The organism is Candidatus Methanoperedens sp. (assembly GCA_012026795.1).
GTDB lineage: Archaea > Halobacteriota > Methanosarcinia > Methanosarcinales > Methanoperedenaceae > Methanoperedens.
Map to the genome: position 1 here is coordinate 1 of VEPM01000030.1, position 50,911 is coordinate 50,911.

Annotated in this window: 55 protein-coding genes and 2 pseudogenes; 19 read left to right on the plus strand and 38 right to left on the minus strand. The window is 41.7% G+C overall.

What is annotated here, in order from left to right:
- Positions 1–223: 223 nt before the first annotated feature.
- The 26 genes and pseudogenes from FIB07_13910 to FIB07_14035 form a co-directional block, all read right to left on the minus strand.
- Positions 224–1,249, minus strand: a complete 1,026-nt coding sequence (locus FIB07_13910; GenBank protein ID NJD53950.1) for an ABC transporter substrate-binding protein — start codon at positions 1,247–1,249, stop codon at positions 224–226.
- 20 nt (positions 1,250–1,269) lie between these two features.
- On the minus strand, positions 1,270–2,052 hold the full coding sequence (locus FIB07_13915) for an ABC transporter permease (GenBank protein ID NJD53951.1): 783 nt from the start codon (positions 2,050–2,052) through the stop codon (positions 1,270–1,272).
- A gap of 101 nt (positions 2,053–2,153) precedes the next feature.
- Entirely contained in the window at positions 2,154–3,545 is a 1,392-nt protein-coding gene (locus FIB07_13920; GenBank protein NJD53952.1) for a 2-hydroxyacyl-CoA dehydratase, read from the minus strand.
- Complete coding sequence (locus tag FIB07_13925; protein NJD53953.1) at positions 3,542–4,729, minus strand: 2-hydroxyacyl-CoA dehydratase; 1,188 nt, start codon at positions 4,727–4,729, stop codon at positions 3,542–3,544. The genes FIB07_13920 and FIB07_13925 overlap by 4 nt, the downstream gene beginning before the upstream one ends.
- Before the next feature lie 292 nt (positions 4,730–5,021).
- The gene (locus FIB07_13930; protein NJD53954.1) at positions 5,022–5,255 is read right to left on the minus strand and encodes a sulfurtransferase TusA family protein; all 234 of its coding nucleotides are present in this window, start codon (positions 5,253–5,255) and stop codon (positions 5,022–5,024) included.
- Positions 5,256–5,286: 31 nt separating this feature from the next.
- Positions 5,287–6,675: a 2-hydroxyacyl-CoA dehydratase gene (locus FIB07_13935; GenBank protein ID NJD53955.1), complete on the minus strand. Its 1,389-nt coding sequence runs from the start codon at positions 6,673–6,675 to the stop codon at positions 5,287–5,289.
- Positions 6,676–6,687: 12 nt separating this feature from the next.
- Positions 6,688–7,752 (minus strand): ABC transporter substrate-binding protein, encoded by a 1,065-nt coding sequence (locus FIB07_13940; GenBank protein ID NJD53956.1) that lies wholly within the window; start codon positions 7,750–7,752, stop codon positions 6,688–6,690.
- On the minus strand, positions 7,749–8,600 hold the full coding sequence (locus FIB07_13945) for an ABC transporter permease (protein ID NJD53957.1): 852 nt from the start codon (positions 8,598–8,600) through the stop codon (positions 7,749–7,751). Before FIB07_13945 ends, FIB07_13940 begins: the two co-directional genes overlap by 4 nt.
- Before the next feature lie 27 nt (positions 8,601–8,627).
- Positions 8,628–9,464 (minus strand): ABC transporter ATP-binding protein, encoded by an 837-nt coding sequence (locus FIB07_13950; protein NJD53958.1) that lies wholly within the window; start codon positions 9,462–9,464, stop codon positions 8,628–8,630.
- 57 nt (positions 9,465–9,521) lie between these two features.
- Positions 9,522–10,709, minus strand: coding sequence for a 2-hydroxyacyl-CoA dehydratase (locus FIB07_13955; GenBank protein ID NJD53959.1), 1,188 nt, complete (start codon positions 10,707–10,709; stop codon positions 9,522–9,524).
- A 110-nt stretch (positions 10,710–10,819) separates the two neighbouring features.
- Positions 10,820–11,068: pseudogene (locus FIB07_13960) on the minus strand (hypothetical protein).
- A gap of 176 nt (positions 11,069–11,244) precedes the next feature.
- Positions 11,245–11,967, minus strand: coding sequence for a lactate utilization protein (locus tag FIB07_13965; GenBank protein NJD53960.1), 723 nt, complete (start codon positions 11,965–11,967; stop codon positions 11,245–11,247).
- 52 nt (positions 11,968–12,019) lie between these two features.
- Positions 12,020–12,493, minus strand: coding sequence for a pyridoxamine 5'-phosphate oxidase family protein (locus tag FIB07_13970; protein NJD53961.1), 474 nt, complete (start codon positions 12,491–12,493; stop codon positions 12,020–12,022).
- An 11-nt stretch (positions 12,494–12,504) separates the two neighbouring features.
- A complete protein-coding gene (locus FIB07_13975; protein NJD53962.1) occupies positions 12,505–13,788 on the minus strand; it encodes a radical SAM protein in 1,284 nt (427 codons plus the stop codon).
- A 15-nt stretch (positions 13,789–13,803) separates the two neighbouring features.
- Positions 13,804–14,850 carry an ABC transporter substrate-binding protein gene (locus FIB07_13980; GenBank protein NJD53963.1) on the minus strand — a complete coding sequence of 349 codons (1,047 nt, stop codon included), beginning with the start codon at positions 14,848–14,850 and terminating at the stop codon, positions 13,804–13,806.
- 14 nt (positions 14,851–14,864) lie between these two features.
- On the minus strand, positions 14,865–15,716 hold the full coding sequence (locus tag FIB07_13985; protein NJD53964.1) for an ABC transporter permease: 852 nt from the start codon (positions 15,714–15,716) through the stop codon (positions 14,865–14,867).
- A gap of 169 nt (positions 15,717–15,885) precedes the next feature.
- The gene (locus tag FIB07_13990) at positions 15,886–16,122 is read right to left on the minus strand and encodes a hypothetical protein (GenBank protein ID NJD53965.1); all 237 of its coding nucleotides are present in this window, start codon (positions 16,120–16,122) and stop codon (positions 15,886–15,888) included.
- A gap of 100 nt (positions 16,123–16,222) precedes the next feature.
- Positions 16,223–16,693, minus strand: coding sequence for a pyridoxamine 5'-phosphate oxidase family protein (locus FIB07_13995; GenBank protein NJD53966.1), 471 nt, complete (start codon positions 16,691–16,693; stop codon positions 16,223–16,225).
- A gap of 9 nt (positions 16,694–16,702) precedes the next feature.
- Positions 16,703–17,938 (minus strand): radical SAM protein, encoded by a 1,236-nt coding sequence (locus tag FIB07_14000; GenBank protein NJD53967.1) that lies wholly within the window; start codon positions 17,936–17,938, stop codon positions 16,703–16,705.
- Between the two features lie 15 nt (positions 17,939–17,953).
- Complete coding sequence (locus FIB07_14005; protein NJD53968.1) at positions 17,954–19,048, minus strand: ABC transporter substrate-binding protein; 1,095 nt, start codon at positions 19,046–19,048, stop codon at positions 17,954–17,956.
- Between the two features lie 39 nt (positions 19,049–19,087).
- Entirely contained in the window at positions 19,088–19,924 is an 837-nt protein-coding gene (locus FIB07_14010) for an ABC transporter ATP-binding protein (protein ID NJD53969.1), read from the minus strand.
- Between the two features lie 411 nt (positions 19,925–20,335).
- Positions 20,336–20,578, minus strand: coding sequence for a histone family protein (locus FIB07_14015; protein ID NJD53970.1), 243 nt, complete (start codon positions 20,576–20,578; stop codon positions 20,336–20,338).
- Positions 20,579–20,739: 161 nt separating this feature from the next.
- A complete protein-coding gene (locus tag FIB07_14020) occupies positions 20,740–21,846 on the minus strand; it encodes an ORC1-type DNA replication protein (protein NJD53971.1) in 1,107 nt (368 codons plus the stop codon).
- A 98-nt stretch (positions 21,847–21,944) separates the two neighbouring features.
- On the minus strand, positions 21,945–22,217 hold the full coding sequence (locus FIB07_14025) for a hypothetical protein (protein NJD53972.1): 273 nt from the start codon (positions 22,215–22,217) through the stop codon (positions 21,945–21,947).
- 53 nt (positions 22,218–22,270) lie between these two features.
- Entirely contained in the window at positions 22,271–23,206 is a 936-nt protein-coding gene (locus FIB07_14030; protein NJD53973.1) for a FeS assembly protein SufBD, read from the minus strand.
- Positions 23,199–23,915: an ABC transporter ATP-binding protein gene (locus tag FIB07_14035; protein NJD53974.1), complete on the minus strand. Its 717-nt coding sequence runs from the start codon at positions 23,913–23,915 to the stop codon at positions 23,199–23,201. Before FIB07_14035 ends, FIB07_14030 begins: the two co-directional genes overlap by 8 nt.
- Positions 23,916–24,043: 128 nt before the next feature.
- Here FIB07_14035 and FIB07_14040 point away from each other — a divergent pair, with 128 nt between their 5' ends.
- The 5 genes from FIB07_14040 to FIB07_14060 all read left to right on the plus strand — a co-directional run bounded on the left by FIB07_14040 (position 24,044) and on the right by FIB07_14060 (position 27,546).
- Positions 24,044–24,772: a DUF1624 domain-containing protein gene (locus FIB07_14040; GenBank protein ID NJD53975.1), complete on the plus strand. Its 729-nt coding sequence runs from the start codon at positions 24,044–24,046 to the stop codon at positions 24,770–24,772.
- Positions 24,773–24,850: 78 nt separating this feature from the next.
- Positions 24,851–25,186: a hypothetical protein gene (locus FIB07_14045; protein NJD53976.1), complete on the plus strand. Its 336-nt coding sequence runs from the start codon at positions 24,851–24,853 to the stop codon at positions 25,184–25,186.
- Positions 25,187–25,190: 4 nt separating this feature from the next.
- Positions 25,191–25,709, plus strand: coding sequence for a nitroreductase family protein (locus FIB07_14050; GenBank protein NJD53977.1), 519 nt, complete (start codon positions 25,191–25,193; stop codon positions 25,707–25,709).
- 468 nt (positions 25,710–26,177) lie between these two features.
- Positions 26,178–26,375 (plus strand): hypothetical protein, encoded by a 198-nt coding sequence (locus FIB07_14055; protein NJD53978.1) that lies wholly within the window; start codon positions 26,178–26,180, stop codon positions 26,373–26,375.
- A 10-nt stretch (positions 26,376–26,385) separates the two neighbouring features.
- On the plus strand, positions 26,386–27,546 hold the full coding sequence (locus FIB07_14060) for a HAMP domain-containing protein (GenBank protein NJD53979.1): 1,161 nt from the start codon (positions 26,386–26,388) through the stop codon (positions 27,544–27,546).
- 59 nt (positions 27,547–27,605) lie between these two features.
- On the opposite strand, the gene FIB07_14065 is transcribed toward FIB07_14060, so the two are convergent.
- The 7 genes from FIB07_14065 to folP are packed head-to-tail and all read right to left on the minus strand — an operon-like array spanning position 27,606 to position 33,874.
- Positions 27,606–28,790: a hypothetical protein gene (locus FIB07_14065; protein NJD53980.1), complete on the minus strand. Its 1,185-nt coding sequence runs from the start codon at positions 28,788–28,790 to the stop codon at positions 27,606–27,608.
- A 50-nt stretch (positions 28,791–28,840) separates the two neighbouring features.
- Positions 28,841–29,647: a coenzyme F420-0:L-glutamate ligase gene (gene cofE / locus FIB07_14070; GenBank protein ID NJD53981.1), complete on the minus strand. Its 807-nt coding sequence runs from the start codon at positions 29,645–29,647 to the stop codon at positions 28,841–28,843.
- Positions 29,638–29,898, minus strand: coding sequence for a GxxExxY protein (locus tag FIB07_14075; protein ID NJD53982.1), 261 nt, complete (start codon positions 29,896–29,898; stop codon positions 29,638–29,640). The genes cofE and FIB07_14075 overlap by 10 nt, the downstream gene beginning before the upstream one ends.
- On the minus strand, positions 29,885–31,213 hold the full coding sequence (gene thiC, locus FIB07_14080; GenBank protein NJD53983.1) for a phosphomethylpyrimidine synthase ThiC: 1,329 nt from the start codon (positions 31,211–31,213) through the stop codon (positions 29,885–29,887). The genes FIB07_14075 and thiC overlap by 14 nt, the downstream gene beginning before the upstream one ends.
- A complete protein-coding gene (locus tag FIB07_14085; protein NJD53984.1) occupies positions 31,210–32,088 on the minus strand; it encodes a methylenetetrahydrofolate reductase in 879 nt (292 codons plus the stop codon). The genes thiC and FIB07_14085 overlap by 4 nt, the downstream gene beginning before the upstream one ends.
- Entirely contained in the window at positions 32,085–32,708 is a 624-nt protein-coding gene (locus tag FIB07_14090) for a hypothetical protein (GenBank protein NJD53985.1), read from the minus strand. Before FIB07_14090 ends, FIB07_14085 begins: the two co-directional genes overlap by 4 nt.
- Before the next feature lie 2 nt (positions 32,709–32,710).
- Positions 32,711–33,874, minus strand: coding sequence for a dihydropteroate synthase (gene folP, locus FIB07_14095; GenBank protein ID NJD53986.1), 1,164 nt, complete (start codon positions 33,872–33,874; stop codon positions 32,711–32,713).
- 444 nt (positions 33,875–34,318) lie between these two features.
- Between folP and FIB07_14100 the strand changes: the two genes are divergently transcribed.
- The 7 genes from FIB07_14100 (at position 34,319) to FIB07_14130 (ending at position 40,185) form a co-directional block, all read left to right on the plus strand.
- A complete protein-coding gene (locus tag FIB07_14100; GenBank protein NJD53987.1) occupies positions 34,319–34,543 on the plus strand; it encodes a ribbon-helix-helix protein, CopG family in 225 nt (74 codons plus the stop codon).
- Between the two features lie 45 nt (positions 34,544–34,588).
- Complete coding sequence (gene ftsZ / locus FIB07_14105; protein ID NJD53988.1) at positions 34,589–35,743, plus strand: cell division protein FtsZ; 1,155 nt, start codon at positions 34,589–34,591, stop codon at positions 35,741–35,743.
- 133 nt (positions 35,744–35,876) lie between these two features.
- A complete protein-coding gene (gene ilvD / locus FIB07_14110) occupies positions 35,877–37,541 on the plus strand; it encodes a dihydroxy-acid dehydratase (GenBank protein ID NJD53989.1) in 1,665 nt (554 codons plus the stop codon).
- 16 nt (positions 37,542–37,557) lie between these two features.
- Positions 37,558–38,439, plus strand: coding sequence for a PhzF family phenazine biosynthesis protein (locus FIB07_14115; protein ID NJD53990.1), 882 nt, complete (start codon positions 37,558–37,560; stop codon positions 38,437–38,439).
- Positions 38,432–39,124, plus strand: a complete 693-nt coding sequence (locus tag FIB07_14120; GenBank protein NJD53991.1) for a hypothetical protein — start codon at positions 38,432–38,434, stop codon at positions 39,122–39,124. Before FIB07_14115 ends, FIB07_14120 begins: the two co-directional genes overlap by 8 nt.
- 42 nt (positions 39,125–39,166) lie before the next feature.
- Positions 39,167–39,877, plus strand: coding sequence for a class I SAM-dependent methyltransferase (locus FIB07_14125; GenBank protein NJD53992.1), 711 nt, complete (start codon positions 39,167–39,169; stop codon positions 39,875–39,877).
- Entirely contained in the window at positions 39,874–40,185 is a 312-nt protein-coding gene (locus FIB07_14130; protein NJD53993.1) for a chorismate mutase, read from the plus strand. The genes FIB07_14125 and FIB07_14130 overlap by 4 nt, the downstream gene beginning before the upstream one ends.
- Here the strand turns inward: FIB07_14130 and FIB07_14135 are convergent.
- Entirely contained in the window at positions 40,134–41,099 is a 966-nt protein-coding gene (locus FIB07_14135; GenBank protein ID NJD53994.1) for a class I SAM-dependent methyltransferase family protein, read from the minus strand. The two genes, FIB07_14130 and FIB07_14135, sit on opposite strands and share 52 nt — an antisense overlap.
- Positions 41,100–41,335: 236 nt before the next feature.
- Between FIB07_14135 and FIB07_14140 the strand changes: the two genes are divergently transcribed.
- Positions 41,336–42,124 (plus strand): diphthine synthase, encoded by a 789-nt coding sequence (locus FIB07_14140; protein NJD53995.1) that lies wholly within the window; start codon positions 41,336–41,338, stop codon positions 42,122–42,124.
- A 319-nt stretch (positions 42,125–42,443) separates the two neighbouring features.
- Here the strand turns inward: FIB07_14140 and FIB07_14145 are convergent, their stop codons facing one another.
- The 3 genes and pseudogenes from FIB07_14145 to FIB07_14155 all read right to left on the minus strand — a co-directional run bounded on the left by FIB07_14145 (position 42,444) and on the right by FIB07_14155 (position 44,910).
- On the minus strand, positions 42,444–43,496 hold the full coding sequence (locus FIB07_14145) for a hypothetical protein (protein NJD53996.1): 1,053 nt from the start codon (positions 43,494–43,496) through the stop codon (positions 42,444–42,446).
- Between the two features lie 33 nt (positions 43,497–43,529).
- Positions 43,530–44,087 (minus strand): annotated as a pseudogene (locus FIB07_14150) (hypothetical protein).
- Positions 44,088–44,253: 166 nt separating this feature from the next.
- Positions 44,254–44,910, minus strand: coding sequence for an IS200/IS605 family element transposase accessory protein TnpB (locus FIB07_14155; protein ID NJD53997.1), 657 nt, complete (start codon positions 44,908–44,910; stop codon positions 44,254–44,256).
- A gap of 744 nt (positions 44,911–45,654) precedes the next feature.
- Between FIB07_14155 and FIB07_14160 the strand changes: the two genes are divergently transcribed.
- Positions 45,655–46,050 (plus strand): hypothetical protein, encoded by a 396-nt coding sequence (locus FIB07_14160; GenBank protein ID NJD53998.1) that lies wholly within the window; start codon positions 45,655–45,657, stop codon positions 46,048–46,050.
- 36 nt (positions 46,051–46,086) lie between these two features.
- Here the strand turns inward: FIB07_14160 and FIB07_14165 are convergent, their stop codons facing one another.
- A complete protein-coding gene (locus FIB07_14165) occupies positions 46,087–47,262 on the minus strand; it encodes a PLP-dependent transferase (protein NJD53999.1) in 1,176 nt (391 codons plus the stop codon).
- Between the two features lie 151 nt (positions 47,263–47,413).
- Here FIB07_14165 and FIB07_14170 point away from each other — a divergent pair, with 151 nt between their 5' ends.
- The 5 genes from FIB07_14170 to FIB07_14190 all read left to right on the plus strand — a co-directional run bounded on the left by FIB07_14170 (position 47,414) and on the right by FIB07_14190 (position 50,634).
- Positions 47,414–47,848, plus strand: coding sequence for a metal-dependent transcriptional regulator (locus FIB07_14170; protein NJD54000.1), 435 nt, complete (start codon positions 47,414–47,416; stop codon positions 47,846–47,848).
- Between the two features lie 11 nt (positions 47,849–47,859).
- A complete protein-coding gene (cbiQ, locus tag FIB07_14175; protein NJD54001.1) occupies positions 47,860–48,666 on the plus strand; it encodes a cobalt ECF transporter T component CbiQ in 807 nt (268 codons plus the stop codon).
- Between the two features lie 12 nt (positions 48,667–48,678).
- A complete protein-coding gene (locus FIB07_14180; protein ID NJD54002.1) occupies positions 48,679–49,572 on the plus strand; it encodes an ATP-binding cassette domain-containing protein in 894 nt (297 codons plus the stop codon).
- 143 nt (positions 49,573–49,715) lie between these two features.
- A complete protein-coding gene (locus FIB07_14185; GenBank protein ID NJD54003.1) occupies positions 49,716–50,384 on the plus strand; it encodes a cobalamin biosynthesis protein CobM in 669 nt (222 codons plus the stop codon).
- Positions 50,365–50,634 carry a hypothetical protein gene (locus FIB07_14190; GenBank protein ID NJD54004.1) on the plus strand — a complete coding sequence of 90 codons (270 nt, stop codon included), beginning with the start codon at positions 50,365–50,367 and terminating at the stop codon, positions 50,632–50,634. The genes FIB07_14185 and FIB07_14190 overlap by 20 nt, the downstream gene beginning before the upstream one ends.
- Positions 50,635–50,911 lie beyond the last annotated feature (277 nt).

Genomic DNA, 50,911 nt, shown 5'->3' on the forward strand with positions numbered 1-50,911 from the left:
TACCCCAGCATTACTACCGACGCATACCCCAGTAGGATTACCCCAAACGGAAGGGGCAGCACGAGGCAATTTATGATGTAACTTCTTGTCACAAAGGATCAACAGGATTTTCAGGATTAACCATAAAAATCGTATCCTGTCGATCCTGTTAATTCTGTCAGATCGTACCAGGTTCAATTAATACAGACAAGTCATAAGCCCAAAAAATAGGGAATTCAGGAGTTTACCTCTTTGATATATCTTTCAATGCTGCTTCGAGATAGGTTCTATTTACCCTGGATGCTACATCGAAATCACCTGTTGTGTGTATTCCAATTTTTATCAGGTTTGCTTTTTGCCTGTTTAATTTATCAATTTCTTTCTGAGTCAAAGAGAAACTTTGAATGAACTCACTGCCAGGAAACTGCCTCTTGAGAGCATTAACAGATATTTTGGAAGTATTCGCCTGGAATTCCAGGTATTCATCGGGGTGATCCTTTATCCATTCTTGCGCTCTTATCTGAGCTTTTAAGAACGCTGTCACTACTCCGGGATTCTTAATTCCATACTCCCGTCGTACGACATGTATATCCTGACCCGGCCATTCCGGATCTTCGCTCACTTCAAATAATATTTCCACCGATCCTTCTTTTTCATATTTTGCTATAGTTGTTGTGCCAATTACTGCAGCATCAACTTGTTTACTGAGCAGGGCAGCCACCGCATCCGCACTCTCCAGATTCACCCAGGTTACGTCATTTTTTGGTGACAGACCATATTTTTCCACAATATACCAGGAAAACAGATGAGCGTTCCCACCTCCGGACCCTCCGGCTACTTTTTTACCCTTCAGGTCCTTGACAGATTTGATTCCTGATCCGTTTAATACCACAATTGAATTTCTTGACCCACCCCATGGTTTTATTGCAATTATTTCAACATCTATTCCTGCGCCAATAGTATGCAAGATCGGTACATCACCGGAGTCGCTTATGTCAATACTTTTAGACCCGAGAAACTCTGCAATCGGATTACCAGCCCCTGTAGAAGTAATTATTTCGTATCTGGCATTAACTTTTGCAAGTTCGTCGTCAAGATAACCTTCCTTTATGGATACTCCCAATTCTTTGCCCGGGAGAGCGCCCACAAGTCCTATTTTGAGTAATACTGTTTCCGCACTCTCCGGTGCACTGCTGTCATTGTATAAAGAGAATACTGTTATTGAACCCAGTATCAGTAATCCTATGATTCCGTATGTTTTAGTATTCATTTTTACCTCCAATTATTTTCTTATAAAATCGCATTATCGATGTCCCCTTTCCAGTAGGTTGCTTTCTTTTCGATCCAGACCATAAAATAATTAGCTGCAAGACCTAAAACTGTCATAACCAGAACGCCGGCATAAACCTGATCTGTCTGGATGACGGTCCGGGCATATTGGATAAAATATCCCATTCCTGAATTGGCGGCAATCATTTCGGCTGCGATCACTACCATTATCGCTATTTTAACTCCCAGTCTGACACCGGCAATTATTGATGGCACACTTGCAGGAAGTATTACTTTCCTGAATAATTCGCGATCATTTACTCCCATCGACCTGGCTGCCTTTATGAAAAGGGGATCAACGTTTTTGACCCCACTTATAGTGTTTATCAGGATAGGCCATACAGCGCCGAAAAATATTATGGCTATTTTTGATAGCTCACCGATCCCAAGAAGTAATATAAATATCGGCATAAGGGCAAATGTTGAGGTATTCCTCAGGCTTTGCACTAACAGGTCGGAATACATCTCAATACGGTTATACCATCCGATCACAAGTCCCAGTGATATACCTGCCACTAAGGCCAATCCGAATCCCAGAAGCGACCTTTTTAAACTTGCTGACAGATGAACCAGCAATTCACCCGATAAGAAGAGATTCTTTATTGTTATTATTGTTAATGAGAACGTGGGCAAAAGGATGGGATTAATGATCCCTGACCTTGGCAGGATTTCCCAGAGAAAAATAACAATAAATACCAGTAAATATTTTGTTATTAATCTGTGCGCCCATCCTTTAATGTGCATTATTTTTCTTACGGTGGCATCCAATCTCACAGATCCCGTTTTTAATCCGTCCCCAAAATTAAATATTTCTTCTGACATAATATACCTCTCACTACATAATGTTAATTCAACATCTCTATAAATGCATTAACACGGTTCTGAAGCTGTTCTGTCTGTTCTCCTCTCATCTCATGTTCTATTATCAAAGTCGGGATACCCGTTTCTTCATGTATTATATCGCACAGCATTCTCGCTATTGCCGATTGGGTATTGCAGCCCCAGTTGTACAGGAACAGGAATCCATCCGACCTTGATTTTTTTAACTGGTCAATTGTCCACTCCGCGCGTCCTTCTATCGGTTGCTCGTAAGGGTATGAAAGGATCGCCCTGGCCAATTTTTCATACGGATCCCCGGTCTCTTCGACAATAGTGCTTATATCGCTCCAGTGGTTATCATTCCCGACTATTATTCCCCCGGCTTCTTCTGTCCTGAAGTCATTTGGGAATACGCATGAACCACCCACAAACAATCTTCTGGCATTATCAGTGACACCTTCGCCTTTTGTCGAATGCTTCACCCTTTCCTTAATATCTTTATTGGCTTCCTTCAAAACAGTCAGGCTTGCATTCGGGTCTCCATGAAGTTCCATTCCCCCCATCTGGAATATAGCCCTCCGGTCTGCACCATTTGTTGGTGGCGCGCTGGCTGACCACCAGACATCAGCAGTGTCAAGAGCAAGTTTCCTCCCCTTATTGTGAAGTTTGATCTCTTCCTTCAGGTCATTTTCCGTAACTTCTTTCCCCGACATTTTCCCGATTTCGCGGGTCAACCTGTGGAGATTCCTGGCCAGATAACCCGCTGCCCACTCTTTTTCTTTCTGGTGGTCCAGCGGAAAGTCAACAAGGAACAGGCCGATCTTTCTTTTGCCATGACGGTGGGCTTCTACACCATAACCCACATCAGAGCATCTCAGGCACAGGTACGGAGCAACCATATCAACAGGAAGATTTCCTTCCTGTATATGCTCATAGCCGGCGGTCTGGCATATTTCAAAGCTAATGGCCTTCCTGGCCTTCTCACGCACATCCAGGCTCCTCATTTCTTCCTCCCTGAGGTTCAATCCTTCTTCCTTTCCCCGGGCCCATGCGCCTGTGCTTGCAGGCCGGAGAGCTATTCCGCCGGCAGCATAGTATGGATCAACGCTCTGGCCTCCCTGGACAAAAATAATAGGGGAGCCGTTCTCCCGCGCCCTGGATGTACGGTCATTCATGGTAAGCATCAAATAGTTATGCTTTATGCTGCTCGGAAGACGCACATCGCCGGATAGCCGCCTGCCATAGTAGCGGTTGTTAGTATATGCGTATGGATATCTGACGGGTGCTTCTTCTGTCATGAAGTGCCATATATCAGCAGCCGAGATACGGGAACCATCCCGGAATACAATGTCTTCGGTTTCAATGAATTCAGGTTTTATTTCTTCAGGATACTTGAAAAAATTTTCATTCAGGCTCATTGTTCCACTTCCTGGATTTCTTTATTTTTGATCATTTCCACAAAGGCCTCAGCCCTGGTTCTTATCGCCTCGAGATCGGATCCTGCATACTCGGTATGGATCTCAAGAAGCGGTATCCCTTCTTTTTTTAGCACATCTTTTGTCTCACTTGCCTTGAATGTAAATGGATCGCAAAAACGCAATGTGTGAAATATTACTCCCTGTGCTTTGTGATCATTGATGATCCGCTTAAGGTTCTTTAGCCGCCCGTCGGTTTCAAGGTCCAGGTAAGGCAGCGCAGCATGAGGAACACGGTTTATATAGCCATCTGCTATGCCTTTTATAGACGCTTCCCTTATCTCAATATTCATTGAAGGATTCAGGCCGGACCAGAGTTCATCACTCACTATCCTGCCGCCAACTTGCTCGATAATGTTTATCAGCTTTGTATCCCCCGGAGGAATTATGCTGCCTGAAACCAGGATACGCGCATCACCGTTCAAATTCCCGATTACAGGTTCGCCGTGCTGTTCCCTAAGCTCGCCAAGCAGTTCATGCAGCAATGAAAGATACTTTTCCCTATCGAGATAAAATCCGGCATGTACCACATCAAAAACTTCACGCCATTTAATAGTGGATTTGCTTATTGCCTGATACTTATAGAGTTCTTTTATGGATTTTCTTATGTCGTTGTAAAGTTTAATGGAACCAGCAAGCTTATTCGTATCAAGCTTTTTTCCTGCAACAGCTTCCAATTTCTTCGTAAAGAATTCAAGCTCTTTCTCGAAATATTCCTGTCCTTCTGGTAAGGAGAAATTTCGGGGTACGCCAAGAATAACAATATTTATTTTAAAATAATGCTTTATAACCTCTGCTGCACGGTATGTTTGCAGGCATGTGGCATCTGCAGCCACTATATCTGAATTTTTGATATAAGGATCCTGATTTTCCGCAAATAGCCCTACGAGTTCTCTTGTAAAAACACAATTCTTTGTTGAAATATATCTTGCCCCGATTTCAACCAGCCTGTCGTTTCCTCCGGTTCCCAGCCTTACAGGGATTAATCCCAGGGCATGGATTATCTCTTCAGGGATATTATAATTAAACCATCCCACAACTTTTCTTCCTTTTCTTCTTGCGTCAGCAAGTTCTTGGGGTCTTTCCTTTACAGCATTATTTATTTTCTCTAATGTTTCCAGGGTCATATTTTTCATGCTCCATTTTCATGAGAATAATCCCAATTGGACACCGAATTATATCACCCTATAGAAATCAGCAATAATCGCCATGATCATTCCACAATATACATGGTTTGCGGCAATCTTGAGCCCATCCATTAATTCCAACTTTCTGAATTGCATGCTATTTTTAAAGGCTATAACCAGCCAATAGACAGGATTCACAGGATCGACAGGATAGATTTCTGGCAATTCATCCTGTCAATCCTGTTATCCTGTCCATTTATTGGATGGGCTCGGCAATCTTCTGAAGGCTGGCTCATCCCTTCTTTACAAAGATATGATATGCCCCTTCTTTACTCTCTACATCAAGGAATTCATCCCCGGATTTGGTCAGCCATACATCTATGTTCTGCCAGGCTTCAGGATCGCTGGCTATGATCTCAAGTACCTCGCCTTTTTTTAAAGTTTTTATCTGCTGGAGTGTTCTTATGCGCGGATAAGGGCATTTTTCGCCCCTCACATCTAACTTAACGTCTGGAATTATTGTCATTTTATTCACCTTTCCTGCTATTGCGTAGATTTTATTTTAGCATCTCAATGAATATCTCAACCCGGCTATGCATTTGTTCATGTCCTTCCCGGCTTTCTGCCATGGCGCGCTCGATTGTTATGGTTGGAATTCCGGTCTCTTCCCTGACAACATCAGCAACCATTCTTGCTACCCCGGACTGGTAATTGCAGCCCCACTGGTGCATAAAGATCAGACCATCTGCATTTGATCTTATCACCTGTTCTGCGGTCCACAGGCCCCTCTCCTGTGTAGGAAGTTCGTATGGGAAAGAAACAATTGCTTTTGCCAGGTTCTCGTATGGATCTCCTGTTTCCTTAACATCATTTGAGACTTCGCTCCAGCCGTCATCCTTTCCTACTACTATGCCCCCTAAACTGTCCACATGTTTCGTACTCGGATTTACACAGGAACCGCATATGAACAATCTTACTGGATCATCTTCTATTCCTTCTCCTTTGACAGAATTCTTAACTCTTTCTTTCACTTCACTGTATGATTCTTCAAGAATCTGTTTTGCAGCCACCGGATCGCTGTTACTTTCGTTGCCAAGCTGCAATATACCTGTATGGTCAGTACTGTTCGTGGGTGGAGTTGAGGCAGACCACCACAGTTTAGCATAGTCTCTGGCAAGCCTGCGTTTCTGGTTGTGCAGCTTTATCTCATCTCTGACATCATCATCAGTAACTTCCCGGTTACCTAATTCACCGATTTTTTTCGTAAGCCTTCGAAGATTATCTGCCACATATTCTGCCGCCCATTCTTTATCTTTCTGGTGGTTAACCGGGGAATCGACTAAAAGCAGTGGAATTTTTATTTTTCCATGCCTGTGAGCTTCTACGCCATATGCAATATCAGAACATCTCAGGCAAAGGTATGGAGCTATTAATGCTATGGGTACCATACCTTCCTGGATTATCTCGTATTTAGCTGTCTGGCATGCCTCCACGGTCAATTCCTGCCTTCCGATTTCTCTGATCTGGAGCCTTCGGAAATCAGCTTCCTGGTAATCCTGGTTTTCCTTGAGATTTGTAGCCCATTCGTTCACCATGCCAGGTCTTGTGGGTATTCCTCCTGCGGCATAGTAAGGCTCATGTGTCTGCCCGCCCTGTATGAACACTACGGGTACGCCCCTTTGGGCTGCTTCAGTCAGGCGGTCATGGACAGTAATGCTGAAATAATTCCGTTTTATGCCGCTGATCAAATCGGTATCTTTTGACAGGCCATGATAGCGGCTGTCGCTGAATAAATGGGGATGTCTCCGCGGACCTTCTTCTGCCATAAAATTCCAGATATCACCGGGTGTTAATCGCTTACCATCTCTAAATACCAGATCCTCAGTTTCGAAAAACCTGGATTTTACTTCTTCCGGATAATGAAATAGTTGTTTATTTGTTGTCAAAATATCATCTCCTTATTTTTTATAATATGGGTTAAATTCATTCGTATATACATCCGATGGCTTGATATCTCCCGGTTTTATCAGGCCGCTCTCAACAAAATTGTCGATCCAGAACTGGATATCATCGTCAGTTATGAATTGATTTTCCGGCGACCACCTGGGTCCCCTGTAATATCTGGCTAATTTGGGATTCCCGCCCTTTTCTTCCAGAACTTCACCGTATGCTTTTCTGACACGTTCCGGGTCTTTTTCATACTCTTCCCATACAATACGCCTCGCGCTATCATAGGCTTTTAAGTATTTCCTGACAGTGTCCGGATACTTTTTTATGAAGTCTTCCCTGAATCCCTGACTCGTGGTGAACAGGCTCTTTTTCCCTCTTGCCTCGTAGCTGCTGGTACCGGGTATTCTTCTCACGCCTCCATTTTCAACTGCCCTGTCAAACCACGTTCCACCGGATGTCGTCCCGGCCACTGCGTCCACCTGTTTGCTCCTCAATGATTGCTCCTGGTTGTTGGCAGGTATTACAACCAGTTCCACCTGGTTTATAGAAAGGCCATTTTGCTTCAGGAAGGTCTTTATTATGAATTCAGCCTCTGCGCCCAGCACATTGACTGCAATCTTTTTACCAGCCAGATCCTTGATAGAATTAATACTGCTATTCTCAAGGACAAGCAGACCGGAATGTTCAGGCTTTTCTGTTATACTTCCGGGGAGAAGAAGTTTTACCTTCGAACCTTTACTGATAACATTTACCCATATCGAAATTGACCCGCCTGCTGTATCAAGATTATCGGCTAAAAGAGCCTGCATTGTCACAGTTCCGCCTTCACCGCCCTGTACTGTTATGGGTTCAATCCGTACCCCTTCTTCTCCGGGAATATCCCTTCCTGTTAATTTTTTTACAATTTCAAAATTATTAGGGGTTGTGGAAACGCTTTCCCTGATCGGGACAATTTCTTCATTTGTCTTCTCCCCATCAGTGAAAAACACTCCTGTCCCAATAATTGCAACAACAATAACTGCAACTGATAGATATTTTGTGTTATTATTCATTAGATTTACCTCTTTTTTCATCCCAGTATTGCTTTGTCAATATCCCCTTTCCAGTAGGTTGCTTTCTTTTCGAACCAGACTAATAGGTAATTAACCACAAGGCCCAGGATAACCAGAGTTAGTATTCCTGCATACATCTCCGGGATCATAAAATTGAATTGTGCATTCTGGATGTAGAAACCAAGCCCTGACTTGGCTCCTATCATCTCGGCTGCGATCACCACCAGTATAGCTGTCTTTGCCGCCAGTCTTGCGCCGGAAACTATGGACGGGGTACATGCAGGAAGTATGATCTTCCTGAATAGGTCCTTATCCGAAACTCCCATCGACTTTGCAGCCTTAATATAAATAGGGTCAACGTTTTTTACACCGGAAATCGTGTTTATCAGTATATGCCAGGTAGCGCCGTAGAATACTATTGCTATTTTTGAGGCTTCGCCAAGTCCAAGAAATAACAGGAATATCGGAAGCAGGGCAAAAGTGGAAGTATTTCTCAGGCTCTGTATGAATAGATCGGTATATCTCTCAAAACGATTATACCAGCCCATTAAGAAACCCAGGGGAATCCCAACTATTACTGCCAGTGCAAAGCCTAATAAAGATCTTTGTAGGCTTGCCCCGATATGCACCAGTAGTTTACCCGAAATAAAAAGCTGGAATAAAGTTGAAATAGTGTCAGAGAAAGTCGGCAAGAATAGCGGATCAATTACACCTATCCCCGGTAAAGCCTCCCATATGGCAAAAAATATCAGGACGAGCCAGAGACCATGCAAATTTTCTTTTATTTTTTTTAAATTCCTTATTAAACCGTCAATTTCAATGACCCGTGGTTTTATTTCTTCACCAGTACCCAGTATCTCTCCAGCCATAATTTGTCTCCTTATTATTTTTTAAATCTACTTTGCATATACCGATGCAAGTTCCCAGTCCTTCTGCGCTTTGATTACTTCTCCTTTGAGTATGCCCCATACTTTATGCCGGTTGTCGGCAAATTCAGGGCTTGATCTTATATCCCCGTTTCTCGGTCTTGGGAGATCGATATCCACTACCTCTTTAACAATACCGGGTCTTGCGGTCATTACAACAACCCTGTCTGCGAGGAATACCGCCTCGTCAATGCTGTGAGTTACGAATACAACTGTTGTGCCGGTTCCTTCCCATATTCTCAAAAGTTCATTCTGGAGAATCTCACGGGTCTGGGCATCAAGAGCAGCAAAGGGTTCATCCATCAATAATAATTCCGGATTTGTCGCAAGCGCCCTTGCTATTGCTACTCTTTGCTGCATGCCGCCGGAGAGCTGGTAGGGAAACCTGTCCCAGAAGTCTGAAAGCCCGAATACGGAGAGGAGCTTTTTAGCTGTCTTTGTCCTTTCTTCTTTTGGTATATTTTGTGTTTCAAGTCCGAACTCTATGTTAGAAAGAGCATTTCTCCATGGAAAAAGTGCATATTGCTGGAATACATATCCGGTCTTGATATCCGGTTTTTCAACCGGTTTATCGTCCAGATAGACTTTTCCACTTGTAGAGTTTGTCAATCCTGCGATAATATCAAGTAAAACGGACTTTCCGCATCCGCTTGGCCCGACAACTACGAGAAATTCCCCGGTTCTGATACTGAGGTCAACACCGTTCAAAACATCTATTTCATTAGATACCAGACCGTTGTTATTCACGGTCTGGCTTTCCTTAAGTTTGAATTTTTTCTTCACGCCTTGCGCTTTTACTTTTTCCAATGTAATCAGCCTCTTTCTAACCCAATCTCAGATATCCAAATAGATCGACATACCCGCTCATGCTTTTACCTTCAATATATTTTTATTTTTTACCAGTTCCACGAAAGCCTCAGCTCTTGTTCTTATGGCTTCGATGTCAGAGCCTGCATACTCGGTATGGATTTCAAGAAGCGGTATCCCGACTTCTTTTAATACATCCTTTGTTTCTCCGGCTTTGAAAGTCCAGGGGTCACAATAGCGCAGTGTATGGTAGATCACTCCCTGGGCCTGATAATCCTCTATGAGCTTCTTCAGGTTCTTAAGCCTCCTGTCGGTTTTCAGATCCAGGAAGGGGAGCGCTGCATGAGGCAAGCGGTTTATATAAGCATCTGCTATGCCTTTGATCGACGTTTCCCTGATTTCCACATTTAGTGAAGGATTGAGGCCGGACCACAGGTCGTCGCCTACTATTCTTCCCCCGACCTGCTCTATAATATTTATCAGCTTTACATCTCCGGGAGGTATTATGCTACCTGATACCAGGATACGGGCATCTCCATTCAATTCTCCGATTACGGGTTCACCATGTTTTTCGTTCAGCTCTTTTAGCAGTTCTTGCAGCAATGAAAGATATTGTTCCCTGTCGAGATAGAATCCCGCATGTACCACATCAAAAACATCGCGCCATTTTATGAGCGGGATCTCTACTGCCTGGAATTTGTACAATTCTTTAATTGATTTGCGTATGTTGGCAAAGAGTTCGATAGATCCGGACAGTTTTTTCTGGTCAATTTTGGTCCCTGCAAACTCTTCCAGTTTCTGGGTGAAAGATTCCAGCTCTTTCCAGAAGTATTTCTGTCCTTCAGGCAAGCTGAAATTTCTGGGTACTCCAAGTACCAGGGTGTTCACCTTAAAATAATAGTTTATGACCTCTGATACACGGTATGTTTGCAGGCAGGTTGCATCAACAGCCACGAGATCTGAATTCCTAATATACGGGTCCTGTTTTTCTGCAAAGAGACCAACAAGTTCTCTTGAATAAACACAATTCTTAGTTGAAATATACCTGCCGCCGATTTCAACTAACCTGTCGTCTCCTCCTGTTCCCAGCCTCACAGGGATCAATCCCAGGGCATGGATGATCTCTTCAGGGATATTGTAATTAAACCACCCGACAACCTTTTTCCCTTTTTTTCTCTCCTGTTCAAGTTCCCGGGGTCTTTTCTTAACAGCTTTATGGATCTTCTCCAGGGTTTCTAATGCCATCGTCATACCTTTGCGCTATAGTTTCTTGCAAGCCCTGTATTTTTTGCAACCCCGCCTGAGAAGAAAACATCACTTTCCACACCCACGCGCGAAAACATGCTTGATACCCTGCTGGCCATCACTTCAAGGAATCGTCCCGTACCTGCTGCGCATTTATTGTCGATTATTGTTCTTGTGGTGGGATGCAGGTAATGGGCGTCTCTTGTTTTGAGTGCGAGCCGCCCATTCTCTTCAGTATCTATTCCTGTTGGAATCAGGCTATAGCCAGCTATCGAACCATTTGATATGATCACGGATTTGGTAGTTAGCAAGCCCACATCTACTCCAGCAAATTTTGGTAGATTATCTGATTTAGTCATATTATAACTCCTTTCAATCGAGTAAACCACTCTATACTTTATTCTTATAATACTCTTTAGAAAGCAGCAACTATCGCCATGTTTATTCCGGATTCAGTATGGTTGCGGCAATATACCGGAAATGTTATGTCCAACTGCACAAGTCACTTTTTTAAGGTTTTTCATCCGGGCGATCGCTAATCCGGTGCTGGTACCCACACGTATCTCTTGTACTCTTCGATTATTCTTGATATGCGTTCCTTTGGCCATGATTCATCCCATGCAAGCCCCAGATCTTCATTTATGATTACCACATTTATATCTGTCCGTAATGGTTTTCCTTCTATTATCGTAAATACATTGCACATCCTTTCCCTGGAATTACAGTCGCTGCATACACCAGTAGCCACGCATGGAGTTTTAACCCGCCGTCCTCCAAGCTCCACACTCCTGATTCTTATATGGTTTGGAGCGATCTGGTTTCTAATGCGGTGAAATGCAGCATCGAGGTTCCCTACCAGTTTATTCCTGCCAACAACAATAACTGATAATGTGTGACCAAAAAACATGCCAGCTACCCTGTTACCTACGGCGTCCACATTTACAAGTTTTCCATCCCGTGTAATAGCGTTCGTACCTGTCAGGAATACATTGCACATTGCGGATTCTGTCATCATATCATCGCGGAGCGTCTTTGATATCCCTTTTTCAAAACGATTTAATACCTTTGTTCCTTTATTCTTTAAAGCAGTCAAAATTCCAATTTGAAACATAGTGGTAGAATCGCCAACTCCCACCACAGCCTTTTGTGGGATTAAATCCAATATCTTAACGATCGCTTCTTCACGATTTTCTGCATAAAATCCGTTGATTCCTCTGGATTTAAGAGATCTTAAGGTCGTGGTTATATCAGTATCCATTAGTAATCACATTTGATTATTGTTGTAATCTATCCTGCTCAAATCAGGATGTTCAGTTCTTATCGTCTAATATCCTATCTAGATGCTGGAAATGCGGATGCTTTTTTATTTCCTCCTCTCTTTTAACAGAATACGTCTCATTTTGTATCTCTTTGGGAGTAATAAGCCATACTCCTGCAAGATCGGCATATGAATTCTGGGTTTCAATCTCATTTAGATAGAATTGTTCATACAGGGGGCCGTTAATCACATATCTTGCAGGTCTTCCTTTTATCTGATAACTGACTCCATTTTTACCATGAACGAGTACTGACACATCTTTATTGAACCATAAACTCTCGAGAATGTTGCTGTTGGCATGCGATGACTCAAAAGGCTCCCCGTATGCCAGTGTTCCATCATCAAGTATGGTTAAACTCTCCCTCAAAACTGCATGAGGATTGCCATTTTCATCTGTTGTTGCTATAATTTTTACTGTTTCTGAATCTTTTATTAAATCTATCACTTCTTTTGAAGGTATTGTCATTTTTATCACCTTTAATTATTTTTATAGTCAAGTCTGCTTAAATCCAGGTCCGGATGAAGTGAGCATCTCCTGTAATCATTAAAATCCGCACCTATTTTGTATCTTCTTCTGATATCACGAATGCCTTGAGCCATTCGTACATAATATTCAAGAGGTGGAGCCTGGTGTTTTATCTTGCTAAAGTACGATGTCTGCCCGATCCTCAATATATGCAGGGAAAGCGATACCCCGTGTTGAGCGTAGAACTCCGCGCCTTCAAGGCTTGAGTTCACAGCATCATCTATTGTCTTAAAACCATAGGGTTGAGCCATCTCAGCACCACCTACAATTTGTGTGCAAACATTTCCTTTGCCAAATATATCCACCGCAGCTATTGCACTGTTGATCCAGTACTGCCTGCCATAATATTTTGACTTCCCCGGGCATATCCACTCGAACAATTTTTCATCCCATACCTCAATATGTGGTTCATAGGCCGTGGCGCCGGCTTCTTTCAACCTGATCAATTGATCCTCTGGGAAAGCACTGGCTATTAACCGGATGGGAATATACTTAGACCCAAAAATCCGTTTTAAGGTATTCAGGACTTTAACATATTCATCTACCTCTTTTTCATAGGGAGAATTATCTGAATGAGGTTGTGAGCCGCCCCCTGCAGAAAAACCGGTCCATCTTCCTTTTTCTTTTAAAGCTTCATTTACTGTTTCATATATATCTTCCAGGAATTCAGGTGTATTTCCATTTATGCGGTTTTCCCTGGGTAATCCGCTGCCAACCCCGTTGCAGTATTTACAGGGCAATTTTTCTTTCCAGAACTGGCAAACACCGAAACTGCCCCCAACACCCAGCGTGTCTGTCCTCCCGGCGCTTACAACGTCCTCCATCGGCGTTCCGCGACTGGTCTTTTTTCCATAGTATCCGGGTCTGGACTTGAAGAAGCATTCTTCGACAGGCTCATCGCCGTCTAAAAGCGTTAACTTGTCATCGACAACATCAAGGGTATAAGGCGCACCTTCATGTCCCCTGACTATTTTTGGGAAACGTCCCTGTACTTCTTCCAGGCCGCGGGCTGCGGTGCCATCTCTGAATACTATACCTCCTATTGTGAATTTAGCGTTTTTAGTTCCTGTATTTGATATTTCTAATATGGCATCTGTTTCACGTGCCCTTTCAAATGCCTTATCAGTAAAATTTATCCCCCGCAATGCCGTATCAATTTTCAATATCACGAACCTGGATACATCAGGGTATTTCTCAACATATTCTTCTAAGGTGGGTTTTGCATTGTTTGTCATGTTTTATCAACTCTTTTATTTTTTATAATATGGGTTAAATTCATTTGTATAGATATCAGACGGATTAATTTGTCCATCTTTGAGTATGCTATCACTTACCATCCAGTCTATCCATATCTGGACATCACTATCCTGTAATAGCGCATGTTCCCTGACACCAAAGCCAGTCCAGTATTTCGCCAGGCCGGGATCCCCGCCTTTGTCCTTGAGTAATTTGGCATATAATCTATTGGCTTCTTCAGGATTTTCTTTGGCCCAGTCAACTGCTTTTACATAACCTTCTACAAACCGCTTAACAGCGTCAGGATTTTCTGCGATGAATTTCTCAGATACGGGATACGTCGTTGCCATATAATCTCCAACAATTTCGGTTTCATTGAACAATATCCGGGCTTCTCCTCCAGCCAATGTTTTTAAAATCGGGGTGCCTGACCCTATTATTACATCCACCTGTTTCTCTCTCAGAGCTTGCTCAAAGGATGTTGTAGGCAATGCAATGAATTCTACCTGTTCTCTGGATATGCCATTACGTTTCAGGTATTCTCTTGTAACATAATCCCCGGTACCTCCAAGAGTATTGGTTGCCAGTTTTTTTCCCACAAGGTCTTTTGCGGTTTTTATACTGCTGTTCTGCAGTACGACCCATTTATAAGGATTATCTGCGGATCCCCTGCCCGGTACGACGCCTTTAATCTTTGTCCCGCGTGCCTTGGCGTTTATTATAGCAGACCATGCAGTACCACTACCGATATCTGTGCTTCCTGATCCCAGCGCAAGGATGCCTTCAGGTCCACCCTGGACTGAACCCGTGTCGATGAGATTTAAGTTCAACTCCTTATAGAACCCAAGTTCTTTGGCGAATTCATGCGGACTTGCGCCCGAAAGACTGGAAACATAACGTACATTAACCGTAGCTTGTGACTTTTTTGCATTATTTTCTGGGGATAGAGTAATATTGTTGATTTCGTTTGTTTGCGTTTTAGTTTCTTTAAAAATCATACCTGCAATTATTAGTATTATTGCAGCAGCAGCAACTACTAAAATTTTTGTTGTATTATTCATCTTTTACTCCTTTTTTATCCGATAATCGCACTATCGATATCCCCTTTCCAGTAGGTTGCTTTCTTTTCGAACCAGACTAATAGATAATTGACTATAAGACCCAGTATAACCAGGGTCAATATTGCCGCATACATCTCAGGTATCATAAAATTGTACTGGGCGTTCTGGATATAGAAACCAAGTCCGGATTTGGCCCCGATCATCTCGGCTGCTATCACCACCAGTATAGCCGTTTTTGCCCCCAGCCTTGCACCTGAAACTATGGATGGAACGCTTGCAGGAAGAATGATTTTTCTGAAAAGTTCCATATCCGAAATTCCCATTGATTTAGCGGCCTTTATATAAATTGGATCAACATTCTTGACCCCACTAATGGTATTTATCAGGATATGCCATACGGCGCCAAAGAATATTATGGCTATCTTTGATGTTTCTCCTATTCCTAAAAATAATATGAATACCGGAAGCAGCGCCAGGGTGGAAGTATTTCTCAGTCCCTGTACAAATACATCAGTATATCTTTCAAATTTGTTATACCAGCCCATGAGCACCCCAAGGGGTATCCCTACCAGCAGGGCAAGTCCGAATCCTGTAATGGATCTTTGAAGACTTACTCCAATGTGTACAAATAGCTTACCTGATAGAGTAAGATTAATTAGAGTTAGAATAACCTCTGAAAAAGCCGGAAGAAAGGCTTGATCGATAATTCCAATTCTGGGTAATGCCTCCCATAATGCAAAAAATGCAAACACCAGCAAGAATCTATCCGACCATACATAAAATTTTTTCAAATTTTTTATCAGGCCGCTGGTTTCGATTACCAGTGATTTGGATTTGTTTTCAGTATTGAATATTTCTCCTGACATTTATATTAACTCCTTAAGATTGAAATTTTCCGTCAATAGGATAATTTCACATTATTCCATCTATATATATCATAATTTAGAAATCGACAACTATCGCCTTATTCACTCCAAATTCCGCATAAATGTGACATATTTGTCCTATATCTGAAAAAAATAAGAAAATTTTTAACTATGAATCTTTACTGAAAGGCTTAGCGATTATCTCCAGTATCCTGAAGTCAAAAAAATTATTGGCATGGGAAGGCAAGACCACAATAGCTGTGTCAGCGCCCCTGCCTTTTGCTCCTGTGCCGCCCACAGCAATGGTCTTATCAAGAGGTATGGCACCCCCATCTAGAGCCATGATCGCGCACTCCACAGCTACTTTCGTGCCTATGCTAAAAAGTGATCTTAAGGATTCTGCCACAATTTCACTGTATTCTTTGCCCCACTATGTTCAAAATAGGTGATTGGTTTTTTCGTCATTATTTAGCCTGTAGGGTTCCCGACCTCTGAATTCATTGAATTTATTTAATAAACGATTCCCTGTCCAGGTGCCTGAAGATGGGGTGCTTTTTTTCTTCCTCTGCCTTCCTTACTGAAGGCGTTTCATTCCTGATTTCCTTTGGATCAATGATCCATACTGCCGCAATATCGGATTCAGGACCGCTTTTTTGCCTTTTTGCAGTATAAAATTGTTTAAATATAGGTCCGTTCGTTATGCATTTGGCTGCCTCTCCTTTGATCTGATAGCTCAAGCCGTTTTTACCGCGAAGGGTTACTGATATTCCTTTATTGAACCAGATGCTTCTGACCATATTCTTGTTGCTTTGCGATGATTCCAATGCTTCAGCATACGCAATGGAACCATTATCCAATACCGTAAGGCTTCCTTTGAAAACTGCATGTGGTGCGCCATTCTCGTCTACCGTGGCTACTACTTTTACAGTTTCAGGGTCCCTGATCAATCCAATTACATCTTCTGGTAAGTTTACCATAATATCACCTCAATAATCAAGCCTGTCAAGTCTTGTGTCTGCATGATGCTCATTCCAGTCTAATCTTATTCCATAGTTTTTCCTGATGTCATGCAAACCCTGTGTTAATCTCACATAGTACTCAAGATTAGGACGTTTTTGTTGTTCTCTGAAAAATTCCGAACCTTTTCTGACGCCCCATATCGTGGATGAGATCGTCACTCCATGCCTTGCGAAATACTCAGCACCCTCAAAAGTGGATTTCAATGCGTCATCATTTGTTTTAAATCCGTACGGCTGTGCGGTCTCTACTCCACCTACTACCTGTGTGCAAACATGATTCTCGCCAAAAACATCCACTGCTTTGATCGCGCTGTTTATCCAGTAATCCCTTCCAAACCACTTTGATTTTCCAGGGCATATCCATTTGAAAAGTTTCTCATCCCATACCTCGATGTGGGGTTCATAATGTATATCAGCACCGGTTTCAGCCAGCCTGTTCAGTTGGTCCTCTGAAAAAGCACTTGAAACCAGCCTGACCGGAAAAGTTGATTTGAAATTTTTTCCTATTGCAGTTATTATTTCAATATATCTATTTACCTCATTATCGTATGGCGTCTCTCCTCCGAAATCAGACCCGCTGCTTAAATGTATCAATTGCCATCTTCCCTGCTCCTTCAAAGCTTCTTTAACGGTTTCATAACAATCCTGAGGATTCAACTGGTTTAAGCCGCCATGTATCTTCCTATAATCTTTTGGAAGACTGCAATATTTACAGTGATTTCCATTTTCCCAGAAATGGCAATATGCATAAGGCTGGAAACTCAGGGCATCTTCCGTAGATTCCGAAACTTTTTCCATTGGTGTTCCATTGCTTGTCTTCTTGCCATAATATTCTGGAGTGGATACGAAATCGCCTTGTGCCAGTGGTTCATTTCCATCCAGGATGGTTATTTTGTCATCAACAATGTCAACAGTATAATTATTTCCATCATTCAAAGATGCACTTCTCTGTCCTCCTGCTATTGGGGTGCCATCTTTAAGCAAAATAGTCGGGCAGGTTTCTTCAACGGCTCCAAAGCATGCGTTTAATTCTTTTGCCCTTTCAAGCACATTCTCTGTAAATTTCACTCCGCGTAATGTGGTATCTATATGCAGAATAATAGGTTCCGGTACTTCCGGATATTTTTCCACACATTCTTTAAATCCAAGTTTCTGATTCCTATCTTTTATACATACTTTTTGTTTTGTTTCCGATTTGCCCATATTTCAATATCTCCATTATTTTTTATAATACGGATTAAATTCATTTGTATAGATATCAGAAGGCTTAATTTGACCTGGATTTAATTTGCCATCCTCTATAAAGCGATCAATCCACCACTGTACATCATCGTCTGTCATAAATGGATGATCAGGCACAAATGTAGGTAGATAATAATTCCCTAGCTCCGGATTTCCACCTTTTTCCTTTAGAATCTCCGACACAGCTTTCTTGACAGACTCCGGATTCTTTTGGAATTCGTCATATATCAAACGCTGGGATTTTTCATATACCCGCACAAATCCTTTCACTGCGCCTGGATGCTCTTTTATGAAATCTTCCCTGAATCCTGCTCCCGATGCCATCGTTGCTTTTCCCTTAATTTGATAAGAGTCGGTCACTGTTCTGATCCCTCCTCTTTTCTTTGCAATCTGATACTGTTGTTCGCCTATCACTGCGATATCAACTTGTTTTGTCCTTAAAACCTGTTCATGCTGTGCACTGGGTACAACAATCAGTTGAACCTGATCGATAGAAATTCCGTTATTTTTCAAATAAAACCTGGTTGCATAATCAGACTCAGCTCCCAGCGTATTCACTGCAATTTTTTTGTCCACAAAGTCTTTTACCGTAGATATGCTGCTGTTCTCCAGCACTACCCAGTAACTATCTGGTTTTTCTAATGTCCTGACACGTGTTCCATGGACAACTTTTATCTTTCCTCCTGAGCCAATTGCGTTTATCCATACCGGCAGAGCCGGACCTGATGAACCGGCAGCAGGATAATCAACATTATTGGCCAGTAGTGACTGTACGCCAGTAGTACCGCTTCCAGTAGGTAAGGAAGTTATGTATTCTAACTTTACCCCCTCTTCTTCCAAAATATCTCTTCCTGTCAATTTTTTCATTATGTCCCAATTACTGGCTGTATCAGGGCTGTCAAGAATACGAATAACAACAGTATCTTGTTTTGCAATTGTAGCTGGCTCTTTCTGTGTGTTTTCCGTTGTAAGACAACCACTACCGACAAGCAAGATAGCAACGACTGTAATAATAGATAACAATTTAATAGTATTATTATTGTTCATATTTATTTTAATATTATTATTCATATTTTTTGCCCTATTTTTATTATATTTATTTTATTATTACTACTTCGAATATACCGATGCAAGCTCCCAATCCTTCTGCGCTTTGATCACTTCTCCTTTGAGCAAATCCCAGACTTTATGACGGTTGTTTGCAAATTCAGGGCTTGATCTGATATTCACATCTCTCGGTCTTGGAAGATCGATATCTATCACGTGTTTTACGGCTCCTGGTCTTGCAGTAAATACAGCGACCCTGTCTGCAAGGAAAATTGCCTCATCAATGCTGTGAGTTACAAATATAACGGTTGTACAAGTTCCTTCCCAGATTTTTAGGAGCTCATTCTGGAGAATCTCACGGGTCTGGGCATCCAGTGCTGCAAAAGGTTCATCCATCAATAATACCTCCGGATTAGTCGCAAGCGCCCTTGCTATTGCTACTCTTTGCTGCATGCCGCCGGAGAGCTGGTAGGGAAACCTGTCCCAGAAGTCAGATAGCCCGAATACGGAGAGCAGTTTTTTAGCGATCTTTGTCCTTTCTTCTTTAGGTACATTTTGTGCTTCAAGTCCGAATTCTATGTTAGAAAGAGCGTTTCTCCAGGGAAAAAGCGCATATTGCTGGAATACATATCCGGTCTTGATATTGGTTCCTTCGACCTTTTTATCGTCCAGATAGACACTTCCGCTGGTGGAACCTGTCAATCCGGCTATAATATCAAGCAAAACGGACTTCCCACACCCGCTGGGCCCAACAACAACGAGAAATTCCCCATTCCTGATACACAGGTCAACACCGTTTAACACCTCTATTTCATTGGATACTATGCCGTTGGAATTCACCTTCTGCCCTTCTTTGAGCTTGAATTTTTTCTTTACGCCTTCAGATCTAATTTTGTCCATTATCATCAACATTTATTAATAATGCACCAACTATTCCATCTGCATATATCACACTTTAGAAATCAGCAACAATCGCCATGATAATTCCATTTTTTAGTGTTATAGCGGCAATGTTTTCCTTATCTGTACTATTTTTTTCCATCCAGGAAAATATATAGATGAATTGGAGAACCTATACCAAAAAGAGGGAGATCCAAAAGCTAAAATACGTCTTCTTGGGGCATTAAACTCTGAATATTTCATCTATGCGTTCACAGACTGGCTGAACGGTGATGACTTGAAAGGATGCCAGGCATGACGAGCGCCGCCCGCAGTTTGAAGCCTTATCCAGCGTACAAGGGTTCGGGTGGAATGGCTGGGGAAGGTGCCTGAGCAGTATATCCTGTCAGCAAAAAATGAAAAAAAGTAGATTTATGTGGTAAAGCTCGGTTTCTTCAATCTTGCAACAGCAAGCCTGATATCTTCTTCTTTGACAGTTGTTCTCTTTGCATGTTTTGCAAGGGTTATGGCTTCACGCGAAATCTCTATGCCATATTCCTCAAGGACTTTTGCAAGCTCAACGCCTGCATCCTCTGCCACCCTGTCAGCTCCTGCTTTCCTGATTATTCGTTCTACCGGCGCAAGTGGAAGTATCGGTTGTACCTGATTTGTCATTTATTTTCTCCTCTTTAAATTAAAATTTTGAATAACTATTAGTGGTAATAAAGATATATATAGTTTTTTAAATCCATACGGGGAATCCTAAATAATCAATGAAATAATAAACAGCAGATAAATGCAGATAAATGCAGATATAGTTATATAAAATCTGTTATTTACAATCTCACTCTTACTTCTTCCGGTTTGAACCTAAGTGTAACAATGCGGCTTCTCCCGCGTGCCCCCTTACCAGTAAAATCAGTATCTATAAGCTTGAAAGAGCCAAGCTTGTTAAGCAATTCATAAAAACTCGTGTACCCAAGAGAGGTCTTCTGGTGGAATCTTTCATAAAGGTCGCCTGAATTGGATTGGGGAGAATCCGCTATTAATCCAAGGAGTATTTTTTCATCTTTTTTCAAAGTACGCATCATATAGGAAAGATGCACAAGCCTGGATTTCTCATACGCTGATTCAACATCTTCCAGGGCAATTGTTTTACTTGCCCGCTTTTCCGAATTGAGTCCGGAGCGCTTTAATAGGTCAATACCCACGCGCAGATCGCCAAGTGCGAAAGTGTGCTGTACTATGTTTTCAAGAACGTTTGTATCAAGCACATCCGGGTAAAACCCTAGCTTTACGCGGTTTGACAGGATATCGCGTATCTCATCGATCGAATATGGCGGGAATTTCACTTCTTCAGGCAGGAATACAGATTCAACTTTTGGGTCAAGTATATGGGGAACACCCGTGTCGCTGAGTATCGCAATAACGCCCATCCGCGCGCCGGGATGTGTTTCATGAGCCCTCAGAAGCGAGTACAGGACATCATTGACCTCTGTGTCATAGAACAGGTAATTCATATCATCAAGCGCTACAATGAGCACTTTTTCATGCTCAACTATATATTTTGCAACATCGCCGAATATCTTCTTAAAAGAAGCTCCCGAAGCCGGGGGCGCATAACCAATGAGTTTCTTGAATATCTGTGAAAATACAGCGTATCGCGTTGAATTAACCTGGCAATTAACGAGCACCGGCACCAGCTTTTCAGAATGATTTTCGATCTCCTCGAAAACCTTTTGCACTGCTGTTGTTTTTCCTGTCCCTGGTGCGCCTATACAGAGACTGTTTAGAGGTCGTCCTCCGCCCAGGGCAGGCCGGATGCAATGCATGAGTGATGAAAGCTGTGTATCCCTGTGAAGAAAATGCTCAGGGATATGGTCAAGTTCAAATAACTCACTATCTTTGAAAAGTGTCTGGTCCCAGGAGAGAAGCTCTTTCATATTGTGACATTACTTTCACACAGCTTACGATAAGCTTTTCGAGATTATCCGCATCTTGTCCGGACTTTTCTTTGCAAGGTGCAGATTGTATCTTATTGTTAATCCTGCCTATGGCTCAGTGTCTTTTTATTATAATACTTTTCATATTCGCTGATCAAAATGTCTGCGTATTCGTTCCATGACCCGTCTGGCACGAAATTATAATCTGAAAGTTCCCTGACAAGTTCAATTCGTTCGATCTCATCAGGTTTTTTCTTTCCCTGGTATATTCTTTCAAATACCTCACCAACAGATATTAGACCTATCTCTGCATCCCCTATGCGTACCAGGGTGATTCTGTCATTATTTGATTGACTATTTATCCTTCCCATTTTGATTACCTCCTTTCATTTTTACCAAAATTTGATTTGAACTGTTAATTTTTTTATTTCAAAATTCCCCTTACGATCGTATCAACCGCTTCCTCAGGACTCAATCCGTGCGCCATGAGTGTCTCAAGCTGTTTCTTATCAACGCTTCCTATAGCGGCCTCATGTGTCACTTTTGCAAGTGAGTTTGTTACCATCACAATAGGTATAGCTTTTGCCACAGCTTTGTCCTTAACGATCTCCATGCAGTCGACATGTCCTCTTGCGCCCCGGGCATTACCTTCAGTAATACCTGTTACCTGGGCGTGCGCATTATCTTCGATCGCCACCCTTGTCTTTATTAGCCCTTTTGAATTCACTCCATCAAGTGCAACTTTATCCGTTATTGAAATATTATCATCCCCATGTCCAAACACCCTCGCGGTTATTTCAGTTACAGCATTCTCACTCATTTTAACCGAATAATCGATCTCAAGCTTCCCAACACGTCCACTGACCAATAAAAAATCCGTGAAATACTTCCCATTTTTTCCGATTTTTACGACAGCCTTTGGATTTACATATATCCCGCCATATATACCATGATAATGGACTTCGGAATATCTCATAGTTGCATTTTCACCGATGTCAATTACCGCATCCATGATATGCTTTACTTTTTCCGCTTTTGGGAAAATGCAATGCGCAATAAAGCTTGCTTGCGAATCCATTTCAAATTTTACATCCATATTTATTTTTTGAATACCGCTCTTATGGAGAACCCCGAAGCAGATATGCACAGGATTCAAAAGGTGAGTCCCTTCAAGCACTTTTACCTTTACAGAAATCCCTGATCCGATCTCTTTTGCGTCAACCTCAATACCTTTAACTGCCTTCATACTCAATATCGAGTGTCCGCTTGCAACAAGATGTGCAGTATCTTCTTTTGCCAGGATGCTTTTATCACCGCCAGCTTCTCCAAATATCTTCATCAATTCATCAAGCTCAGACATATATACATTCCTCCCCAATACATACTTCACATTTTCTTGATTTATAATACCTGGTAACTTTCCGGGGAGAGCCGGAACAAATTATTCTTCCATTACATATCTCGGAAGCCCTGTCGGCAATATTTGCGATCTCCTCCCTGTGTGTAATCAAAAGCACTGATGCTCCATGTTCCTTAAATTCAGTGATGACATTCAATATGTCCTGGATCGAAAGCATGTCTATACCAGAGTCAGGCTCATCAAGGACAACAAGCCTGGGGCTAAGTGCAACGACAGATGCCAGTTCGATCCTTTTTCTTTCACCGCCGCTTAGGGTACTGTCCATTATCCTTTCAAGGTAAAGCCCGGGATTCAATCCTGCCAATTCAAGATAACCGGATGGGTCAATTTCTTTATTCCGCAGGGTCAGGTAATCCCTTACAGAAATGCCTTCAAACCTCACAGGCTCCTGCCATGCCATAGTAATTCCAAGCCTTGCCCTTTCATGCAGCAACAGGTGATTTATGACTTTTCCATCAAACAATATATCTCCTGTTGTGGGGGTGTAACCCTCACATCCCATGATCAAGTAAGCAAGAGTGCTTTTTCCTGTCCCATTTTTTCCAAGAATTGCATGGACTTCACCGGGATGAACTAAAAGTGAGAGTCCTGAAAAAATCTCTTTTTCTTTCACCCTGTAGGTAATTTCTTTGATCTCAAGTAAAGGCAAGCTTTCCTCCCCGTCAGCTAATCTTTTTTTTGTTCCTTTCCTATTCTATATTATTGACCTCATATATACTAACTTTTTGGTATAATACTGCTATCTTATTATTGGTAAACCCCTAAGAGGATAAATAAATGTCAAACAATCCCCTGCTCGAACAGGATAGAATACAGGCTATTGATTTTGTAAGAGGTATCGATATCGTTTTTATGGTTTTATTTAATTATTCTATCACTCTGGATTATTTCAATTTGATAAGTATACCGTCAAATTATTTATACCGATACATCCTTCCTGTTTCTATCGCTTCTATTTTTATTTTGGTATCAGGTGTCTCAGCTTATGTAAGTTACCAAAAACAAAAGGAAAAATTAACCAGGAAGTATTTCATACGGGGAATGAAGCTTCTTTTTTACGCAATATTAATAACCTTATTCACTTATGTTTTTGTACCCCGGAAAACCATATTTTTCGGGATACTGCATTTCTTTGCTGTTACCTCTTTTCTCATACCCGTATTTATAAAATATAATAAGCTGAATCTGATTGCCGGCCTATTGTTTATTCTATCGGGTGTTTATTTGCAGCAACAAACGTTCGGTTTTTCATACCTCTTCTGGCTTGGTTTTATTCCTGAAAGCTTTTCCACATTCGATTATTTTCCTATGATACCATGGCTGGGCGTGGTTTTACTTGGCATTTATTACGGGAAATATATCGCTGCGAAAATGCAAAAAATTAAATTTAATAGCAATTTTTCAAATATATTTAAATTTTTGGGTAAACATTCATTAACTGTTTATTTAATTCATCAGCCTCTTCTTATTCTCTTCTTAATCGTTCTTGGATTCAAATTATTTTAGCTGCTCAATAAAAATGGGCAGCATTGAAATTAGAGCGCTACGAAATAATTTAGTACATGGAAATGAATCTAAGAATCAATGAAAGATACGATTATTTCATTATTACAAAAAAACAGGAACAACATGTTCCTGAAAAATAAAATCGAGCTTAAATGCAAGTGTGGATTTTCAGAAAAAATTACTTACTATGATTTTCTTTCAGGCGGGGAATTTGATATCGGACAGACCATCCAGACTGTCAGTACATATATTTCCGAATCTATATATGAAGAAACGATCCGGGTAACGCCGCTTAATTTATCAAGGAAATGTCCGGTATGCGGAGAAAAAACTGCAGCAGTTTTCCCGATCTCAGTTGAAAATCTTATTCCGATGTTGAAGATGGCACCTCCTGATCCTTTGATGTATGGGTGATAAAATGGACACGATAGAAACAATAAAATCAAGACGCAGCGTACGTGGATTTACTGATGAAAATGTGAGTGATGGGATAATCACGCAAATCCTGGAGGCCGGAAGATGGGCGCCGTCGGGTTTGAATAACCAGGCATGGCGGTTTATCATAGTACGCGATTCCGGAACAAAGGTAGCATTATCAAATCTTACCAAATATGGCCCTACTATTAAAAAAGCACCCGTTTTGATAGTTGTTTTCCTGGACAAAGACCACATGTACCATTATGTAAAAGATGTACAATCAATAGGCGCATGTATCCAGAACATGCTTCTTGCCATCCATTCCCTGGGACTTGGGGGTGTATGGCTCGGCGAAATACTGGAGAATAAGGAAAAAGTCAATAAAGTCCTTGGAGCTCCGGATTCATTCGAATTAATGGCCGTAGTTGCCCTGGGGCATCCTGTTGATAAGAAAAGGCTTTCGGAGAGGAAAGAACTCGATCAACTTATTTTCCGGGAAAAATTCGGGAAAAGCTGGTAATGCATATCGTTTTTATTCAATCGGTATCCTATGATGATAATGATAATTAGAATTATATAATTAAGGGTTAATAATATATACCTTGGGAATTAATTACATATTGGTAACGGTTTGAATAATCGTTTACATAACAGGAGGAATAAAATGATAGTTTCACCATACTGCCAGAAACATGATATGGCTATAAGACTTCTAACTCTTTCGCATTGTGAAAAGCGGCAAGAGGAGGATTGCGAAGCCGGCCAGTGTGAGCACTTTGGAATGCGGTTTTATTCCAAAAATGGTTATTAATTTTAAACCATTTTTTGTTTTTTGTTAATAATTTCAGGAATTTAATCCTGTTTTTAATTGAATAATAAATAGCGCGTGAATTAAGCGTCACACGTTGATCACACACAAATATAAAAGGTTGTTCACCACTTTTCTGGTTAATCCATTTGAGATATATTATATTTCAGGAGGAAAGTAATGGGTCAATTATTTGAAATATCTAAAAAAATTGATGAAATAATAACGCAAAAGGGTTTAGACAAACTTCCCACCAGGGGAAAGATAGGCTTGAAATCAGGCATTTTGATGGCTTTTAATGAAAAAACACCGGATGATCCTGAAAAGATACAGAAAATAAAGAGTGCAGCCTCAGAAATACTCGGGGTAAGCATTTAGGAGTTAAATTATGAGAATAAGTGTAAAATTCAAACTGCTTCCAATAATTGTAATAGGTATCGCGCTCCTCACGGGTATATTTTATTATACCTTCGTTAATGCCGAGGAAAGGAACCTGCACGCTGTAAGCGATGATTCAATAAAAACTTCAAAAGAAATGTTTTACAACCTTGAAAATAATGACATTAAGGTGTTATCAAGCACATTGCAGGCTTTTCTCAGTAATAAGGAATTAAAAGAAATATACTTAAAAGGCAACCGGACTGACCTGAGCAATTATGGACAGCCCATATTCAGCCAGTTAAGACAGGATTTCGGGATAACGCACTTTTATTTCCATTATCCGAATGGTACAAATTTCCTCAGGCTTCATAGCCCGGCACAATTCGGTGATAAGATAACACGAAAAACCTATGAGAAATCAGTAGAGTCGAAAGGATACGGAACAGGACTTGAGCTGGGTAAGACCGCATTTGCATTAAGGGTAGTGCACCCGTATTATAATGGTCCGGATCTCATTGGATACCTGGAACTGGGTGAAGAAATCGACCATTTCCTTAAAGATATGAAAAAGCAAACAGGAAATGAATTCGGTATTTTCATTAAGAAAGAATTTATAAAGCGTGAAGACTGGAAATCGCTCAGGGAAGGAAAGGGATTGAAAGATAACTATGATGATCTTAAAGATTATGTAGTCATAGATACAACAACCGAATCGATAGCGACTTTTGCCGCCAACAGCGAAGACAAACTGGCACAAACCCCTGCTGACGGGGACATATTCGACAAATACCAGGCTGGATCTTCCACTTACATTATAGGTGGCTTCCCATTGCTGGATGCAGGTGGAAAAGTAGTCGGAACGATCGTTGTCGTGAAGGATGTTTCAATTCTTGAGAATGCGGCAAGAGAAAGCACATCGTTTGTGCTTATCGTATCCATCATCTCAGCCATATTAGTGAGCTTAATAGTTGTAATTCTTGTGAATAAGTACATTCTCAAGCCTCTTGATAACATAGTGGATGCTACCACAAAGGTCGCAGGAGGAGATTTTACAGCAGAAATCAAAGCACAGTCCGATGATGAGATCGGGGATCTTGCGGTTATGATCGAAGGCTTCAAGAAGATACTTATCGGAACCGCACAAGACCTTGAAAAAGCGCAAAGGTAACGAATAAAAACCGCATTTGAACCGCAGGTATTGCGTTTATCTGCGGTTCATTTTTTTAATTATTCGTATCCTGCAAACCTTACCTGTGTCAGTTTCCTGTGGAATTCCGTTTTTCTGATAAGGTCATTCACCGCACGGGCGGCTTCTAATCCGTCTTTAACAGGCAAACCCCAGATGTTTCTCCCATATATGCCGCCTTCTGCACCTGCTTTCATGACAATTTCCGTTTGTTTTACAAGACTCTCTGTGGGATTACCCGGCAGTTTAGGCCCGCCTGAAAAAATAACAATAGAATGAGGAGCGGCCTGCACAACAATGCTTGCCCTGAATATTTCCTGGTCTGCTGTCAATGTGGTTTCTGCGTTTTTGGGTTCAAGGTATTTGTAAGCGATCATACTTGAGTTCTTTTTTGCAAGACCCTCTATATGCGAATCGTATGCTCTCCGGTTGTCAGGCTTTACCTTTGCCGGATATTTGGTCTTGACAATATCTGCTCCCAGTAATCCTGAGGCTATCGAAACAGCATAATGTGTCCAGTACAGGCTGTCAGCCTGCGTCACACCCTGGAATTCACCTTCTTTGTCCTTGAATCTGGTTTTCTCATCTAACCCCGGCCCCCTCGCATAGGCCCAGACCACAGCAACAAGACCTGCATCATGAGCCTTCCTTATGATCTGGGCTGCTCTCTCAAGGTCTGCTTTTATGTGTTCTCCCCCCGGATATATTGTCAAGCCGATAGCTGACGCACCATACTTGAGTGCTTCTTCAATTGTGCCCACAGTTGACATAAACCCGGCGCTCTGTGGCTGCGAAATGTGTCCATCGATCTTGTATATCAAAGGAATATCAGGCCTGAATAAGTGCTTGAACTGCCTCACATTGCCAGGATGCAGGACATATCCTGAAAAATTACCGCAATTCACAAGTTCTGCAACAGACCGCATGTCTGCCGAGCCTTTTCCCCTTAAATTTATTTCGTCTGCGTCTGAGTCATCGTTTTCCCACAGGAATTCATGACCGGGGCCGTGCTCGGAGCTTTTCTGGTCAAAAGGCATGAAAAGTGCTGTACCGTTCCCGGGGCCATGGGAATAAAGCATGCTGTAAAGATTTGCTTCAACTCCGGGTTCTAAAAACTGCATTTTCTCAAGTCTTGGCCTTAAAGCTACATTTTTCCCAATATCGATTTCGAGGTCAGCTTCATCAATATGTTTCTTAGAATTCATTAATGTTTGAACAAATGCCATAATTCCCTCAATTTTTAGATGTTTTCTTCTTCCTTAAATGTTTCACGATATTAAAAATTTATGGTATTACATTTATTTCCCGGCTTATTAGGAACTTTATTTCCGGTCTTGTCAAAACAGGCAAAATAAAGACATTCTTCTCTCGGTATCTGCGGGATATCCGGGCTGCCATCTATGAATACGACAGGCGCATCCCGGATAAGCACTGCGGGAGTGCTCTCATCGGCCTCACCCATGATTATTTGCGCTGCAGAAACAAGGTTATCCGCAGTTGCGCGCCTTGTAATTAAAAGCGGTTTACCAAATAAGTCTTTGCGTCCCCTGATATCCTCGACTGGCTCTATACCCGCACAGCCAAGCGCAATGCCCACACATCCAAGACGCAGGGGCTGCGTTCGGCTATCGCCCACAATTACTGCGATATTGCAATTGTATTTTTTCATAAGCTTCCTGCGTATCCCGATTGCGCTCTTCCTTGGATCGGCCGGAAGCAGCACCACATAGCCTTCGGGAGCATTTGAATTATCGATCCCCGCACTTGGGGAGAGTACACCTTTTGTAATGGTCACAACCACACCAGGAATCCCCCCAAGGATCTCATCAGATTCCCTTATGATCAGCTCCATTTTCCGCGGGTCATTTTGATAGATCTCTGAAAGTTCAATGGCTTTTTCAGAGGGTTTTACCGTATCTAACTTCACAACCCGACCTTCTGCGGTTGCTACAGCCGATTCGGCAAGAACAAGAATATCATTTTCCTGCGGGGTTATGCTTGTGGTTTTCATGGCATTGCTGAGCACTTCTGCGATATCATCGCCAGGTACTATGAGAGGTGTTTTTATTCCGATTAATTGCATGTTGTTAACCTCATAGTATTATATGACTCTGGCCTGTTTGGGTAGAATTGAAATATCACCGCAAAGAACGCAAAGAGCGCAAAGATTGTGGTAGCTAAGATTTGCGTTATTTGATATTCGAGTAATTCATTAAGTAATAATTCATGGCAAAGACATTCCTCATATGTTGATTCCAGCAACCCGGGCCCCAATGTCCTATGTACTTCTATCGCTGCTCCCCCTATCTTATTTGATAATTCATTCTCGTCCATTCTTTGCGTCCTTTGCGTTCTTTGCGGTGAAATAGGTTTTTATACAGTTAATACTGCTGAACTCCTTCATAATTTTTATAGCACAAAAATCCCCGCACATTGTGCAGGGGCCTTCGGAAGGCGCCAATTCCCTTGCCCTGTCGCTATCAATAGCATATTTCATCTGTCCCTCCCAGTCAAGCATAGCCCTTTTTCCTGCAAGGTTCCTGTCCCTTTCATCAGGCCCGTATTTTATTGAGTCACCGATATGCGCTGCTATCTTAAAAGCAATGAGACCTTCCCGGACCTGTTCAGGGCCTGGAAGACCCAGGTGTTCGGATGGAGTTATATAACACAGGTAATCAGCGCCCGCCCCGCTTGCCAAGCTCGCGCCAACGCTTCCTGCAATATGGTCATACCCGACTGCAACATCAGCAGGAAGCGGCCCCGCAACAAAAAGAGGATGGCAGGATTGTTTTTTATGGAACCTGACATACCCGGCTATCATGTCAGCGCGGACGTGTCCGCCCATTCCTTCTATTATTACCTGGACACCAGCCTCATTTGCAGTTTTTGCAAGTTTTACATTCTGTTTTATCTCTGCAATCTGCGCTTTATCCCTTTTATCATGTATGCATCCGCTTCGCATGGTATTCCCAAGCGAGAGCACAATATCATGTTCCCTGAGGATTTCCAGGACCTCCTCAAAATTCGAAATAAAAGGATTTTCACAACCATTAAGCATCATATAGGCGCTTGTTATTGATCCGCCTTTTGATACAACACCCATTATGCGTTTTCCTTTTTTCATAATATCAAGTGTCTTTCTATCGATGCAGTGAAGCACAAAAGAACTGATACCTTCATCAGCCTGCTGTTTTAAGTTCTTGATGAAATCATCACAATTAATGTTCCCGATACCTTTTTCTGCCGCTGCCTGGTAAATCGGGACAGTTGTTATGGGAAGAGTTGTATTCTCCATCACCAGCTTTCGAATCATGGAGATATTCCCGCCCATGGAAAGATCAGTTATCGTGTCAGCTCCATACATCTGGGCAATGCGGGCTTTTTTCACCTCTTCATCGGGATCGATCTTTAAGGTAGATGTGCCTAAATTCACATTGACTTTTGTTGACAGGCCCTTACCGATGCCAACGGATACATTTTCTTTAGTATTTTTATTATTTCCCCTATAATTTCCCCTGGTCATTATTACGATACTTCCCTCTGAAATACGCGAAATCAGGGTATCGATATCGATATTTTCAGTCCTTGCGACCGCTTCCATTTGTTTTGTTGCTGTTTGTTCCCTTGCATGTTCAAGCTGGGTTTTCATATTAAATCCGCCATTTCGAGCAACTTTTTCGTATTTTCGTGGTTTCCGACAGGCATTATATGGATACCGTCACACATTGTTCGTAATTTTTTTATTATTTCGGCAGTAATTCTCATGCCTTCAACTTCAGGATCTTTTGCATCTTTTATCTGTTTGATCATATCATCAGGAACTCTTATACCGGGAACCTTGTTGAGAAAAAGCGCGCTTCTTTCTGATCGTAACGGTATTATCCCGGCTATTATCTTTATTTGTTTTGATTGTGTTGACCTTATTTCGTCGGCTCTTTCCATAAATCCAGAAAATTTTTCTACATCAAATACGGCCTGTGTTTGCAGGAAATTTACTCCCATTTTTATTTTTTTCTTAAGCTTAATAAGCCCTGCTTCATTTAATTCAGTATTTGTTACGGCACCCACGCAGAAATCCGTCCTTCCATCCAGTTTATTTCCTGAAAGATCAACTCCCCTGTTAAGTTCCCGTATCATTCCAAGAAGCTGCACAGAATCAAGATCGTAAACAGGTTTTGCTCCCACATGGTCGCCTTTTGAAGGATGATCTCCTGACATCACGAGTACATTTCCAATTCCAAGAGCCGAAGCACCGACAAGCTCAGACTGGAGCGCAAGCCTGTTCCTGTCCCTGCAAGTGATGTGCATAATTGTTTCAAAACCTTTTCCCTGGAGGATACTGCATGCTGCAATAGGACTCATTCTCATTACAGCCCTCTGGTTATCAGTCACATTTACAGCATCAGCTATATCTTTTAATAACGCAGCATCCCTCAACATCCGTGATGTATCTGTCCCTTTCGGAGGGCTGATCTCTGCTGTGATTATGAATTTTCCCGATCGTAATTTTGAAATGAAGTTCAAGCTTTTTTCACCCTGGTTTTCAAGTGGTCTTTTGGTTCATGGATATTTTCAATGTTTTCAAGTTTCCCGAGCTCTTTTAGCCTTTCAAATATCTTATCCCAGGCGCATAAGCGTTCATCCACTTCGCATTTTCCCTGAACTGCGCCGCCGCATGGCCCATTTAAAAGACTTTTTGCACACCGGATAACAGGACATATTCCACCGTATAACCAGATTGTGCAATCCCCGCACATGCCGCATTGTTCTGTCACCACTTCATTACAGCATACTCCTCCGAGGGATTCTGTATCAAGAGCAGGATAAACCTGCTTTCCCGCAAATCCTGAGATCACAGAAACGCCTCCCCCGCATGACATTACAAGAAGTGCATCAGCCTTATTGATACCCGGATTCTGTGACAATACATCGGCCCATGAAGTGATGCTGCAAGCCGAACTTAAAACCGTCCATCCCGTGATGTTTTTTCCTGCATCTTCAAGTTTTTTTTTCATTTCCAGCACTTCAGGTTCCCCGCCAGCGCGCTGTTTTTTCGCGCATTTACCGCAGCCGATTATGAATATGTCTATCTCACCCAGCATCTGCAGGATATTATTGAATTCTTTTTGCCTTGAAATTATCATTCTTATCTTGAATACCTGAAAACAGTATCTTTATTCTTATTCATCAATTCTGTCAGCATATCTGCAATTGTGGGAAGTTCTCTTACTTGGTGGCGTATTTTACTTATAAGACGCTCAACCTGGAGCTGGGTTCCTGAAATAATGAGGCTCACCTTCTGGGTTTCATGAGAAACAGCCTCTCGCGGAAGGGCTGCATCTCCTCCTCTTGCCAGCATCTCCTGCTTGATTATTAATGCTTCTGTTGTGCTTATATTATTTATCAAAATGTTCAGGATCAATGTCTTTTTCTTCATTACATGACTTCCGGTTGAGGTCGCGCCTATTGATAACATCGCTTTCTGGCAATCGTCAATATTTTTAATTTCAAGCAATTCCGCTTCAATACTTCCTGATCTGGCTTCAGGAATCCTTGATCTTGCAGCCTGAGCAACCCTGACCGCATCTACAGTTGGCGCTACATCATGAGTCCGTATTATGTGCGCCCCGTTTCTTACTGCGATTGCAGTTGCTGCAAGGCTTCCATAAAGCCTCTCTGTTGCAGGTTTGTTCAATGTTTCCCCGATGAATGATTTTCTGGATATTGCTGCTAATATGGGTTTATTAAAAATCCTGAGTCTTTTGAGATTATCAATTATTTCATAATCATATACCGGGAGTTTTTCAGGAGTCCATTTTCCAATAGCCGGGTCAATGATAATTGAATCCGGTGAAATCCCACGATGTTGCGCCCGTTCAATTATTCTTTCCAGTGACTCCATTATCGCATCCATTCCCACTGGGTCACCCGGAATATTATTGCTTGCCATTAATATCACAGGGCAGGCGTATTTTCCAGCAACGTCCATCATTTTTTCATCAGCCGTGAAGCCGCTCACATCGTTTATTATTTTTGCGCCTGTTAAAAGTGCTTCTTCTGCAAGGCCTGAAAACATCGTATCCACACTAACCGGTACCGGGATATCCGCAAGCGCACGAACAGCAGGTATCAGGCGCGAGCGTTCTTCATCTTTTGATATTCTGGCAGCAAGAGGCCAGGTTGAACGTGCGCCAATATCGATAATATCTGCGCCTTCATCTATCATTTTTAGGGCAGCATCGCGCACATGAACGGGTGAAACCACGGAATTCCTGTAAAATGATTCTTTGCTGAGGTTAATTACTCCCATTATCCTTACAGGTTGATTGTCCCCTACTTTCAATCCTGCAATGGTTTTTTCTATCACGTTTTAACCTAATACTTTTTACAGTTATAAAAATGTAACCTTTATGTTTTTATTTTTAAAAAATTCAAAAAGCAGGCTGCATGATTTCTCATGAATTTCTTTTAATAATTGGGACAGTTCAAGCTGATTAAAAGTAAAATGCTCAAAATTACATTCAAATCTTGAGTTTGTGTATATCGAACTGAAATCATCATTCTATGATTATTATGACAACATCATATCGATACTTTTATATATCTTTGCGTCAGACAAAGTGTCAGACAAATGTCATACAAGTGGCGTACAAAAGGCGTACACATGTATGCACTCTGATGAACCCGTCTAAAAAAGATAAAAACGTGAAAAATCTCAGGGTTTATCATTCCTCCCACAGGGAGTTACCAAAATATGCAAAGAGTAACACTAAGGCTCCCGGAACAGCAATTAAAAATGATCGACATGTTAGTTGAGTATGGTGAATTTCCGTCCGCTAGCGAAGCAATCAGGACGGCTATAAGAGACCTAATCGATCAGCGAAGTGAAAAATTGGTTGGCAGGATGCAATTGTTCGATAAAGCAAAAGAGCAGTCAAAGAATGCAGAGTCATTCTTGCTCTTAAAAGAGGAACAATAGAAGGAATAATAGAAGGAATACAAAAAATCATCTGAGGGGATGAATATGGAATCATTTGTACAGGACGCATTAAAATTCAAAGAAAAGGAAACGAATTTCAAGCAGGCAGCATGCGGCTCGTCTGAAGAAATAGATGAATTTGGAACACCAAAGATCGTAGTAGTCGGATGCGGTGGGGGCGGTAATAATACAGTAAATCGTCTTTATAATATCGGCGTTGCAGGCGCAGATACTATCGCAATAAACACAGATAAGATCCACCTGGATATAATCCAGTCAGATAAAAAAATCCTGATCGGCAAATCAATAACAAGGGGATTGGGCGCAGGCGGGTTCCCGGAAGTTGGAAGAAGAGCAGCAGAACTTGCAAGGGGAACACTTGAAGATGTACTAAAGGATGCAAATCTGGTATTTGTAACAGCAGGAATGGGCGGAGGAACAGGAACAGGCGTTGCACCGGTAGTTGCACAGGTAGCAAAAGACCAGGGCGCAATTGTAATTGGAATGGTCACAAGCCCGTTCAAGGTAGAGCGCTCAAGGATGTTCAAAGCTGAGGAAGGCCTGGATGAACTGAGAAAAGCAGCAGACACAGTAATAGTCCTTGATAATAACAGACTGCTGGATTACGTCCCGAACCTGCCAATAGACCAGGCATTTTCAGTAATGGACCAGTTGATATCAGAGACTGTGAAAGGTATTACAGAAACCATTACCCAGCCATCATTGATAAATCTTGACTACGCAGATGTCAGGGCTATAATGAAGGGCGGAGGACTTGCAGTAATGCTTGTCGGCGAGGCAAAAGGACAGGATAAGGCAAAAGAAGTTGTAAGAGCTGCTTTAAACCACCCGCTGCTTGATGTGGATACGAAGGGCGCAACCGGATGCCTGCTCCACATAACCGGTGGGACTGATATGTCTCTCCACGAGGCAGAACAGATTGCTTCATCACTGACTTATGAGCTTGACTCCCATGCAAACGTTATCTGGGGCGCAAGAGTAAAGAAGGAGTACGAGGGCAAGGTACGCTGCATGGCGATCATGACAGGTATCCACTCAGCCCAGATCATGGGACCAAAGGGAGACAGCATGCCAGTGAGAAACAGCGCTTCTTCGGTCGAAGAGAAAATCAAAGTGGCTGTAGCAGCTACCAGGAACAATAGCAGGAACAGGGGTTCAATAATAGACCAGATCCTGTGATATCCTGCAATTTAGACAAAAGGGTACTAAAGACATAGATCCGGCAATATTTTTGCCGGATTCTTTTTTTGGCTGGCGATTTTTTTACCAGCGGTATATTTAAAATATTTGAACTCATCTACGAACGGGTATCATGAGAAGCGATAATATCAAAAAAGGACTTGAGCGTGCCCCCCACAGGTCTTTATTAAAAGCTGTAGGGCTGACAGACGAAGAAATGTCTTTGCCTTTTATCGGGGTTGTAAATTCCTGGAATGAAGTTATACCAGGTCATATTCATCTTGATAAGCTTGCGCAGGCGGTAAAAGCCGGAATCCGGATGGCTGGCGGCGTTCCATTTGAATTTAACACAATCGGGGTATGCGACGGCATAGCAATGGGGCATACAGGTATGAAGAACTCCCTTCCGAGCAGGGAAATAATAGCAGACAGCATCGAAATGATGGTGGAAGCGCACCAGTTCGACGGAATGGTCATGATACCAACATGCGATAAGATCGTCCCCGGACATCTCATGGCTGCCGGGCGTATCGATATACCCACTATAGTTGTAACAGGCGGGCCTATGATGCCAGGCATCGTTGGTGATGAACCCCGCGATGTAATATCACTTTTTGAGGCAGTGGGAGCGCGCCAGAATAATAAGATATCAGACCGGGAATTGAAGATCCTTGAGGATTGTTCCTGCTGCGGAGCGGGTTCATGTGCAGGATTGTTCACTGCAAATACCATGGCCTGTGTGACTGAAGCGCTTGGCCTGAGTCTTCCCGGATGCGGGACAGCGCATGCAGTGGATGCAAAAAAAATAAGGATCGCAAAGCAGTCAGGTATGAAAATACTTGAACTTGTTGAAAAAGGAATAACAGCACGATCCATAGTGACTCAGGAGTCCCTTAACAATGCAATACGCATTGATATGGCAATCGGGGGGAGCACAAATACTGCGTTGCATTTACCAGCAATAGCCCTTGAATACGGCCTTACCCTCCCGCTTTCTATATTCGATGAGATCAGCAAGGAGACACCACACCTGATCAACCTGCGGCCAGGAGGTAACCGGTATCTGATCGACTTTGAACGCGCGGGAGGAGTTCCTGCAATACAGGAACGCCTGCAATCAAAACTTTATCTGGATACGTTGACAGTTACTGGAAAAAATCTCGATGAGAACCTGAAAGAATACAGTATCATAAATCCGCGCGCAAACAGGGAGATCATTGCAAGCCTTGATTCCCCCGTACATGCAGAAGGCGGGATCGCTGTATTGAAGGGAAGCCTTGCTCCGGACGGCTCTGTAATAAAACAGACAGCAGTCAGCCAGAAGATGTTAAAACATTCAGGACCTGCCCGTGTTTTTGAGAGTGAAGAAGAGGCAATGGCAGCCATAATGGCAAAGAAGATCAAACCAGGTGATTGTCTTGTGATCAGGTATGAGGGACCAAAAGGGGGTCCGGGAATGCGAGAGATGCTTTCCCCGACAGCAGCAATAGCTGGCATGGGACTTATTGATTCTGTGGCTCTCATTACTGATGGCCGGTTCTCCGGCGGAACGCGGGGGCCATGTATTGGCCATGTGTCACCCGAAGCAGCAGTAGGAGGCCCAATAGCACATGTGCGGGAAGGAGATACAATCGAAATAGACATACCGGGGCGTATGTTGAACCTTAATATCTCAAAAGAAGAGTTTGAACAAAGGCAAAGATCATGGAAACCACCCGCGCCAAAAGTCACAAAAGGCTATCTTGCACGCTACCAGAAAATGGTGGGATCGGCGGATAAGGGCGCTGTGATAAAGTAGCTGTCATATCAAAAAAATGGGAAATCTTACCTTCTATATATTGGATGTATTTGCAGAAGAGAAATTCGCAGGCAATCAGCTTGCGGTTGTGAAAAATGCAGATAGACTTTCGGATACCAGGATGCAGCAAATTGCCAGGGAGATCAATTTTTCCGAAACTACTTTTATTCTGTCAGATAAAAAAAGAAATGGCGGGTATGATGTTCGAATTTTTACCCCGAAAGAGGAGGTTCCCTTTGCTGGTCACCCAACACTGGGGACTGCTTATGTAATACAAAGCAAGATTATCAGGAAACCCGTCGAAACCGTAATTCTTAATTTGAAGATCGGACAGATCCCGGTCAATCTCAATGATGCAAGAGGAGTTTTATGGATGAAACAGATGCCTCCGACATTTGGTATGGTTTTTAATCAAGATAAAATCTCAAGCGTTTTGAATGTCGATGCTTCAGATATTGACCACATATATCCGATACAGGAAGTTTCCACAGGATTACCAGTCATCATAGTTCCCCTTAAGACTCTGGAGGCTGTGAAAAAGAGCAGGATCGACATGGAAAAATACTCTGGATTAATAAGAGATTCCGATGCAAAAGCGCTTCTGGTTTTCTGCCCTGAAACGATAAAGGTGGAAAATGACATTAATGTCAGGGTTTTTGCGCAATATTATGGTGTACCCGAAGACCCTGCAACAGGAAGCGCAAATGGCTGCCTTGCCGGATACCTTGTGAAATACGATTATTTTAAAAGCAGGAAAATCGATATTCGGGTTGAGCAAGGATATGAAATAGGAAGGCCATCATTGCTCTATTTGAGAGGAGAAGAACAGGCCGGGAAAATAGAGGTATTCGTGGGTGGAAAGGTGCAGATGATCGCAAGGGGAGAATTCGATGAATAAACATATGGATGTGAAAACAGTCGTCCTTATAGGACGGACATTTGATGAATATTATAAGATGTTCAATCTTGATAATGAATTGCTGAAAAATGAAATCTTCCTTGATGCAGCATCAGGTGTAAGTTCTTTCTGCGCAGAAGCAAATGCAAAAGGATTCAATGTAACTGCTTCTGATAAAATATATTGCCTTCACCCGGATGAAATCGAGACTAAATGTGAACAGGACCTTGACTCAGTTATGCAGCAGATGCCAGCTATCGCCGATATTTATTTATGGGATTTTTTCAAGGATATCCAATCATTAAAAGCCAACAGGGAAAAAGCATACAGATCATTCCTGGAAGATTTCAAGAAATATGGGATAAAAAGATATAAACCAGTCGAATATCCCATAACGGATTTCAGGGATGAACAATTTACTGTGTCTCTTGTATCCCATTTATTATTTCTTTATGAAGACAAACTGGATTATGATTTCCACAAGAAAACAATACAGGAACTTTTAAGAGTAAGTTCCAGGGAAATTCGTATTTTTCCGGTCGTAAATTTTAAAGGAATCAGATCAGGATATATTGAACTTCTTGTGCGTGATCAGGGTTTCAGGAATTTGAAGATATCAATAAAGAGAGTTGGTTATGAATTTATGAAAAATGCTAATGAGATGATGATAATAAAAAGAAAATAACAGTGTAAATAAAAAGGATTTAACCGGTTTTAAGAAGGAAATATGAAATCATATCCAGGCTGGCAATACAATGAAATGAAGCAGGTAGGTACTGACTACAATGATCCTGCCCAGGTTGAGATATATGATTCGCAAATGGGAAAGTTGAGAGACATAAAAAAAGAGAATGAAGAAATTATCAAGGCTCTTAATCTCACTAATGACCAGACTCTTATTGAATTCGGTACAGGTACGGGAAATTTTGCAATTGATGCTGCAAAGCACTGCAAAAAAGTATTTGCTGTAGATGTTTCTCCCCGGATGCTTGAATTTGCTCAAAAAAAGGCTGATATGAATGGAATAAAAAATATTGAACTTCTAAATGCAGGATTTCTGACTTATGAACATTCAGGAGCGCCAGCCGATGCAGTCGTTTCACAACTGGCGCTCCACCATCTTCCTGATTTCTGGAAATTGATAGCCCTGAAACGTGTTTTTGGAATTCTAAAAAACGGCGGGAAATTTTTCTTGAAAGATACTGTTTACTCTTTTGATGAAAATACCCATGAGGCTTTTTTTAATAATCTAATTGAAATAATCAGGAAAGCCGGAGGGATGCAGATTGCAAATGATCTGGAAACCGGGATCAGGGATGAATATTCAACACTTGGCTGGATCATGGAAGCACTGCTTCTGCGGGCTGGCTTTACAATACATGAGAAACAATATTCGGAAGGTCTTATTGCTGTTTATTTATGCACAAAGGAGAAATGAGTTTGTCAGAATGTAAAAGCATCGAAGAAGTACGTGAAAACATTAACAGGATCGACCGGGAAATAGTTGAACTGATATCGCAAAGAAGCCGCTACGTGGCGCAGGCTGCAAAATTCAAGAAAACGGCGCAGGATGTGAAAGCTCCCTCACGTGTGGAAGAAGTAATATCAAAAGTGAGGGGCATTGCAGTTGAGCATGATCTTGACCCTGATATTGTGGAGAAGATTTATCGCACAATGATTTCATGCTTCATAGATTATGAAATTACCTTAAAATCAATGCAAACATTATACTGGTATGGCGCATAAGGTCTTACGATTCTGCGGTCAATGGGACATACCCGAAGACCTGATTTCCTCGCATAAGCTTCAATCTCATTGATCAGGCCTTCAAATAAATCATCTTTGTGTGAAATTGCATAAAAATGTATTATCCCGCCTTTTTTAATTACCCCAAAAGCGCTATCAATGAACTCTAATCCGCTGTGCGGAAGGTTCATAATAACGTGATCCGCATCCGAAATTCCTTTGGCTTCTTCCCTTGCATCGCCTTCCCTTATCTCGATATTCTTAATCTTATTGAGCCGGATATTTTCCCTGAGGTATTTAATTGCCACAGGATTCTTATCAACAGATATCACCTGCGCGTCGGGAAATTTTTTTGCAATAGGGATGCTAAAAGGCCCGATACCTGCGAACATATCAACAACTTTATCGCCATTTTTTACCTGGTCTCTTATCCTTATCCTTTCAGTTGACAATCGCGGCGTAAAGTACACCTGTGTAACATCAAGAAGGTATCTGCATCCGTTTTCCCTGTATATGGTCTCAGTTTTTTGCTCGCCTGCGATAAATAAAAGCTCGCGTGTCCGGTATTCTCCACAAACCGCACTTGTTGCCTGGAATATTGTTTTTATATTCTTATGATGCAAAAGGACTTTTGCAATTTCCGGCGCATTTTTTTCATGCTGGTCAATAATAGCAATATTCCCTATTAACTCATAAGCGCCAGGAACTTGAGTTAAGGGATTTTCATACTGTGCAATTTCAAATATATCTTTTCCCGATACCCCCAATCCCTCGACAGGCTTTAAAACCGGAATTAATAAGTATCGTCCATCTGGTTTAATTTTTAAGTTATTATCAAGGAGACAAAGCTCGATTAATTTCTTCCTTGACAATTCACCTTCGGTTTTTGGTACCCTGATACACAGGGATTCCATCATTTCTGGTTTCACGAGGAATATCGTTTAAATTATTTCGCCAGAAAAACTGTTTCAAGCAGCAAAATAGTCATTATGATTCCAGCCAGGATGGCAATATATCCCAGGATGCTTCCTATTGTGAGACCTATACCGTTTAGATTTTGACCTATTTCCATCGCTTTAATAAAGCATACTTAATTTTTATAGTTTTCTATGGTAAGACTTACAAATGATAGATTCTATATAATAGAATTATGCTTACATTTATCGGACTTGGGCTTTATGATGAAAAAGATATAACAGTAAAAGGATTGGAATCTGTAAAAAACGCTGATGCAATCTATGCTGAATTTTATACATCCAATCTTATCGGTACTTCCATAGAAAAAATTGAAAAATTCTATGGAAAGAAATTGATCATACTTTCACGGGAGGAAGTTGAGCTGGAACCTGTCTGGCTATCACGGGCAATCAATGAAAATGTGGTATTCCTGAGCGGGGGCGATGCTATGGTTGCGACCACGCATATTGATCTTCGCTTACGTGCAAAAGATATGGGCATCGAATCTGCGATCATCCATGCTCCATCGATCTATTCGGCTGTTTCGGGATTAAGCGGGCTTCAAAATTACAGGTTCGGGAAATCCACCACAATCCCGTTCCCTTATACCAGGAATGAAAAGACGATCATATCCGAAGCTCCGTATGATACAATAAAAATGAACCGGAAAAATGATCTGCATACTATTGTTTTTCTTGATATTGACCGCGAAAAAGGCTTTATGGATATTAGAAAAGCTGTTTCCCTTCTTCTGGAAATGGAAGAAAGACGGGGTGAAGGTGTGCTTGTAAATGCTCTTGCAATTGGTATTGCACGCGCCGGTTCCCCATCGCCCACAGTTCATTCGGATTATCTTGAAAAAATAAAAGAATATGATTTCGGAAGTCCGCTGCATACACTCTTGATTCCTGCCAGCCTCCACTTTATCGAGGCTGAAGCGCTTGTAAAATTGTGCGGCGCTCCGCCGGATATTTTGATATAAGATTATTTTAATTTCCTTTTTTCTTTGGCAAGTTTCTTCTTGGCTTCACCGCTGCCGGATGCTGCCAATTTTTCAAGTTCCATTATTTTTTCCTTGCGATCACGTTCTTTTCTTTCCATAATCTTTTTAGACATTGCCATGGTATACATTTTCTGTGTTTAAAGTATATAAATCCTTATTCCTGAAATATCATGGACAGGTTGATTGTGTGGGAGTGTTATGGAAAAAAGTTATTCAACCTGCCCTTAATAGGTTGTATGATCATCATTATACTTATATCTTGCTATCGTATTCTTGTTATTTGGAAATTATACCTTCGTCAAGCATAGAAACTACTGAATCTACTGAGAAATTCTACAATTTTCTCAAAAATACTTTTTTCCGGTTCTTTCGTAACATTCTCCTGATCATGTACTGCTACCCAGCCGCCACTGCTAATTTGGGTATTAAAATCCGGTGTCTCAGCAGGTTTTGGCGTGGCAACCTCTGTTGGTTGTGCTCCAGGGGGTATGTAATATACTCTTTCAATAATATAGTCGGACCTAGAACTTTTTGGTGCTGCCGGAACACTGGTAGCAACCGGAGGATTAGTGATTATTGGCTTTACCCCAAAATAATCCGATAGTGTACGTACATCAACATTTTTACTCTTTAGATAATTGCTGACCTTCTGAAAATCTGATGTCGTGAATTCTGTTTCTGCATTTGTAGCATTTGCAGAAAGATTATCTACTATTTTGTGGAAAGCTAATATTAATAATCCATTGGTCGCAATTGTATTATTGATTTGATTTATAATTGTAGCATCATTGTCCTGTCCACCTATAACTTCATAACTTTTAAGGGTATATAAATCCGGACTACTCAAATTATAGTGCGTATTGTTTGAAGTTGAAGGGTCAATTGTTCTTGCCGCAACATACCCATTGGCTTTTAACGCTGTTATTACATTAGAGTTATGGTCTCCATACGGATATGCCAAAAACATCGCACCTCTTGGATATCCATTTGCATTCAACCAGTCCCTGCTTGCATTCAACTCATAATTTAATGTTGTATTATTCGCTGTTGTGAGGGCTATGTGCGAGTATGTGTGGCTTGATATATCCCAGCCTGCCGCATATAGTATGTTTAACTGGGATCTTTGAGTAAAGTCTGACCATCCTCCTAATATCGGGTCAATAATGACAAAGTCTACACCCTTTTGACCGTTAGCTTGCATTATTGGATATGCCTTAGTATAAACAGACAACCACCCATCATCAAAGGTTATTATTACTGTTGGTCTTTCTGCTGCCCCTATCATGGTTAAAGCTATTAAACAAATCGTAATTCCAACTAATATTCTCATTTTTCTCATAAATCTACTCATATTATTTTTATTTTAATATTTTAATGTTGTTTATCAATTCCAGGAAATCTGAGACCGGGTAATTATTTCTGTCCATGGGCCATCTGGCACATCTCCGGATTCGATAAATTGCCAGTCTACCTTATCAATATTCTCCAATCCCAAATAATCCCGGACCGCAGGTGAAACATCCAATCCGGCATTATCATTTATATCGTTTTTTGGCTTACTATCGCCAAAAACATAGTCAATATCATCTATTTCAAATGGACCTACATCCTCCCATTGCGCATAAGCACTTTTATCTTCTTTATTTATCTTTATCCATTTATTTTTGCAAATCGGTTCGCAAAAAGATTCTTTCGATTTGTTACTTCCATTTATGTCAAAATCATTATAAGGTAACGCAAAATAAAAAGGATTTTCCTTTGGAATAAACTTGCCTGGATAGAAATCGTTTCTATCATAAGGATCGTCTATTCCACCAAAATGATCTTTCCAATTACTATCCCATGCACTCTGGCTGTTCTGGATATAATTATTTTCATCAGTTGCATTTTCTCCGATCCAGAAAATTGTTACAGTAATGTCTTTATGCAAGGTATATTGATTGTTGCTCTTGTTCACGCATCCGCTTAGAGCCACTAAAAGAAAAAGGAATACATGGACTGGTCGCATTTTTCCTCCTCTTTTCGGACATCTCCCAGAGAGATCACCATACGTCAACCTTTGATAATGGTGATGTTTAATAAATGCTTGCGTTGTGAACTACTCCAGCCTAAAGGCATGGGGCGTCTTGCGTCATCATGGCTCTATTAAGTCCACTCAGACAAGCGTTAATTCCCGCAGTTCCTGCGGTACTTGATCTTTTCAATATATTGATTGCAGCGTTATGATCCCGATCCAGAATAAGACCACAAAAAGGACATGAGTGTATCCGAACTTTCAGGTCTTTGGGAACTGGACTATGGCATCCGCTGCAATTCTGAGAAGTATTTCTGGGATTGACCAGTTCAACAACATTACCAGCGTATGCTGCTTTGTAATTTGTGAACTGGATCAACTGATACCAGCCAGCATCGGATATAGACTTGGCAAGATGATGATTCTGCGTCATGTTTTTAATCTGCAAGCCCTCAAATACGATGTGATTGTAGGTATCTGCAAGCATTCTTGATATTTTATGAGCGAAATCTTTTCTCTGGTTTCTTATCGTCCTGTGTGTTCTGGCTACAATGGTTTTCTGTCTTATCCTGTTATTGCTCAGTTTCTTTTTTCTTGAAAGCCTTATCTGTTCCCTTGTTAATTTCTTTTCCGATGCTCTCAGGAATTCAGGCGGTTTAATCTGTTCTCCGTTGCTCATTGTTATCAAAGACGATAGACCAACATCTATTCCTGTTTTGGTTTTGATTTCAACAGGTACAGGATCATCCATTTCTATGGAAAAAGTGACATACCACTGATCAACGTCTTTTTTGATCGTACAGGTTTTTATCTTGCCCTCTATTTCCCGATGCTGGATTATTCTGATAGAACCGATTTTTGAAAGAATGAGTTTTCCGTCTTTAATTCCAAAACCGGACTGTGGATATGTGAAAGAATTGTACCTGTCCCTTCCTTGAAATCTCGGATAACCAAAGCCATTAAAGAAATTCTTGAAACTTCTATCTACTCTTTTGAGAACATTTTGTAGTACCTGAGAAAATACTTCTTTTTGATGTGATTTTTTATTGGCTGCCGTTGCTTTTTGTTGTTCATAACAGCTTATCCATTCCGGTTTTCCCCAAGAGCAAACATCAAATTCTTTTCTTAATCTGTTAAGTTCTGCTTGTCGTTTACGTTCTGCAAGAGCATCATTATTGAAACGCTTTTCTCATGCTTTTTGCCGGTTTCAATTCAGATACATATATTATTTATGTGAGTAATGTGAAAGTATTTCAAGGGTACGATTCACCCAGCCCTTCAAAAGGGCTGGCGTTCTCTACCCTTGACCTACGATGTAAAGTTTTCAATGCTCATTTATAGGTAGAAATGTATTTATTGTATGATAATCATGATTATTATATACAGGCATTTTTGCCATTTCCATAAACACATCTCTCTGATGCCTGCCAATCATTAAATCCTCTGGAATTAATAATAACCAAACATCAGTCCGTAATAAAAGAAGAAGATAATTATGACCCAAACAAAGAAAAGCATGATACGAGGGAAACCTGAGCGGACGACTAATGAACCGGAACACAAAGAGAATTTATCGAATATTGGGACAACAATAATAAAAGAACCGGTAATAGGTTTCGTCGTCTCGGCAGCTGAAAGAGACGATGGCTCTAAATTTCTGTGGGTTACCCCGATATCATTGAACTGGGAAGGTTTGCTCAATGATGAAGACCTGGATGCTCTTGTATCTAAGGCATCGGTGCTTGGTGTTTTACCTGCACCAGCCGAATCATATAAAGTATTTGGGTCAGATGCCCGGGATAATGAACTAAAAGCGCTTGGATTTGAATTCAAAGGATGTTATCATCCTGAATGGATAAAGGAATTCAAAGATAAGTTAAATCTGGATTAATAAATGATTGATCAAATTAATTTAATTCAGCGCTTCCTATTGAATAGCCCCAAGCGCCTGTTCCAGATCATGGATAATATCACTTACATCTTCAAGGCCAACTGAAAGACGAATAAGTTCATCCGAGATCCCGTATCTTATCCTGTCCTGCCGCGGAACAACTGCATGGGTCATCGTGGCAGGATGCTGGATGAGCGTTGCAGTCTCACCAAGGCTCACCGCCAGCGCGCAAAGCTTGAGGGAATCAAGAAAAAGAGGCACATCTTTTGCATCTTCCAGTAGAAATGCCATCATGCCGCCAGCTCCGCTTGCCTGTTTTCTTCCGAGCTCGTACTGCGGATGCTCAGGGAGTCCCGGATAAATTACGCTTTTAACCAGGTCATGTCCCTGCAGGAATTTTGCAACTGCCGTTGCATTCTGGTTATGCCTGTCCATGCGGATAGGCAGCGTCTTTATTCCCCGGATGATGAGCCATGAAGAGAACGGGGTGATGGAGCCGCCAAAGTTCTTTGCCGTATGCCTTGCTGATTTTATGTAATCCGAAGAACCCACAATTATCCCGCCAAGCGTGTCGCCATGCCCGTTCAGGTATTTTGTGGCGCTATGCACAACCACATCTGCGCCAAGCATAAGCGGCTTCTGGAGATAAGGAGTCAGGAATGTATTATCAACCATCACAGCTGCGCCTTTTTCATGGGCAATATCGCTTACGGCTTTGATATCTGTAAGCTTCATCGTGGGATTGGCCGGGGATTCAAAGAATACAAGTTTAGTATTCGTGCGAAAAGCTTCTTTTACATTTCGCGGATATGATGTATCGGTAAAAGTAACATCAACGCCATAATCTTTAAGTCCAGCGAACAGGTCGTATGTGCTTCCGTATATCACTTCATCGGCTATCACATGATCACCCCCTTTGACAGATGTGAAGACGGCCGTGGAAATTGCCGCCATGCCTGTTGTTTGCGCAAGCGCAGCCTCTCCGCACTCAAGGTCTGTCATTTTCTTCTCAAGCACTTCAGTCGTTGGGTTCAGGCCGCGTGAATACACATATCCTTTTTCACGCCCGCCCATCAGGTCTGCTGCGTGGGCTGCGTTCTTGAATTTAAATGGCGCTGTCTGGTAGATCGGGGTTGTGACTGACCCCGTGTCTTCATGTTTTTCTCCGGAATGAATGGCGCGTGTGGAAAATCCTGGTTTTTTTAGGTTCATTTAATCGTCCCTGTCTTAAATTTCTCTTTTGCCCGGGTATAAATACCTGTTTATAAGGACGCTTGCTATGACTTTAAATGTCTCGTTTCAAAAAAATTTAAGTTTGGGGGATGCCCAAAATTATTTATCTTACATAAGCGTATCTCATCCTATGAGATGCATTGATGGTCTTGAATTAAGCCCGAAGAAAAGCGAGTATTTGAAGTACATACTGGAGAAGGGGGGTATTGTACATACGACTGATATTTCGCAGCATTTTAACCTTGATCCTTCAACTATAACCAAGACCATTCAGGAGATGTCGCCGACTAACCTTATCGAACATATCCCGTACAGGGGAGTACAATTAACAGCAAGGGGCAGGGAATTCGCTGAATTCCTGGTCAGGCGGCACAGGATTATAGAATTAATGCTTTCACATTATGGGCTGACGGCACAGGAAGCCTGTGAGGAGGCTTTAAAGCTCGAAGGGCTCATGTCAAAGGATATCGTCGATAAGATATGCAGTTCCCTGGGACATCCCAACATGGGTATATGCGGCAGGATCAAGCATGATACATGCTGCTGCTGCCCTCCTGATAATTAATGGGGTATCAGATGAGCGAACTTTCACCCCATATACCAGACCTTGACCTTATCACTTTTTACAGTGAAAAAGGCACTTCATTTTTCTCCAGGATAAGCCCCTGGACAAAGGCATTAATTCTTTTGCTTATCATAATCTTCGTATCAATAGATAAAAGCCTCATACTGGCAGTGTGCCTTTACCTGGTCGTTTTTTCATTATATGGTTTATCGGGTCTGCCAATCAAAAAATTGTTCCAGTGGTATATGATGCCCTTTATATTTGTTCTGTCATTGGCGCTCATATTAATGTGGAACGAACCTGGGAATCCAATATTTTCCCTGGGGATTCCTTACTTTTCGCTTACTCTCACGGACAACGGACTGCTATTGATGCTTACGCTACTGTTTAAATCAATGGCATCTATGACATACTCTTTATTTTTTCTTATGACCACCAGGTACAATTATTTCTCGGCCATGATTTACCGGGTTTTCCCTTATCCGATCGATCAGGTATTTCTTATGTCATACAGGTTTATCTTTACGACTTTAAAAATGCTCGAATCCATGATCAAAGCCCTCAGGTCAAGAGGTGGTGGCCTTCTAAAAAGTATGCGCAGGCAGAGCAAGATGTTTGCCGAAGTATTCGCCCTGACAATGATACGGTCATACGATAGGGCTGAAAGGATCAATAAGGCCATGGAAGCGAGAGGTTTCAACGGGAGATATGTTGCTGCTACAGGGATACCTGTAATTAGCATGGGTGAATACTTTACTATGTTTGTGGTGACGATATTGATGATTTATCTAATATACTTCGTTAAATTACCATTTTAAAGAGCGATCTGAATGACAATCTCGAAACAAATTGAAATAAAACATGCCTGTAATGCCTGTCCACCTGGTGCGAAAGAACTCATTCACGTTGATTGTGTAAACCACATTTACCCTGATGGAAGCCATGGTATTCATGAAATGTGTTTCAGGGTGCTTGAAAAAGAGATCGTGGCTTTATGCGGCCCTAACGGATCCGGCAAGTCAACGCTCATTGAGCATTTGAACGGATTGCTGCGCCCCAGCAGCGGCAATGTCACAGTTATGGGAAGAAAGCTGGATTTGAGTCTCGTAGACATATGGAAAGATGTCGGGGTTGTGTTCCAGAGGTCGGATGACCAGCTTTTTGCGCCAACGGTATTAGATGATGTGATGTTTGGCCCCATAAACATGGGCGTTGGTATTGAACAGGCAAGAACGGAAGCTATGGACGCATTAAAAGCAGTCGGCGCCGAAAAGCTATCTGATAAAATGCCGGGCTATCTTAGCGGTGGCCAAAAAAGGCTGGTTTGCATTGCGGGTGTTCTTGCCATGAAGCCCAGGGTAATAGCAATGGATGAGCCTACATCTGATCTTGATTCATTACACGCTGAAATAGTAGAGAATATCATTCTTAACTTAAGAAATAACCATGGTATCAGTATCGTTATAGCGACACATGATCTTGACATGGCAGCGAGGATATCAAATCGTGTTTGCATCGTAAAAGATGGTTCAATTATAGCAGAAGGGAAACCTTCTTCTATATTTTATGATAGGGAGCTCCTGGAAATGTCAGGGTTACGGCAGCCCAGGGTTGTCCAGATCTATGAGGGAATAAGAAAAGAAATGGGTATTGTTATGGATAATTACCCCCTGACTTCTGAAGAATTGATCAAAAACATTTCCCGGATGATAAGGCAAAGATAAATCCCTCTCACATCAAGCAGGATACGCAAAGTCGCAAAGAACATTGCCGGGCTGCTTTGTAGCAAGGTTTGGGGTATAGCCAAACATTTATATCAATGGTTAGCACAATTGATATTATTATATTGATAGCAAAGAGGTAACGCATGGCGCATGTACATCTCCCGGACGGGACATTTTCAATTCAATGGATAATAATATGGTGGATTCTGGCCATCATAGTCATAAGTTTATGCCTGTATTGGTTGAAGAAAATCAGGAAAATTGACAATAAATCAATAACGCTGGCAGCGATGTTAACTGCCGCTTCTTTTGCGATATTCCAGGTCAGCATACCTTTGTTTGGGGGTGTACACATGAACTTGACACCGCTTATAGGCATACTTGCAGGGCCGGCTATTGGCAGCATTATTGTTTTCATCGTAAACATATTATCGGCTGCAATAGGTCATGGCGGATGGGGCCTGATAGGCGCAAACATACTCGTCAATATGACTGAGGTTATGGTTTCATATGCTGTATATAAGGCCCTTGGAAAGCTGAATCTCGATACGTTCTCAAGAGCCGGAATTGGAACGCTTATCGGACTTCTTTTTGGGAACATTGCAATGATATTGATAATTCTCATATCGGGAATACAGGGTGTTAACCAGGATATCACAACTACTCTCTATGGACTATCGCTCATTGCTGCTGTAAACATGGGTGTTGCAATAATAGAGTCCTTTATTACCGGGTATGTGGTATCATATATTAAGAAGGTCAGGCCCGATATGGTCCCGGAGGTGAATACTGTTGGAGCAGCCTCAAAGTAATAAGAAAGGGATCATTTTATTCGTGGCGATTGTGGTTATATTCCTGATCTTAAGCGCTTTTGCCTATATTATTACAGGGGATAAAGGGATAGAAGAACGTTTTTCAAATGCCGTAGGACTGCCGGATGAACCTGAAAGCGGCGATAACGGGTTTTTTGGCTTCACAATAGAGGGTAACCGCCTATCTTATATAATTATATTAATTTTTATTGTGGCCATAACGGCATTAATATATAAATACGGGATGTGAAATATCCTGCAAAAAATTGTTCAAAAATTAAACTGTCGTTCCTTGATCTGTAGTGTGTCTCCATTTTGATTATTATCATAATCGTAATTTATCTGTATATATAGATATATATTATCGAATAACATTGTTTATTACGGTGCTGAGTGAGATTGGTGGCTTTACCTCCAAAATTAATAAGAAAGATCTTCACCTCAATACTTCTATTCCTGCAATCTCATGCACCTGTTTAAAATCCTCTCCCCTGTATCTAATACACAACTCCGAGCCCACGAGACAA

Coding starts and splice junctions, on each gene's coding strand:
- FIB07_14005 (NJD53968.1), bottom strand. CDS start 19,048: ATGAATAATAATATTAAAATAAATATGAACAATAATAATACTATTAAA.
- FIB07_13955 (NJD53959.1), bottom strand. CDS start 10,709: ATGGCATTAGAAACCCTGGAGAAGATCCATAAAGCTGTTAAGAAAAGA.
- folP (NJD53986.1), bottom strand. CDS start 33,874: ATGGGAGTAATTAACCTCAGCAAAGAATCATTTTACAGGAATTCCGTG.
- cofE (NJD53981.1), bottom strand. CDS start 29,647: ATGCAATTAATCGGAATAAAAACACCTCTCATAGTACCTGGCGATGAT.
- FIB07_14135 (NJD53994.1), bottom strand. CDS start 41,099: ATGGAATCCCTGTGTATCAGGGTACCAAAAACCGAAGGTGAATTGTCA.
- FIB07_14165 (NJD53999.1), bottom strand. CDS start 47,262: ATGAACCTAAAAAAACCAGGATTTTCCACACGCGCCATTCATTCCGGA.
- FIB07_14155 (NJD53997.1), bottom strand. CDS start 44,910: ATGGATGATCCTGTACCTGTTGAAATCAAAACCAAAACAGGAATAGAT.
- FIB07_14055 (NJD53978.1), top strand. CDS start 26,178: ATGGGTCAATTATTTGAAATATCTAAAAAAATTGATGAAATAATAACG.
- FIB07_14145 (NJD53996.1), bottom strand. CDS start 43,496: ATGAGTAGATTTATGAGAAAAATGAGAATATTAGTTGGAATTACGATT.
- FIB07_13940 (NJD53956.1), bottom strand. CDS start 7,752: ATGAAAAAAGAGGTAAATCTAATGAATAATAACACAAAATATCTATCA.
- FIB07_13910 (NJD53950.1), bottom strand. CDS start 1,249: ATGAATACTAAAACATACGGAATCATAGGATTACTGATACTGGGTTCA.
- FIB07_14185 (NJD54003.1), top strand. CDS start 49,716: ATGGCGCATGTACATCTCCCGGACGGGACATTTTCAATTCAATGGATA.
- FIB07_13980 (NJD53963.1), bottom strand. CDS start 14,850: ATGAATAATACAACAAAAATTTTAGTAGTTGCTGCTGCTGCAATAATA.
- FIB07_14020 (NJD53971.1), bottom strand. CDS start 21,846: ATGAAAGAGCTTCTCTCCTGGGACCAGACACTTTTCAAAGATAGTGAG.
- FIB07_13920 (NJD53952.1), bottom strand. CDS start 3,545: ATGAGCCTGAATGAAAATTTTTTCAAGTATCCTGAAGAAATAAAACCT.
- FIB07_13975 (NJD53962.1), bottom strand. CDS start 13,788: ATGACAAACAATGCAAAACCCACCTTAGAAGAATATGTTGAGAAATAC.
- FIB07_14045 (NJD53976.1), top strand. CDS start 24,851: ATGAAAGATACGATTATTTCATTATTACAAAAAAACAGGAACAACATG.
- FIB07_14040 (NJD53975.1), top strand. CDS start 24,044: ATGTCAAACAATCCCCTGCTCGAACAGGATAGAATACAGGCTATTGAT.
- FIB07_14130 (NJD53993.1), top strand. CDS start 39,874: ATGAGTTTGTCAGAATGTAAAAGCATCGAAGAAGTACGTGAAAACATT.
- FIB07_13915 (NJD53951.1), bottom strand. CDS start 2,052: ATGCACATTAAAGGATGGGCGCACAGATTAATAACAAAATATTTACTG.
- FIB07_14000 (NJD53967.1), bottom strand. CDS start 17,938: ATGGGCAAATCGGAAACAAAACAAAAAGTATGTATAAAAGATAGGAAT.
- FIB07_14010 (NJD53969.1), bottom strand. CDS start 19,924: ATGGACAAAATTAGATCTGAAGGCGTAAAGAAAAAATTCAAGCTCAAA.
- ilvD (NJD53989.1), top strand. CDS start 35,877: ATGAGAAGCGATAATATCAAAAAAGGACTTGAGCGTGCCCCCCACAGG.
- FIB07_14140 (NJD53995.1), top strand. CDS start 41,336: ATGCTTACATTTATCGGACTTGGGCTTTATGATGAAAAAGATATAACA.
- FIB07_14060 (NJD53979.1), top strand. CDS start 26,386: ATGAGAATAAGTGTAAAATTCAAACTGCTTCCAATAATTGTAATAGGT.
- FIB07_13995 (NJD53966.1), bottom strand. CDS start 16,693: ATGGTAAACTTACCAGAAGATGTAATTGGATTGATCAGGGACCCTGAA.
- FIB07_14170 (NJD54000.1), top strand. CDS start 47,414: ATGAGATGCATTGATGGTCTTGAATTAAGCCCGAAGAAAAGCGAGTAT.
- FIB07_14115 (NJD53990.1), top strand. CDS start 37,558: ATGGGAAATCTTACCTTCTATATATTGGATGTATTTGCAGAAGAGAAA.
- ftsZ (NJD53988.1), top strand. CDS start 34,589: ATGGAATCATTTGTACAGGACGCATTAAAATTCAAAGAAAAGGAAACG.
- FIB07_14065 (NJD53980.1), bottom strand. CDS start 28,790: ATGGCATTTGTTCAAACATTAATGAATTCTAAGAAACATATTGATGAA.
- FIB07_13925 (NJD53953.1), bottom strand. CDS start 4,729: ATGACCCTGGAAACATTAGAGAAAATAAATAATGCTGTAAAGGAAAGA.
- FIB07_14120 (NJD53991.1), top strand. CDS start 38,432: ATGAATAAACATATGGATGTGAAAACAGTCGTCCTTATAGGACGGACA.
- FIB07_13930 (NJD53954.1), bottom strand. CDS start 5,255: ATGACAATAATTCCAGACGTTAAGTTAGATGTGAGGGGCGAAAAATGC.
- FIB07_14100 (NJD53987.1), top strand. CDS start 34,319: ATGCAAAGAGTAACACTAAGGCTCCCGGAACAGCAATTAAAAATGATC.
- FIB07_14125 (NJD53992.1), top strand. CDS start 39,167: ATGAAATCATATCCAGGCTGGCAATACAATGAAATGAAGCAGGTAGGT.
- FIB07_13945 (NJD53957.1), bottom strand. CDS start 8,600: ATGGCTGGAGAGATACTGGGTACTGGTGAAGAAATAAAACCACGGGTC.
- FIB07_14090 (NJD53985.1), bottom strand. CDS start 32,708: ATGATAATTTCAAGGCAAAAAGAATTCAATAATATCCTGCAGATGCTG.
- FIB07_14180 (NJD54002.1), top strand. CDS start 48,679: ATGACAATCTCGAAACAAATTGAAATAAAACATGCCTGTAATGCCTGT.
- FIB07_13985 (NJD53964.1), bottom strand. CDS start 15,716: ATGTCAGGAGAAATATTCAATACTGAAAACAAATCCAAATCACTGGTA.
- cbiQ (NJD54001.1), top strand. CDS start 47,860: ATGAGCGAACTTTCACCCCATATACCAGACCTTGACCTTATCACTTTT.
- FIB07_13965 (NJD53960.1), bottom strand. CDS start 11,967: ATGGATACTGATATAACCACGACCTTAAGATCTCTTAAATCCAGAGGA.
- FIB07_14075 (NJD53982.1), bottom strand. CDS start 29,898: ATGGACGAGAATGAATTATCAAATAAGATAGGGGGAGCAGCGATAGAA.
- FIB07_13970 (NJD53961.1), bottom strand. CDS start 12,493: ATGACAATACCTTCAAAAGAAGTGATAGATTTAATAAAAGATTCAGAA.
- thiC (NJD53983.1), bottom strand. CDS start 31,213: ATGAAAACCCAGCTTGAACATGCAAGGGAACAAACAGCAACAAAACAA.
- FIB07_14160 (NJD53998.1), top strand. CDS start 45,655: ATGACCCAAACAAAGAAAAGCATGATACGAGGGAAACCTGAGCGGACG.
- FIB07_14025 (NJD53972.1), bottom strand. CDS start 22,217: ATGGGAAGGATAAATAGTCAATCAAATAATGACAGAATCACCCTGGTA.
- FIB07_14030 (NJD53973.1), bottom strand. CDS start 23,206: ATGTCTGAGCTTGATGAATTGATGAAGATATTTGGAGAAGCTGGCGGT.
- FIB07_14015 (NJD53970.1), bottom strand. CDS start 20,578: ATGACAAATCAGGTACAACCGATACTTCCACTTGCGCCGGTAGAACGA.
- FIB07_14050 (NJD53977.1), top strand. CDS start 25,191: ATGGACACGATAGAAACAATAAAATCAAGACGCAGCGTACGTGGATTT.